We start from the raw sequence: 57,671 nt of genomic DNA, 5'->3' as shown, positions 1-57,671 counted from the left end.
CGGGGGTGCGCTCGACGCTGCCGAGCTTGCCGCGCAGCACCTCGCGGTCGTAGTCGTAGCCGGGCTTGTCGCGACGGCCGGCCGCGCCGGTCGTGCCGGTCGTGTTCGCCGAGGTCGTGCTCGACGTGTTCGTCTCAGACACTGAACGACAACTCCTTCTTGTTCCCGAGGATCCCTTGCGGGCGGAAGATGATGAGGCACATCAGGGCGATGCCGACGAGGACGTAGGAGAACTGGTCCGCCTGCTGGTTGCTCATGATGCTCGCCGGGATGAAGTCGCCTGCCAGGGTCCGGATCAGGAGGCGGACGACGAAGAACAGGATCGCCCCCAGCACCGGTCCGAACACCGTCGCGGCGCCTCCCAGCAGCAGGGCCGTCCAGATGAAGAACGTCGTCGAGCGGCCGAGGGCGTCGGGCTGCACCGACGAGGGCAGCACGTAGATGATGCCCGCCAACGAGCCGATCACGCCTCCGAACACCAGCGCCTGCATCTTGTACGAGAACACGTTCTTGCCGAGGCTGCGCACGGCGTCCTCGTCCTCGCGGATGCCCTTCAGCACGCGGCCCCAGGGGCTGCGGCTGAGCAGGAACACGATGAGGCAGAGCAGGGCCACGAGCGCCCAGGCGACGATCCGGATCCACCAGCCGTTGACGCCGTTGTTGTCGTAGGTGAACCACAGGATCGTGGTCTGGCCGTCCGGCAGCGGCGACAGGGCGGTGAACGGGTCGCGGTACGACGAGCCCGTGATGCCGTTGGAGCCGCCGGTCACGTCCGTGAGGATGCTCGAGCGGCCGACCATGCGGATGATCTCCGCGGCGCAGATGGTCACGATGGCGAGGTAGTCGCCCCTCAGCTTCAGCGTCGGCACGCCGAGGATGAGCGCGAACACGAGACCGCCCGCGAGCCCGATGAGCACGGCCAGCCCGAGGGGCAGGCCGTTGACGAGCGAGATCGCGAAGCCGTAGGCGCCGACGAGCAAGAAAGCCGCCTGGCCCATGTTGATCAGGCCGGTGAAGCCGAAGTGGATGTTGAGGCCGATGGCCGCGAGGGCGAACGCCGCGGTGGTCGGGGCGAGCGCCTCGCCGGTGAGCTGGCGGATGAGGTCGATGACGTAGTCCATGGTTCTTCCCCTCAACCGATCCGCTCGGCGCGACCGAAGATGCCCTGCGGCCGGAACAGCAGGATGACGATCAGGATGAGCAGTGCGGTGGCGTACTTGAAGTCACCCGGGAGCACCAGGTTGGTGAGCTCGACGATGACGCCGATGATGAGCGAGCCGACGAGCGCCCCGAAGGAGGTGCCCAGTCCGCCGAGCGTGACGGCCGCGAACATGAGCAGCAGGATCTGCAGGCCGGTCATCCAGTTGACGCCGTTGAGCACGAGGCCGAGCATCACGCCGGAGAGGCCCGCGAGGCCGGCGGCCAGCGTCCAGACCAGGCGGATGATGCGGTCGACGTCGATGCCGGACGCGGCGGCCAGGGCCGGGTTGTCCGAGACGGCGCGGGTGGCGCGGCCCGTGCGCGTCTTCGTGAGGAACAGCCCGGTGAGCACGAGCACCACGATCGAGATGCCCATGGCCACGTACGACTGCACCGTCAGGGTGACCCCGGCGAGCGTGACCGTCGTCGGGTTGGCCGTCTGGATGCGCACCGTCGCGGCGCCGAAGAAGTACTGGAACGCGTACTGCAGCGCGATCGAGAGACCGATGGTGACGATCATCAGCTGCGTGAGGCTCAGCCCCTTCTTCCGCAGCGGTTTCCAGATCGCGGCGTCCTGCAGGAACCCGGTCGCGGCACAGATGACCACCGTCAGCGTCGCCGCCAGGAAGATGTTCATGCCGAGCTGGTTCGCGAAGACGTAGGCGAGGAGCCCGCCGAGGGTGACCTGCTCACCGTGCGAGAAGCTGCTGAGGCCCGTGGTGCCGTAGATCAGCGAGAGGCCGATGGCCGCGAGGGCCAGCAGCAGGCCGAGGCGGATGCCCGAGGCGAACTGCTGCGCGACGCGGTCCCAGCTGAACGACGAGGCCTGGGCGCCGCCGGTGGTGGCGCCCTCGGTCTCGCTGAGCTGGAAGATCACGCCCGCGTTGGCGCCGAGCGTGGCGTTCACCATGCGCTCGTCCTGCTCGGCGTTGGTGAGGAACTGGCCGTCGGGCAGCGAGTCCGTGTCGAGGGTGACCGTGTACTGGCCGGCCTCGGTGACGGGCAGCGCCCAGCGGCCGGTGCCGTCCACCTCCGCGGTCTGCTCGAAGCCGCCGGGGCCGGCCACCTGCAGGACGACCCCGCTCGCGGGCTCGCCCTCCGAGGTGCGGATGCTGCCCTGGATGCAGCCGGTGGCGGGGTCGACGGTGCACGAGGCGGTCGCACCGCCGGACGCGTGGGCTGCGGCGGGCGCCAGCATCACCGAGACGAAGGAGCCGGCGAGGCCGAGCAACAGCGCGAGGACGGTGACGATCAGGGCAGGCCGCAGCGCGCGCGGTGCGATGGTCGTGTCGGGTTTCACGGAACCTCCTGGACAGGTGCCAGTCGGGGCGATGCCCCGGGTGCCGCTGGCTCACCGTCGTTGGTGAAGATACTTTCGCTGTGTGTCGGCCGTGTTTCGTGCAGGACACAGGCGAGAGTCGAAAATTCGTCACCGAATCGTGTCCTTCTGGCCGGATCTCGGCGTGTCAGGGCCAGGAATGCAGGAGGCGCGGGCCGGGTTAAGATCGATCACCGGAGTCGACGGCGATCCGGTGCTCCCTCCTCCCACCTCACTCGCTCCTTCGAAGGGGACTCATGGACCAGCCGGATCCGTTCGGATTCATCGGACTCACGTACGACGACGTCATGCTCCTCCCGGGGCGCACGGACGTGATCCCGAGCGAGGCGGACACCTCGTCGCGCCTCACCAAGCGCATCCGCGTCGCCGTCCCGCTGCTCTCCGCCGCGATGGACACGGTCACGGAGTCGCGCATGGCGATCGCCATGGCCCGGCAGGGCGGCATCGGCATCATCCACCGCAACCTGTCGATCGAGGACCAGGCGGCCCACGTCGACAAGGTCAAGCGCAGCGAGTCGGGCATGATCACGAACCCCGTCACGACGTCGCCGGACGCGACCGTGGCCGAGGTCGACGCCCTCTGCGGCCAGTTCCGCGTCTCCGGCCTCCCGGTCGTCGAGCGCGACGGCACGCTCGTCGGCATCATCACCAACCGCGACATGCGCTTCGTGTCGCCGTTCGAGATGCAGACGACGTTCGTCCGCGACGTCATGACCAAGGCACCGCTCATCACGGCCTCCGAGGGGGTCGACCCCGACTCCGCCGTCGCGATCTTCGCCCAGCACAAGATCGAGAAGCTGCCCCTCGTCGACGAGTCGGGCAAGCTCCGCGGCCTCATCACCGTGAAGGACTTCGACAAGAGCGAGAAGTACCCCGACGCCACGAAGGACGACGAGGGCCGCCTCCGCGTCGGTGCCGCGATCGGCTTCTTCGGCGACGCCTGGAAGCGGGCGTGCGCGCTCCGCGACGCGGGCGTCGACGTGCTCGTCGTCGACACCGCAAACGGCGAGAGCACCGGCGAGCTCGACATGATCAAGCGCATCAAGGCCGACCCGTCGTTCGCGGCCGTCGACGTCATCGGCGGCAACGTCGCGACCCGCTCGGGCGCCGAGGCGCTCATCGAGGCCGGCGCCGACGCCATCAAGGTCGGCGTGGGCCCCGGCTCGATCTGCACCACCCGCGTCGTGTCCGGCGTCGGGGTGCCCCAGGTCACCGCCGTGTACGAGGCGTCGCTCGCCGCGCGGGAGGCCGGCGTGCCGGTCATCGCCGACGGCGGCCTGCAGTACTCGGGCGACATCGCCAAGGCGCTCGTCGCCGGCGCGGACACCGTCATGCTCGGCTCGCTGCTCGCGGGCTGCGACGAGAGCCCCGGCGACCTCGTCTTCGTGAACGGCAAGCAGTTCAAGAACTACCGCGGCATGGGCTCGCTCGGGGCCATGCAGACCCGCGGCAAGAACACATCGTACTCGAAGGACCGGTACTTCCAGGCCGACGTCCCCACCGACGACAAGCTCATCCCCGAGGGCGTCGAGGGCCAGGTGCCCTACCGGGGCGCGCTCGGCAACGTCGTCTACCAGCTCACCGGCGGGCTGCGCCAGTCGATGTTCTACGTGGGCGGCCGCACCGTCGACGAGCTGAAGACGAAGGGCAAGTTCGTCCGCATCACGGCGGCTGGTCTCAAGGAGAGCCACCCGCACGACCTGCAGATGGTCGTCGAGGCGCCCAACTACCGCCGCTAGCGCCCCGCCGCGCGCCGTAGGCGAAAAGGGACGACGTAGGGGTGGGTCCATTCTTACGTCGTCCCTTTTCGCCGTCATCGCTTCCGCGCGACGCCTGCACGGCGCAGCTTGTCCGTGAGTCGCGCGGGGTCGGCGATGTCTCGGCGCGTCCACCGGACGAAGCCCGCCGTGGAGGTCAGGGCACGGAGACGGTCTTCGCGTGACTTCTCGTCCTGGACGACCTGTTCCGGCGTGCGACCTTGCCGGTACGTCGCGCCCCGGTACTTGACGTCACCGTCGAACTCCCCGAGCACGAGACGGTCCGGTTCGTCCGGGACGCGGAACGCGAAGTCGACGACCCCGATGAGTCCGTCACCGTCGGAGAACGGGACCTGCAGCTCGGGTGCGACGAACCCGGCGTCGTGTGCCACGACGCGACTGACGGACTCGCCTGCTGACTCGCCGCCGGGATCCCCGAAGTCGACGGCCCAGGCCGCCGTCCGGCGCCGCCGTGCTGCGGGGCGGGCGGCGAGCAGGGCACGGAGGTGCTCGCGCGTCGACAGCCCCGAGTGCAGCAGGTGGTCGGCGAGCACGACAGCCTGGAGCCGGCTCCGCGACAGGAGCAGGTCCGTGACGGTCCTGTCGAGGGAGGTGACCGGGAGTCCCGAGCGCGTCGCGCGCTCCTCGGGAGGAAGGAGCGAGGCGCGGACGCGGAGGCGGGCGGTCGACGTGCCGCGTCGGGCGGTCGGGTCGACGAGCTCGACGGGTCCGGCAGGCCACCCCCATGTCGGGAGGCCCCAGACGAGCGCGGCGGACTCGTGGGAGAGGAGGAGCCCGTCCTTCCTGCGGGTCACGAGGGCGGCGACCGCACGGCGGCGATGCTGCTCCCGTGGGTCGAGCGTGTGCCACGCGCCGGCCTGGACGTAGGCACCGGGCCAGACGCGCACGAGCGTCCCCGAGGCACAGGCGCGGGCGAGCTCGCGGTCGTCACGACCCGACGCGGCGAGATCCCGGGCGAGCAACAGGTCGTGGACAGCGAGGGAGGACATGACGCGAGCCTGGAGGAACCGGGAGTCCGGGCTGCGTCGACGACGAAGCCCGGGGGAGAGCCACGCTGCTGGGTGCAGAGGTGGAGGGACCACGCAGGGCGCCTTGTTCCGCCCGCGGGCGGTGACAAGGGACGCGGCAGGGGCGGGCCCACGCCTGCCACGTCCCCTGACGCCCGTGCAGGGCGACGCGCGCGGGGCGAGCAGCGCCGGGGCGGGGCAGCGCGTGGCGGCGCTGGCAGGCGGGCCCCGGGGGGCCGGCCCGCGCCTCCGGTAGGGTTGCGGCGTGACTGAGGTAGAGATCGGCGTTTCCAAGCGCGCGCGCCGCGCCTATGCGTTCGACGACATCGCGATCGTCCCGAGCCGGCGCACCCGCGACCCCCGAGACGTGTCCGTCAGCTGGTCGATCGACGCGTTCCACTTCGAGTCGCCGATCATCGCGGCGCCGATGGACTCGGTCGTGAGCCCGGCGACGGCCATCCGCATCGGCGAGCTCGGGGGCCTCGGCGTCCTCGACCTCGAGGGCGTCTGGACGCGCTACGACGACCCGGAGGCGGTGCTCGCCGAGATCCGCGGGCTGCCCGAGGACGAGACGGTCGCCCGCATGCAGCAGATCTACGCCGAGCCGATCAAGCCCGAGCTGGTGACGGCGCGCATCGCCGAGATCCGTGCCGCCGGGGTCCCCGTCGCCGGTTCGCTGAGCCCGCAGCGCACGCAAGACCTTTACCAGACGGTCGTCGACGCCGGCGTCGACCTCTTCGTCATCCGCGGCACGACGGTGTCGGCCGAGCACGTGTCGAAGACGACCGAGCCGCTCAACCTCAAGAAGTTCATCTACGAACTCGACGTGCCGGTCATCGTGGGAGGCGCCTCCACGTACACGTCGGCGCTGCACCTCATGCGCACGGGCGCGGCGGGCGTGCTCGTCGGGTTCGGCGGCGGTGCCGCCAGCACGACCCGCGCCTCCCTGGGCATCCACGCTCCGATGGCGACCGCGGTCGCCGACGTCGCCGGTGCTCGTCGCGACTACCTCGACGAGTCGGGCGGTCGCTACGTCCACGTCATCGCCGACGGCGGGCTCGGCACCTCCGGCGACATCGTGAAGGCCGTCGCCTGCGGCGCCGACGCGGTCATGCTGGGCGCCGCGCTGGCCCGAGCCACCGATGTGCCCGGCGGCGGGTTCCACTGGGGCGCCGAGGCGCACCACCCCGAGCTGCCGCGGGGCCGTCGCGTCCACGTGGGCCAGGTCGGCACGCTCGAGAAGATCCTCTACGGACCGGCCGACTCGGTCGACGGCCAGGCCAACATCATCGGCGCGCTCCGTCGTTCGATGGCGACGACCGGCTACAGCGACCTCAAGGAGTTCCAGCGCAGCGAGGTCGTCGTCGCTCCCTACCAGCCGCACTAGGCGACGTCGCCTCCCCAGGCGCCCCGATCTCACCTGGCGCTGCCAGCTGATCGGGCGTTGGATGGTCGCATGCACGGGTCCTCGGGCCCGCGACCGATCCGACGATGGAGGCACCGCATGGCCACGACCGCGACCGAATCCCTCTCCGCGAAGCTCGGGCCAGACGAGCGCGAGCGCGCCGTCCAGGCGCTGAAGACCGAAGAGCTCGACATCCTCGTGATCGGGGGCGGCATCGTCGGGGCAGGCTCTGCCCTCGACGCGGTGACGCGGGGCCTGAACGTCGGCATCGTCGAGGCCCGCGACTGGGGCTCCGGCACCTCGAGCCGTTCGTCGAAGCTGGTGCACGGGGGCATCCGCTACCTCGAGCAGCTCAACTTCCGCCTCGTGCGCGAGGCCCTGATCGAGCGCGGCCTGCTGCTGCAGCGCCTCGCGCCGCACCTCGTCAAGCCCGTGCGGTTCCTCTACCCCCTGAGCAAGCCGGTCTACGAGCGCTTCTACATCGGCGCCGGCATGGCCCTGTACGACATCTTCAGCTGGACGGGCGGGCGTCCGCCCGGGGTGCCCCACCACCGCCACCTGAGCAAGACGCAGGTGCTCCGGGCGATCCCGAGCCTCTCGAAGGACGCGGTCGTCGGCGGCCTCACGTACTACGACGCCCAGGTCGACGACGCCCGCTACGTCTCGTCGCTCGTGCGCACGGCGTCGAGCTACGGCGCCCACGCCGCCAGCCGCGTGCGGGTCGAGGGGTTCGTCAAGGTCGGCGAGCGCGTGGTCGGCGTGAAGGCGCACGACTACCAGACGGGCGAGCACTTCGAGATCCGTGCGAAGCAGGTCGTCAACGCGACCGGCGTCTGGACGGACGACACGCAGGCCATGGTCGGCGAGCGGGGCCAGTTCAAGGTCCGAGCGTCGAAGGGCGTGCACCTCGTGGTGCCCCGCGACCGCATCCACTCCGACATGGGCATGATCTTCCGCACCGAGAAGAGCGTCCTGTTCGTCATCCCGTGGGGCCGCCACTGGCTGGTCGGCACGACCGACACCGACTGGGACCTCGACAAGGCGCACCCGGCGGCGACGGCGGCCGACATCGACTACATCCTCGAGCACGTCAACAAGGTCATGGCCGTGCCGCTGACCCGCGACGACGTCGAGGGCGTCTACGCCGGTCTCCGCCCCCTGCTGGCCGGCGAGTCCGACCAGACCTCGAAGCTGTCGCGCGAGCACATCGTCGCACACACGGTGCCCGGCCTCGTGGTCGTCGCCGGCGGCAAGTGGACGACCTACCGAGTGATGGCCGAGGACGCGATCGACGAGGCGGTCGCCGCGCTCGACGGCCGCATCCCCGAGAGCACGACGATGGAGATCCCGTTGCTCGGCGCCGAGGGCTACCACGCCGCCTGGAACAAGCGCGGCAAGATCGCGAAGCAGCTCGGCGTCCACAAGGTGCGGGTCGAGCACCTGCTGAACCGCTACGGGACGTTGACCGACGAGGTCCTCGCGCTGGTCCGGGAGCGTCCCGAGCTGGCCGAGCCCCTGCCGGGTGCCGACGACTACATCGGGGCCGAGGTCGTCTACGCGGCCAGCCACGAGAGCGCCCTCCACCTCGAGGACGTGCTGGCCAGGCGCACCCGCATCTCGATCGAGGCGTGGGACAGGGGCGAGTCCGCCGCTCCCGTCGCCGCGAAGCTGATGGCCGAGGTGCTCGGCTGGTCCGACGCCGAGACCGAGGAGGAGGTCGGCAACTACCTCAAGCGCGTCGCGGCAGAGCGCGCGAGCCAGCTCGAGCCCGACGACGAGTCCGCCGACCGGGTCCGCCTCGAGGCCCCCGACATCACCTTCGGGTTCGACGAGGACGACATGGTGGTGCCCGGCGCCGACCAGGGCGGTGCGCCGAAGCCCGACGAGGACGTCGTGGAGCCCGCGGGCACGCCCGGCGACGACACGTCGGCGGACGCCCCGGGCGGCCGCTCGAGCTAGCACCCCGAGGTCGCGACGCGACCAGGCTGCAGGAGGCGCGGTGCCCGCTGGTCGGGCACCGCGCCTCCTGCGTCCGCCCGTCGAGAACACCGCATCGTTCCGGGAACACCGGGGGAGAGGCGCGGGTTGTCCACCGCGTGAGCAGCCCGGTGACCGCGTCCGTGCCCGTCGCTAAGCTGAGACGACTGCCCCTGAGTGACCTGGAGTCGGACCATGGCTGATGTGCGTCGAGTGAAGCTCCCCGGTGTGGGCGTGCTGCACACCTTCGTCACCGACGACGGCGGCAAGTGCGGGGTCATCACGCACCGATCGGGCCACAGCGACCTGATCACGTTCAGCGACGACGCCGACGGCGCCGACGTCAAGAAGGTGTCCCTCCGCCTCAGCGAGGACGAGGCGCACACGCTCGCCGAGCTGCTCGGCGGCACGCGCATCACCGAGTCCCTGTCGGCGCTCGACCAGATCCCCGGCCTCAGCATCGACTGGTTCACGGTCGACTACGACGACCACATCGCCGGCCAGCCGCTCGGCGACCTCGGTGCCAAGGGGGTCGTCGGCCTCACGGTCGTCGCGGTCGTGCGAGGTGACGCGGCGAACCCGGCGCCGTCGGGCGACTTCAAGGTCTTCCCGGGCGACACCCTCGTCGTGGCCGGCAGCCCCGAGAAGGTCGCCAAGGCCTTCGCCTGGTACCGCACGGGCGAGCTGCGCCACCGCAGCCCGGTCGACGCCCCGCCCGGGAGCTGATCGCCGGTGCACCTGGGTGAGGAGCTGGTCGTCCTCGGCGTCCTGCTGCTGATCGCCTACGGGCTGGGCAGGGCAGGCAAGCTGATCGGCCTGCCGTCCATCCCGATCTACATGATCGTCGGCCTGCTGGCGAGCACGAACACCGGCTGGTTCCCGATCAGCTTCGACTCGCACAACATCGAGCTCATCGCGATCTTCGGGCTCATCCTGCTGCTGTTCAACCTCGGCCTCGAGTTCGACCAGGACGAGTTCTTCTCGAACGCGGGTCGCCTGATCGTCTCGGGCGGCAGCTACATCGCCGTCAACATGGGCGTCGGCCTGGTGTTCGGTTTCATGCTCGGCTGGGGCACGCGCGAGGCGCTGATCATCGCCGGCATGACGGCGACGTCGTCGAGCGCGATCGTCACGAAGCTGCTGATCGAGCTGAACCGCCTGGCGAACCGCGAGACGCCGATGATCCTGGGCGTCACCGTCGTCGAGGACATCTTCATCGCCATCTACCTGGCGATCGTGTCGGTGGTGCTCAGCGGCGAGACCGACCCGCTGCCGGTCGTGCTCAAGCTGGTGGTCGCCTTCGCGTTCCTCGTCGCGATGTTCGCGGTGGCGAGATGGGGCGGCGCCGTCGTGTCGAAGTTGATGCGGACCCGCGACGACGAGCTCTTCACGGTGCTGTTCTTCGGCCTCGCCGTGCTCTTCGCGGGCCTCGGCGAGATCCTCGGCGTGACCGACGCGATCGGCGCGTTCCTCATCGGCCTGATCATCGGCGCGACGCGCTACCGCAACAGGGTCGAGCAGTTCGCCTTGCCGATGCGCGACGTCTTCGGCGCCTTCTTCTTCCTCAACTTCGGCCTCGGCCTCAACCCGTCGCTGTTCCCGAGCGTGCTCGGGCCCGTCGCGATCGCGGTCGGCATCACGATCGCCCTGAACGTGATCGCGGGCCAGTTCGTCGCCTGGCTCAACAAGCTCGGGCCGCAGGCGGGCATCAACACCGCCGTGATCCTGCAGAACAGAGGTGAGTTCGCCCTGATCCTCGCGACCCTCTCGGCCGGCGCCGGGCTCGACGAACGTCTGCAGCCGTTCGCGGGGCTGTACGTCCTGATCATGGCGGTGCTCGGCCCGGTGCTCGCCTCCAACTCCGAGCGGATCGGCGGGGTCGTGCTGCGCACCCGCCGGCGGGCCGAGCGCGAGGCGAGCGAGGCCCGGCGCCTCGAACGCGACGCGCGCCACTCGGAGGAGATCGCCCTGATGGAGGCGGCGCTCGCCGGGGACGAGCCGGGCGCCTCGCGCCAGGGCGACGGCAGCGGCCGCAGTGCCGAGGCGGACGCCGACGACGAAGAGGCCCTGCTCGGCACGCGCGAGCGCGCTGCCGCCGAGGCGGCAGCGGAGGCCGACGCCGATGCCGACGCCGCGGACTACGACGACCTCGACGAGCAGGACAGGGCCCGGGCCGCGATCCTCGCCGACCAGGCCGGTCAGCAGTCCGACCAGCGGGCCACGCGTCAGCGCGACCCCGAGTACTGACCCCGAGTCGAGCCCGAGTACTGACCCCGAGCGCTGACGCCGGGTGCTGACCAGGTCCCGATGCAGGTCGCGCGCACGGTAGGCACCCAGCAGGCTCCCGCGGGGGCGCAGGTACCATCGGGCTCGTGACCCGCACCGAGAACCCTCCCGTCTCGCGCGACGTCGACGTGCCCGCCTCCATGTGGGAGGTCGCCCGGCGCCCCCGCTGGATCGCGATGCTCGCCCTCTGCCTCGTCATCTCGGGCATCTTCGCCTGGCTCGGCCACTGGCAGATCGAGCGCAGCGTCGAGAGCGGGCAAGAGGTCAACCCCGGGACCGAGACGGTCAAGGTGCTCAGCGACGTCGTCGACCCGCAGTCGCCGTTCTACGACCGCGTCGGCGGGCAGATGGTCACGCTCACCGGGCAGTTCGCGCCCGACGACTACCGCGTCGTCGTCGACCGCTACAACGGCGGCGACCCCGGCTCGTGGCTGATCGGCCGTCTCGTCGACGACGTCGACGGGTCGTCGGTCGTCGTGGCCCTCGGCTGGAGCAACGACGAGGGCGGTGCCGAGGCCGCCGAGCGCGCCGTGCCGACGGGAACGGTCACCGTGACCGGTCGGTACATGCCGAGCGACCAGCCCTCCGACGGTGACTTCAAGGGCGGCCGCGAGAACGTCGTGTCGGTGCCCATGCTCGTCAACGAGTGGGCCGACCTCGACGGCGACGTGTACTCCGGCTACGTCGTCTCGGCCGACCCGGTCGACGGCCTCGCCGCCATCGACTCGGTGGCGCCCGAGAGCGACCGCTCGCTCAACTGGCTGAACGTCTTCTACGCGATCGAGTGGGTCGTGTTCGCCGGCTTCGCGATCTTCCTGTGGTTCCGGCTGGTGCGCGACCGGTTCGAGCGTGACGTCGACGAGGCCGAGGAGGCGCGGCTCGAGGCCGGGACCGCCTCCTGACCCGCTCCTCCTGCGGTGGTCGACCCGCGCCTCCTGCGCTGGCTCGACGACGACCGACCCCGCCCTGGCCCCGCCGCCTCCGCGGGTAGGATCGAGGCCATGCCCCTGAAGCCCCGGCAACGCGACATCCCGAAGATCCCGGGTGCCGTCAAGTTCTACAAGATCTCCGCCTACGTCACCGGCGTGATGCTGCTGCTGCTCGTCTTCGAGATGGCCTTCAAGTACACGCCCCTGCAGCTCGAGATGCAGCTGGGCGGCGAGGGCGGGTTCCTCGTGCCCGTCGACTCGATCACCACCGGCTTCAACCTGTCGACCGCCATCCTGATCGCGCACGGCTGGCTCTACGTCGTCTACCTCTTCGCCGACTTCCGCCTCTGGAGCCTGATGCGCTGGCCGTTCTCGCGGTTCATCATCATCGCGCTCGGCGGCGTCGTGCCGTTCCTCTCGTTCTTCGTCGAGAGCCACATGACCAAGCTGGCGATGCGTGAGCACGCAGCGCTGGTCGCCGAGCCCACCCCTAGCACCCAGGGAGCCCCCGCGTGACAGAAGCCACCGAGACGGCCCAGAGCCCCGTCCTCGTCGTCGATTTCGGTGCGCAGTACGCGCAGCTGATCGCGCGTCGCGTGCGGGAGGCCAACGTCTACTCCGAGATCGTGCCGCACACGATCACCGCCGCCGAGATCGCGGCGAAGAACCCCGTCGGCATCGTGCTCAGCGGCGGCCCGTCGAGCGTCTACGAAGAGGGCGCGCCGGGTCTCGACCCCGCGATCCTCGAGCTCGACGTGCCCGTGCTGGGCATCTGCTACGGCTTCCAGGCGATGGCCAAGGCCCTCGGCGGCGAGGTCTCGCGCACAGGTCAGCGCGAGTACGGCGCGACCGACGTCACCCTCGCCGAGGGCGACAGCACCTTGCTCTCGGGGCAGCCGACCTCGCAGACGACGTGGATGAGCCACGGCGACTCCGTGTCGAAGGCGCCTGAGGGCTTCGACGTGCTCGCGTCGAGCGCCGCGACCCCGGTCGCCGCCTTCTCGAGCGACGCCCGCAAGCTCTACGGCGTGCAGTGGCACCCCGAGGTCAAGCACTCGTCGTTCGGCCAGGCCGTGCTCGAGAACTTCCTGCACCGCGCCGCCGGCATCCCCGCCGACTGGAACAGCGGCAACGTCATCGCCGAGCAGGTCGCCCGCATCCGCGAGCAGGTCGGCTCGTCGCGCGTGATCTGCGGTCTCTCCGGAGGCGTCGACTCGGCCGTCGCGGCCGCCATCGTCCACGAGGCGGTCGGCGACCAGCTCGTCTGCGTGTTCGTCGACCACGGCCTGCTGCGTGCCGACGAGCGCCGCCAGGTCGAGGAGGACTACGTCGCCTCGACGGGCGTCCGCCTCGTCACGGTCGACGCCGAGCAGCAGTTCCTCGACGCGCTCGCCGGCGTCACCGACCCCGAGCAGAAGCGCAAGATCATCGGGCGCGAGTTCATCCGCAGCTTCGAGGGCGCCGCCGAGGCGCTCGTGCTCGAGGCCGCGGCCGAGGGCGAGTCCGACGTCAAGTTCCTCGTGCAGGGCACGCTCTACCCCGACGTCGTCGAGAGCGGCGGCGGCACGGGCACCGCGAACATCAAGAGCCACCACAACGTGGGCGGCCTGCCGGAGGACCTGCAGTTCGAGCTCGTCGAGCCGCTCCGCACCCTCTTCAAGGACGAGGTCAGGGCCATCGGCCGCGAGCTCGGCCTGCCCGAGGTCATCGTCGGCCGCCAGCCGTTCCCCGGGCCCGGCCTCGGCATCCGCATCATCGGCGAGGTGACGCACGAGCGCCTCGAGCTGCTGCGCCACGCCGACGCCATCGCGCGTGCCGAGCTGACCGCCGCCGGCCTCGACGGCGACATCTGGCAGTGCCCCGTCGTGCTGCTCGCCGACGTCCGCTCGGTGGGCGTGCAGGGCGACGGCCGCACCTACGGCCACCCGATCGTGCTGCGCCCGGTCTCGTCGGAGGACGCCATGACGGCGGACTGGACGCGCCTGCCCTACGACGTGCTCGCCAAGATCTCGAACCGCATCACGAACGAAGTGGACGGCGTCAACCGCGTCGTGCTCGACGTCACGTCGAAGCCGCCGGGCACCATCGAGTGGGAATGAGCGGGTGGGTCTCGATGCGGAGCATCGAACCCGCTCATTCCGGGGGAGCCTGCGACCCCGGTGCCCACCAGTAGGAGCTGAGCATCGCGTTCCGCAGACGCCTCTGCGAAGCGTGCTGAGGCGCGGTGCGAGCCTGCGGGCAGCCTCGCACCGCGTCCTAGGCGAGAAGGGACGTCGTACCGGTGGGCCCACCGGTACGACGTCCCTTCTCGCCTACCTAGGCACGGGTCCGCGGGGCCGAGGGCGCCCGCGCACGGCCCCCGCCGCCCGCGCACAGAACCCCTCGAACACAGAGAGGCGGGGCCCGTCCCTCTCGGAACGAGCCCCGCCTCCTGGTGTCGCTGGCCTGCTAGTCGTTGCCTCGCAGGATGGCGAGGAGACGCAGGATCTCGACGTACAGCCACACGACGGTCATGACCAGGCCGAAGGCGGCCGACCAGCCGTAGATGCGCGGGGCGCCGCGCTCGACACCCGTCTTGATGTTCGTGAAGTCGAGCACCAGCGAGTAGGCGGCCATGAGGATCACGAGGACGCCGAGGGCTGCACCGATCGGGATGTTGGTGCCGGGGATCGGCTCGCTGCGGAGGCCGAACGGCTGGTCGTTGACGCCGAAGAGCATGAGGCCGACGTTGACCAGCGAGAACAGCGCGTAGCCGACCATCGCGACCATGAAGATCTTGGTGGCCTTCGCCGACTCGCGGACCTTTCCGCTCTTGAAGAGCAGCAGGGTGACGACGAAGACGGAGCCCGTCCCGAGCAGGGCCTGCACGGCGATGCCGGGGTAGATCTGCTCGAAGATCGCGGAGATGCCACCGACGAACAGGCCCTGCGCTGCCGAGTAGGCGAGCACGAGGCCGGCCGAGGGCCGCTTCTTGAAGATGTTGACGAGGGCGAGCACGAAGCCCGCGATCGCGCCGACGAACGCCAGGGCGGGGATGAACCAGCCGACGGCTGCTCCCACCGCGACGAGCGCGAAGGCGATGACCGTCTTGACGATCGTGTCCTCGTAGGTCATGCGGTCGGTCTCGACGGGGCCGGCGGCGGGCTGCGTGTAGAGATCCTGCAGCTGCTCGGCGGTCATGCCGTTGTACTCGACGGGGCGCTGTCCCGCTGCGGCGCGCTCCTGCCGGATGACGGCGGCGCCCTTCTCCGAGAAGGCCGGCGACGAGCTGAAGCCGGGATTCGAGAATGCCAAGGGAGTTCCTCTTCTGGTCGTGAGACGTGGTCGCGACGCGAGGTGCTGTGTGCTGCGTCGCCGTTGAGAAGAGGCTAACGGGTGTCGGCCAGGGGAGGGCTGGGGATTTGCCTGATGAGGCCCGTATTCGCGGCAGGCGAACGTGCACCGGCTGCAGGGTTGCACCGTCTCGGGACCGGGGTGCAGCTGCGTGCCGACGCCACGCCTCCTCGTCCGTCACCCGCCGCCGGTACCGTGGCTGCCATGTCGCCTCGCCCCCTCGTCATCGCCCACCGCGGAGCCAGCGGGCACAGGCCCGAGCACGGGGAGGCGGCCTACCGCCTCGCGATCGAGCTGGGCGCCGACGCGATAGAGCCGGACATCGTGCCGACCCGCGACGGCGTGCTCGTGCTGCGGCACGAGAACGAGATCTCGGGCACGACCGACGTCTCCGACCACCCGGAATTCGCCGACCGGCGCACCACCAAGCAGATCGAGGGCAAGGAGGTGGCGGGCTGGTTCACCGAGGACTTCACCTGGGCCGAGCTCAGCACCCTGACCGTGCGCGAGCGCCTGCCGCACCTGCGTCCGCTCAGCGCCGCCCACGACGGGGAGGGCGGCATCCAGCGGCTGAGCGACCTGCTGCGGCTGCTCGACGACGCCCCGCGCGAGGTGGGCCTCGTCGCCGAGGTGAAGCACGCCCAGCACTTCGAGGCGCTCGGGCTGCCCCTCGACGAGCTCGTCGCCGCCGAGCTAGCCGAGCACGGCTGGGCGGACGACTCGCGCCTCACCGTCGAGAGCTTCGAGCAGACCGTGCTGTGGCAGCTGCGCGACAGGGGAGTCGGCGGCAGCCTCGTCTGGCTCGTCGAGAAGGCGGGCTCGGCGGCCGACCAGGTCGCCCGGCTCGGCTCGGCGGCACCGACCTACGCCGACCAGCTCGACGAGTCGTCGCTGACGGCCCTGGTCGAGGCGGGCCTGCACGGGGTGTCGTTCGACAAGGCGATGCTGCTGCACCCCTCCGGCGAGACCCGGCCCGAGCTCGTCGACCGCGCGCACGCAGTCGGTCTCGACGTGTTCGCCTGGACCCTGCGGATCGAGAACGCGTTCCTCGCGAAGGGCAACCGCCAGGCCGGCGGCAAGGAGGCGGAGGGCGACTGGGAGTCGGAGTTCGCCGACCTGATGGCGCTGGGCCTCGACGGGGTCTTCGCCGACCATCCCGAGCGGGCGGTCGCGGTGCGCGAGGGGCTCTGACCTCGAGCGGTGTCGCCGGGCTGGTGCCGGGCCGGTGTCGGCCTTGCGCCGGCCTGGCGCGCCTCCTCCGTCCCGGCTCGGATGTCGGGGGCCCGGCCTAGACTGGCCGCGCCATGACGATCGTGCTCGAGCCCTCTGACGCTTCCGGTTCTGCCGGTGATCCCCTGACCGCGGGGCTGAACCCGCAGCAGAGAGAGGCGGTCGAGTACCGCGGGCAGTCGCTGCTGATCGTCGCCGGTGCCGGCTCGGGCAAGACGAGCGTGCTGACCCGCCGCATCGCCGGGCTGATCGCGACGCGCGAGGCCTGGCCGAGCCAGATCCTCGCCATCACCTTCACGAACAAGGCCGCGGCCGAGATGCGCGAGCGCGTGCAGCAGCTCGTCGGCCAGGCGGCCGAGGGCATGTGGATCTCGACGTTCCACTCGGCGTGCGTGCGCATCCTGCGCCGCGAGGCCGAGCAGTTCGGCTTCACGAAGAGCTTCACGATCTACGACTCGGCCGACTCGAAGGCGCTGCTCAAGCGCATCCTCAAGCAGCTCGACGCCGACTCGCTCGGCTTCACCGTCAGCCAGGCGGCCGGCAAGATCTCGAAGCTCAAGAACGAGCTCAGCGACGTCGAGACGTACGCCCGGCAGATCAACGCCGGCGACCCGCAAGACGTGATGTTCCTCGAGATCTTCCGGCAGTACACGCGGTCGCTGCAGCAGGCGAACGCGTTCGACTTCGACGACCTGATCGCGCAGACCGTCTTCCTGTTCCGGGCGTTCCCGCACGTGGCGGCGACGTACCAGCGACGGTTCCGCCACCTGCTCGTCGACGAGTACCAAGACACCAACCACGCGCAGTACGCGCTGATCCGCGAGCTGACGCGTCCCGTCGACCCCGAGCACGTCGACGCCCTCGAGCGCGGCGGGCAGTTCGTGCAGTCGATGCGCGACGGCAGCGGTCGCATCCCCGGGGCGTCGCTCACGGTGGTCGGCGACAGCGACCAGTCGATCTACGCGTTCCGCGGCGCCGACATCCGCAACATCGTCGAGTTCGAGCGCGACTTCCCCAACTCGAAGGTGGTGCTGCTCGAGCAGAACTACCGCTCGACCCAGAACATCCTCGACGCGGCCAACGCCGTCATCGCCAACAACTTCGACCGGCAGGCCAAGAACCTGTTCACGACGGTCGGCGAGGGCGCCAAGATCGTCGGGTTCACGGGCTACACCGGGCACGACGAGGCGCAGTTCGTCGCCGACGAGATCGCGAAGCTGCACGAGCAGGGCACGGCCTACAAAGACGTCGCCGTCTTCTACCGCACCAACTCGCAGACCCGGGCGCTCGAAGAGATCTTCATCCGCTCGGCGATCCCGTACCGGGTGCTCGGCGGCACGAAGTTCTACGAGCGTGCCGAGATCAAGGACGCGATGGCGTACCTCATCACGGTCGCGAACCCCTCCGACCCGATGGCGCTGCGCCGCATCATGAACGTGCCGAAGCGCGGCATCGGCCCGGCGACCGAGACGGCGATGCAGCGCTGGGCCGACGAGCGCGAGGCGCCCCTGCGCGACGCGATGCGCAACGCGCGCGAGCTCGGCCTCGGCCCGAAGGTGACGGGGGCGATCACCGGTCTCGCTACCCTGCTCGACGAGGTCCAGGCGACGGCCGACACGGCGCCGGTGCACGAGATCCTCACCCGGCTGATCGAGGGCAGCGGCCTGGTGGAGGCGCTGCGGGCGTCGAGAGACCCTCAAGACGAGGCGCGTGCCGAGAACATCGACGAGCTCGTCGCGGTCACGAAAGAATTCCAGCGGAACAACCCCGACGGCACCCTGCTCGACTTCCTCACCGAGGTGACGCTGGTCGCCGCGGCCGATGACCTCGACGACTCGAGCGGCACGGTCTCGTTGATGACGCTGCACACGGCGAAGGGCCTCGAGTACGAGGCGGTGTTCCTCACCGGTGTCGAAGAAGACCTGCTGCCGCACCGCATGTCGGCGAGCGAGCCGGGCGGCCCCGCGGAGGAGCGCCGGCTGTTCTACGTGGGCATCACGCGTGCCCGCAAGCAGCTGTTCCTGTCGCTGGCGATGACCCGTGCGCAGTTCGGCGAGGTGAACGTCGCGATGCCGTCGCGTTACCTGCAAGAGATCCCGGTCGACCTGATCGACTGGAAGCAGTCGCCCGGCATGGCGAACAGCCGAGGAGGCACCCAGCCGCGGGCGCTCAACGCGCGTCGCGAGGGCGGCCCCGACACGAACCGCGGGGCGACGCCGCGCGCGTCGGGCGGCTACGGCAGCGGCAGCTACGACCGCCAGACGGCGGCGGCGAAGACGAAGCCGAAGACCGAGTGGGCGAACCGCGTCACCGGCACGGTGCGAGACAACGGCGACCTGGTGCTCGAGACGGGCGATCGCATCTCGCACGTCGACTTCGGCGAGGGCCGCGTCATGGCCGTCACCGGCGAGGGCGCCCGCCGCATCGCCGAGGTGCTGTTCGACACCGCCGGCCGCAAGAAGCTGCTGATCAAGGTCGCGCCGATCGAGAAGGTCTAGGCGGGTCGAGCGAGCGGGGGCTCGCCGCGTCCTAGGGGCTCGATCGCGCCTCCTGCAGGAAGGCCGTCGTGCCGCCCAGGTGGAGGGCGTCGCCGATCCCCAGGACGAACGGGGCTCCCGGCACGAGCTCGACGGTCGTGCCTCCGGATCGCCGCACCGTCGTTCCGTTGCCGGAGCCGAGGTCCGTGACCCTCACGATGCCCTGGTCGTCGACGACGAGGTGGGCGTGTTCGCGGGACAGCGACCTCGACTCGTCCTCGAGCTCGAGCCTCCGGGGCGACGACGGGTCCGAGGCCGTCGCCGATGATCGGCGGCGGCCCACCACCAGCCCCGCCGACGTGATCCGAGTCCTCGTCCCGTCTGCGAGGCACAGATCGTGGTGGGGCCCCTGCCCGTGGTCCCGGATCGTGGCCGGGGCGGCGGCCGGTGCGACTGACGGCGCGGCTGCCGGCGCGGTGTGCGTGGGCAGGGAGATCCGCGGGGGAGGGGGGATCGGGACGGACGGCGCCCCCGCCACGAGAGGCAGTCGGATCACCTTGCTGAGGAGACCGTCGCGTCGGAACACCTCAACGTCCTCCTCCGCGAGGGGTCGGCTGTGCTCCGGCGCCCGTCGGCGATCCCTCCTCGTTCTCGACCCTCGTGCCATCTCGTCTCCTTCCTGTGGAATGCGCCCCGAACCGTCTGTTCATGTGACATGTTAATGCTGGGCGGCTCAGAGCGGGTCGCCGCGAGAGAGGACCACCCATGGCAAACGTCTCCGTCACCTTCGACGACATCCGCACCCAGGCGACCCAGCTCCGCAACGGACAGCGAGCCATCGAGGACCAGCTGAGCCAGCTCAGGTCGCAGATCGACACCCTCGTCGGCTCGGGGTTCGTGACCGACCGATCCTCGAAGGCCTTCGACTCGGCGTACGGCGAGTTCACCAGCGGGGCGAGCAAGACGATCCAGGCGATCGAGGGGATGGCCGGTTTCCTCGAGGGCGCAGCTGACGCCCTGCAGAGCACCGACGAGCAGCTCGCCAGCAGCCTGCGCTGACGCCCGACCAGATGACGGACGCCCGTCTCGCCGTGCCGGCGGGGCGGGCGACCACCCGAGAGAGGGAGATGACATGGCTCGATCGAGCCTCACGGTCGACACGGGTGACCTCCGGTCGCTGTTCACGACGCTCGGCGAGGTGAAGACGGCGTTCGAGGCAGGCGGTGACGGCATCGACGACGCGGACGCGTGCGGCCATGCCGGCCTCGCGCAGCGCGTCCGGTCGTTCGCCGCAGGGTGGGACGACTCTCGGCGACAGCTCGCCGAGGCGATCGGCGACCTCGGCACGTCCGCACTCGGCATCGCCGACGGCTTCGACGCCGCGGACGCGGAACTCGCTGCGTCGCTGGCAGGTGAGGACTGATGGCGTACTCGTGGTCGTCTCCCCTGGCCGTCGTCCCCGGCGATCCCGCCGTCGTCGACCGGATGGCGCAGCGGTTCTCGCTGACCGCTGAGTCCATCGGATCGGCCGCGTCCTCGTTGCGATCGCTCGACACGTCGTCGGCCGAGAGCGAGGCCGTGGCGGCGTTCTTGCACGCGGCAGCGGACCTGGAGGCGAGGCTCAGCGCGGCACGAGGGCGCTACGTCGAGGCCGGGGCCGCGCTCGGATCGTATGCGGGGTCGCTGGCGAGCGCCCTCGACGAGTCGCGTCCCGCGGTGCGCGACAACGACCGTGCGAGGGAGGACTTCGACGCCGCCGACCGCCTCGTGACGACCTACGAGGGACGCGCGATGCTCGAGCCCGAAGGGCCGGCGAAGCAGCAGTACGAGGACTGGGCTGCGGCGCAGGAACTGAGACGCGAGGAGGCGCGTGACCGGATCGCGACGTCGGCTCGCCGCCTCGCTGCCGCCCATGCCGCCGCCGACGCCGCCGCTGTGGTCGCGATCCGGCGGTTCGACGACGCCACGGACGACGGCCTGCACGACTCGTTCTGGGACGACCTCGGCGGCGTGGCCCACGCGGTCGGGACGGCGGTCGGCGATGTCGGTGATGCGATCACCATGGCCTGGGAGGGATCGGCGCTGCGCGATGCGCTCGCTCCGGGCTTCGAGTCGTTCCAGGACTGGATGCGCGAGAACGATGCGTGGATCGGGAAAGTTCTGGAAGTCGTGGATCGGGTCGGCATGATCGTGGGGATTCTGTCGCTAGCTCTCCCGTTCCTGGGGCCGATCGCCCTAGCTTTGGCGCTCCTGAGTGTCGGACTTACCCTCGCTCGGTCGCTCGCAGGGACTTCCACCCTCGTCGATCTCGGCTTCGCAGCTTTCTCCTTGCTGACGCTCGGTACAGGGAAAGTCTTGACGAACAGTGCGCAGAGGTCAGTAGCTGCACTGCGCGGGGCGCAAGCTGAAGCCCTCGTGGCTGAGGGCATGACGTCGTCGCTTGCACGGGCCACCGTCGCCAAGGCCTTCTACCGGAGCAGGCCTCGAGCTCTCAGCCCGGTACTTTTCTCGGCGGGGGGCGACGCGGCTACGGCCCACCTGATGCTTTATGTCGCCAAGGAACGGCCAGGCGCGTCGGCGGCCGAGTTGGCGCACGCTGCTGACCTCATGCAGGGCTTGCGACCTCTGCGAGCTCTGGCATGGGCGGGGCAGGTGCAGAGCGTCGGCTCGGAGGTCTGGTCCGCCGCAGTGGACCTCCGCGAACGACTTCCCCTTGCGTCGTCTCGCACGGTCTTCGGTACAGCATGGTGAGCCGGTTCCCCATGCCACGCCGAACGTGGTTCGACTGGTTGGTCTTCGCCTCCGTTTTCCTGGCTCATCTCGGATACTGGGGAGGGAGCGCAGTCTTTGCGGTGGTGGCTCTGGTCCGGCAAGCACACGGCGAACCTGCCCCGTCCGGTGATGAGCTGATGCGGACGAGTGAGAGCTGGCCTCCGCTCGACCTCCCTTCGTGGCCGTTCTGGGTCTCCATGCCGTTGCTCGTCGTCGCGGTGGCGCGCACCGTGCGAGCGACGGCTATTCCGTCCAGTTGGAGCCCGACCGTGACAGCGGTGTTCGCGCTGCTCGGGGGCGTGGACGGCCTCCTCTTCGCGGTCGCCTTCCTCGATATGCCGGAATGGCCCCGGGACTCGGTCATCCCGGGCACTGTCCTTTGCATCGCCGGCACAGTCGGTCTCTGCAACGTCCTCGTGCGACACGTCCTGAGCGCCGCTATTCGACGGACTGCGGCGCAGCACTCCCGAAAGCGTCACGTCTCCCGGAGCGAGCGGTGAAGGGGGCGGGGTACGTGACCCGCGACTCTGGGGCGCGCGGTGCCTCCTACTCGGTCGTGGTGCCGCCGGGCTTCATCCGCATCCCAGGAGGCGCGGGGCCGGAGACGGCGCTGGCGACGGTACTTGATCAGCTGTACGAGACCAGCCCCGGTCCCGAGTTCGAGACGCGTTTCGTCGACGCCCTCCGGCGGGTCGGCGACGCCGACGTGCACCACGCGGTGCTCGACTCGTACGTGACGGCCGGTCCCGTGCCGGACGCGGGCGTGGCGTGCAGCATCGTGTTCGCCGCCGTGCCCGTCACGCGCAGCGCGCACAGCGACCTCGACCGACTGCTCCTCGCGCGGGTCGCGGCCGGTGCGACGCCCACGGTGGTGGGAGGCGACCCGGCGGTGTCGTGGGAGCTCGAGGCTGCGGCGCCTCACGAACGCGAACGGGTCCTCCGGCGCCGAGCCGTCCTCGCCCGCGTCGTGGGGCACGACCACCTGCTGGTCTCGATCGTCCTCACCGTCGTCGCGGATGAGGCGCCCGAGGCTCGGGGCCGCGGAGAGGTGGCCGACGCGTTCGTCGAGCTCTTCGACGCGGTGTTGACGACCGTCCGTTGGCGCGACGACCGCGGCCGCCTCATCACTGATCGGCCGGTCGAGTGACGCTCACCCTCGCCGCCCCGCCTCCCTCGACCTGCCCACAGCCCGACACCGATCAGGAGAACGCCCCATGACCGACTCGCCTCACGCCGTGGCCCCGCGGGACGACCCGCCGATGGAGATCCTCGTCGGCTACGACGCGACCACGTGGATCTGCCTGCCGCCCTCGTGGCCGCACCAAGGCCACGAGGGGCCGCGCTCGTGGGTGGCCGCCACCGTCCGTGACGTCTGCACGAGGTCCCTTGGCACCTCGCGTGCGAACAAGCGCTGGTTGACCAGGACCCTCGAGCACCTCGCCGAGTGGCAGGACGAGGACGAACTCAGGTACCTGCACCTGCCGTCCGTCACGAGCGAGTTCCTGCTGCTCCGCATCCAGTACGCCTTCTGCGAGGGCGACCGTGACGACCTGCTGCGACGCCTCGTCCTCACGACGGATCTCGACGCTCTGGAGCCTCCCGCGCTGCAGGACGTCACCGCCCATGGTCTCGGGCGAGGACTCCGGGGCCTGGTGCACGCCGACGTCGCCGGTCAGCTGACCACGATGGTCGCGACCGCGTTCCGGTCCGAGCCCTTCGACCTGCGCATCGCCTGCCAGCTCGGTCCGCCGGAGAACGTGCCGCTGCTCCTGCCCGTCGTCGACGACTTCATCGACGGCATCAGCGTCGTCCGAGCGGAGTGAGGCTCTCGGCGACCGTCCTCGACGTGTCGAGCGGACAGCGGGCCGACGTGGTCTGGGAGGTGAGCCCCGACACGACCGTGGGTCAGCTCATCGCGTCCGCGCTGCCGCACCTCGGAGCGGGGGCGACCGCCGATCGGCACGCATCGGGGTGCGGGGCGGTGACCGTCGACGGCCGTGCGGTGGCGCTCGACGTGTGCGTAGCGCAGGGGTTCGTGCTCGAGGGGAGCTTGCTGATGATCGGTGCGCCTCCTGGCCCCGCGCCCCTGCCCGACGACGGGCCCAGCATCCGCGTCGTCGGAGGGCCGGGGGCCGGGACCGTCTTCGTCGTCGATCCCGGTGTGTGCGTCATCGGGTCGTCTCCTCAGGCCACGGTTCGTCTCGACGACGACGTGCCTGCCTTCGCGGCCGTTCTCCGTCTCGACGGTGCGGGGCGGTTCACGATCGAGCCCGCACTCGGGACGGAGGGTGACGGAACTGCCGGCGACGCGCTCGCTGACGGCCCCGTCGTGACCGTCGACCGGCGACCGCTCGTCGAGTCCGTCCAGCTCGACGAGTCGTCCGTCGTGCGTGTCGGGAGCGTCCTGCTCGGGGTCGCCGCCGGGCGCCGGCCCGGCGCAGCGCTCCACCTGGCGCGGAGCGGGACGCACCTCGAGTTCGCCCGACCGCCACGGCTGCTCCCCGAATCGCCGCCGACCGCCTTCCGCTTGCCACCCGAGCCGCAGGCGCCGGCACGGCGACCGCTCCCGGTCGTCGCCGCCTTGGCCCCGCTCGCGATGGCCGCGGTCATGGTCGGCCTCTTCGGTCACCTCATGTACCTCGCCTTCGGCCTGATGTCGCCGATCGTGCTGGTCGCCAACTACGTGTCCGACCGGCGGAACGGACGGCTGACCCACCGACGGAGACTCGACGAGCACGAGGCGGCGACATCGTCGGTGCTCTCGGCAGCAGACGACGCCGTGCACCAGCTCGAGCAGGAGCGGCGGGCGAGCTGCCCCGACCCCGCCGCCGTGCTCGACATCGCGATGCGTCGTCGTGCCCGGCTGTGGGAGCGCCGCCGCGCCGATCCAGATCACCTCGTTCTCCGTGTCGGCACGGCTGACCACCCCTCGGGCGTCACCATCGACGACCCTCGTGAGCTCGAGCACCTGCGGACCGTCGCCCGCGAGGCGCACGCCGTCCCCGTCACCCTCGACCTGCCCCGCTGCGGGGTCGTGGGGATCGCTGGCCGCGACGAGCACGCCCGGCCGCTCGTCGCGTGGCTGCTGGCGCAGATCGGCGTGCTGCAGAGCCCGCGCGACGTCGAGGTCGTGCTGCTCACCTCGCCCTCCGGTGAAGAGCACTGGTCGTGGCTCCGATGGCTGCCGCACACCCGCCCCGGCGCCGGCGGCTCGTGCTCGATCCGGGTGGGCCACGACGCGGAGGGAGTCGCTCGCCGGCTCGCCGAGCTCGCGGCCCTCATCGAGGCCCGGCGGCGAGCAGCCCGCGAGGCGCGCGGAGCGGTCGACCCCGACGCCCCCGACGTGGTGGTCGTCGTGGACGGGGCCCGGCGGCTGCGCACCCTGCCCGGGCTCGTCACCGTGCTCAAGGAGGGTCCGTCGGTGCGTGTCTGGGCGATCTGCCTCGACGTCGACGAGCGTTCCCTGCCCGAGGAGTGCGTGGCCGTCGTCTCTGCCGGAGCGCACCGGCACGGCGTCGCCGCACAGCGCGCGACGAGCCTGCAGGAGGTGCTCGCCGACGAGCTGCCGCAGGGCTGGCACGAGACGGTCGCGAGGGCCGTGGCGCCGGTCGTCGAGGTCGACCACGAGGGCGAGGCAGGCGGCCTGCCCTCGACCTCTCGCCTCCTCGACCTGCTCGGTCTGGACGAGCCGGACGCCCGTGCCGTCCTGGATCGCTGGCGACGACTCGGGCCGAGCACCCGCGTCGTGCTCGGAGAGAGCATCGACGGCTCGTTCGCCGTGGACCTCTCCGCGGACGGCCCGCACGCCCTGGTCGCGGGCACGACCGGGGCCGGCAAGTCCGAGCTGCGCCAGAGCCTCGTGGCGTCGCTGGCCGCGACCAACGACACCGACGCGATGACGTTCGTCCTCGTCGACTACAAGGGCGGCGCTGCGTTCCGGGACTTCGCGCCCCTGCCGCACACGGTGGGGACGGTGACGGACCTCGACGGCCACCTCGTCGAGCGGGCCCTCACCTCGCTCCGCGCCGAGCTCCACCGGCGTGAGCTGGTCCTGGCGGAGGCGGGCGCCAAGGACGTCGAGGACCATGCGGAGCAGGTCGCCCGCGGGCAGCTCACGACCGCCCTGCCGCGGCTCGTCATCGTCATCGACGAGTTCGCCTCCCTCGTGCGGGAGCTCCCGGACTTCGTCACCGGTCTCGTGGACATCGCCCAGCGCGGGCGCTCCCTCGGCATCCACCTCGTCCTGGCGACACAACGGCCCACGGGCGTCGTCTCCGCCGACATCCGTGCGAACACTGCCCTGCGCATCGCCCTGAGGGTGACGGACCCGTCCGAGAGCACCGACGTCATCGACGCCCCCGACGCCGCCGCCATCTCCCCTTCCACCCCCGGCCGGGCCTTCGTCAGGCTCGGCGCGGGCGCGCTCCTGCCCTTCCAGGCCGGACGGGTCGGCGGACGAGCGCCCGGCGCCGTCGTGACGCAGACCGGACCCGTCTGGAGCTGTCGACTGACGTGGTCGACGATCGGCGCGATCCCGGAGCTCCCTCCCGAGGACGTGCGAGCGGACGACGACGAGCTCACTGATCTGGCACATCTCGTCGCCGCGGCCGCCGCCGCTCACCGGCTCAGAGGAGGCGCGGCCCCGCACCGGCCCTGGCTCGACGCCTTGCCCGACGTGGTGCTGCTCGACGACCTGCCTCGGCCCCCCGGGGAGAGGTCGATCGGCCCGACCGGGCGCCCGGGGGCGCAGGCCGCGGAGCTCGCGTCGTTGCCCTTCGGCCTGCAGGACCACCCTGCCCGACAGGCGCAGGAAGCGGCGGTCGTCGACCTCGACGCCTCCGGCCACCTCTTCCTCGTCGGAGCGCCCCGATCGGGCCGCTCGCAGGTGCTCCGGACACTCGCGGCCTCCGTGGCCGACCGGACGTCGTGTGCCGATGTGCACCTCTACGGGATCGACTGCGGCAGCGGAGCGCTCCTGCCGCTCGCGGCCTTGCCGCACACCGGCGCTGTCGTGCAACGCAGCGAGGTGGACCGTGTCCGGCGTCTGCTCGCGCGCCTCGTCTCGGAGACGCTGCGGCGGCAGGACGAGCTCGCCCGGCAGGGGCACGGCGGCGTCGCCGAGCAACGACGCGCGTCGGTCCTCGCCGACCGCATGCCGCACGTCGTGCTCATGATCGACCGGTGGGAGGGCTTCACGGCATCGCTCGGCGAGCTCGACCACGGGGAGCCCGTGGAGCAGGTGACGTTCTTGCTGCGCGAGGGTGCCGGAGTCGGGGTGCACCTCGTCGTCACGGGTGATCGACAGCTCATCACGGGTCGGCTCGCGACGATGGTCGAGGACAAGCTCGTCCTGCGACTCGCGGACCGCGCTGACTACGGGCTCGCTGGACTGTCGCCGAGGACGCTGCCGGAGAGGATCGGAGACGGGCGGTGCTTCACATCGGAGACGGCCGTCGAGACGCAGGTCGCACTTCTCTGCGACGATCCCGCTGCCAGCGCCCAGGCCGACTCCCTGCGGGTCCGCGGCGCGTTGGCGACGGAGCGGGACAGGACTGTGCCGGCCGCCCGGCGCCCCTTCCGTCTCGAGCGCCTCGACGGGCCGGTGGGGTTCGGCGAGGCCTGGGCTCGGCGCTCGCCGGTGATCCGGGCCGACGCCATGATCGCGATGGTCGGTCTCGGGGGCGACGACATGGGCGTGGTCGGTCCCGATCTCTCCGCCGGAGGCGGGACGTTCCTCGTCGCAGGGCCCGGTCGCAGCGGACGGAGCACCGTGCTCCTGACGATGGCGCGTTCCCTCTTGGCTCAGGACGTCGAGCTCGTCGTCGTCGCCCCGCGTGCCTCGCCGCTCCGCGAGCTCGAGGCCGTGCCCGGCGTCCTCTCGGTGCTCGCGACGGCGGCCGTGTCCGCCGCCGACCTCGGGCCGTGGTTCGACGGCGGGCAGCGACGCCGTGTGCTCGTGGTGGACGACGCGGAGACGCTCAAGGACTGCCCCGCTGCGGCATGGCTGGCCGACTTCGTCGCGTCGTGCGCGGAACGGGGGCAGGCCCTTGTCGCCGCAGGCTCCTCGGCCGAGCTCGCCCACGGATTCACGGGATGGCACGTCGACCTGAGACGGGGCCGTCGCGGAGCGCTGCTGAGCCCGCAGGTGCCGGCGGAGGGCGACCTGATCGGGGCGGTCGTGCCCCGGAGCTCGCTGTCCGTCCGCCCTCGCGTCGGCGTGGCCCAGGTCAACGTCGGCGACGGTGTCGTCCAACCGGCCCAGGTGCCCGTGCCGTGACCCGGCCGTCGTCCGGCAGCCCTGCCTCGTCATCGGAGGGCTGTCCCGGTCGTGGTCGGCTGGCCGGGGCCAGCGGCGAGCCCGACGCCCTCGTGGGATCGGAGCCGGCGACGACGCCGGCCGACGTGCGCACCCGCCGCGCCCGCGACGAGGAGCCCCCCGGCGAGCGAGATGCCGAGGACGAGACCGCTCGCTCCGGACCCCGTGAAGGCGAGTGCGGCCGGCACGGCGGGAGCCATCGGCGGGGCCTCGACGCGGAACGACTCGGACGCGTGCACCCGCATGTCGGCGAAGGCCGGGACGACCTGGTGCGAGTCTGGCCCCGGGGCCGTGCCCGGCGACGTGAAGACGAACGCGTACCCGCCGACGTCGAGGGCCACGAGGCACGGCGTCTCCACGTAGCCGGCGCCGGTCAGCGTCGTCGAGACGCGTCCTGCCACCAGCCCGGCCGTCTCGAGGTCGTCGACGTCGCCCAGGTCGGTGTCGACGGCGGGCAGCTCGGCGAACGGGCCGATCAGCAGCGTGTCGACCACCACCTCCTCCACCTCGGGGTTCCACCTGCTCACCTCGAGCGAGTCGCTCACGCAGGTGCCCGGCGCGACGACGGACGCCCCGACGACGGCTGTCTCGATGTCCGGTGCCCAGGGCACGACGGTGGTCTCCGAGGCTGTGCCGAACGCGGACCGCCAGCCCTGCAGCCGATCGCGCCCCTCCTCCTCGGCCGTGTCGGCAGGATCGATCGACTCGACCCACGTGTACCAACCGCCAGCCGGCAGCTCGCACGCGGGGGTGGTGTACGTCCCGGGGCCCTCGACCACGCGGACCTCGACGTCGCAGACCGCAGGTGCGTCGATCGGCCAGTCGACAGACTCGACGGGCCGTGCGGAGAACGGGCCGAGCAGGCGGCTCCTGACGGTCACCGGGATCGGCGCCCAGCCTCCGGCGACCTCGATGCGTCCCCACTCCGACAAGAGGCCGTCACCCGGCTCGACCGTGAGGGTCAGCTCATCGGTGAGCGCCGTGCCCGCATCGGCGACGGCGTCGCTCGCCACTGTCGAGACACGCGGTCGGAACGGCAGCGGGGACAGCGCCGTCGCGCTCGCCGAGCCCGTCGCGCTGACGCTCGTGCCGCCGGTGAAGAGGATCATCTGAGACCCCGCCGGGCTGTTGCCCACGGTCATCACCCGGCCGTAGGGCAGGTCGTCGAAGCGCGCCTCGGCGCCCACGACGAACTGAGGGAGGTCGCCGACGGCCCGGAACGAGACCGTCTCGCCGTTCTGCACGGAGGAGGTGCTGCTCCCGTCCGCGAAGACGGCGCCTGTCAGCGTGACCGAGCCCGCGACCCCGGGCGGGAGCTGTCCTGGTCCTCCCGTCACACGGTCGACCGCGACGTCGGCACGGAGGGTGCCGGTGCCGTCCGGCTGCAGATCGACCGCCATCGACGCTGAGACCGACGTCGAGGCCTCGCGGGTGGACTCGTCGAGCATCTGCTGCATCCTGTCGAGCACGATCGGCCAGCGCTCGTTGGCTCGGCCCGCGTAGTACCGGGCGCTGTGGCCGGCGAGGCCGGTGATGCTCCACACCGCGAGCTGGCCGGCGGCCGCGGTGTCCTGGTCGTCGGTCCCGGCCCAGGTGCGGGCGATGTAGGCGAGCCGGGCGTGGTCCTCGCTGGAGATGTCTAAGACGTCCGGGCCGGTCGCGGTGTCGTACTCGTTGCCGACCGGTGACGACTTGCCGGCCTCGAGGCAGAAGGCCTTGCGGCCGTCGGCGAGCAGATAGGTGCCGAGGTACGAGACTCCGTCCCCTCGCCAGAGGTACCCGGTGCCGAGGCCTGTCGACGTGACTGCCCTGGCTGGCGAGGCGAGCGCGAGCGGTGCGACGAGCACGGCCACGAGGAGCAGCAGGAGGGGCAGGAGCAGGAGTCGCGGAGCCCGTGGTGGGGCGGTCTGAGGTGTCATGCGACGACGATGGCGGGACGGGCCCAGGGGAGTCGCGCCCGCCTGCCCTGTCTGTGGAGGGCATGGGCCGAGGGCGAGTCCGGGGAGAAAGGAGACTCTGTCTTTTTCGGACGGCCGCGCCTGCCCGTAGCTACGCGAAAGCGACGAACCCCCGTGATGTTCCACGGAGGTTCGTCGCTTTCACGCGTGTCGAGTGTGGCTCGTCCCGGACCCGCCGAGCGGAACTCGCCTCGACGAGGTGGTGCGGGGCGCTACTCGGTCTCGTCGAGGTCGACGTCCTGGTCGTCGAGGTCGTTCTCGGCCAGCGACGGCTCCGCCTCACGGGGCGAGCCGCCCGTAGGGCCGTCGTTGCCGTCGCCGAGGCCCGGCAGCACGGTCTCGCCGGCGACCGCGTCGTTCGTGACGATCTGCTGGCTCTCCTCGAACTGGGTCTCGTCGTCGTAGGGCTCGTCGCCCGAGGCTGCGGGGGTCTGGGTGTCGCTCATGGTGCGTCCTTCCGATCGGTGCTGCTGGGTGCTGCAGGGTGCTGCTGGTGGGTCAGAGGGTCAGGCCAGGCCGAGCTGCTGCATCATGCCGGCCTCGTCGGTGGCGCCCCAGCGCTCGACGAGCAGGCCGTCGTCGTCGAAGCGACCGACCTGGATGCCGCGCACCGTGAAGCTCTTGCCCGTCGCCTGGTGACCCTGGAACGGCCCGGTGTGCGTTCCCTTGATGGTGAAGACCGCGGTCACGTTCTCGTCGTCGGCGACGAGCGTCTCGACGCCCAGGTCGGCGTCGGGGAAGGCGGTGAAGAAGTCGCTCCAGAACGCCTTGATGCCCTCGACGCCCGCGGGTGCACCGGGCGCCGGGTCGTGATCGATGACGGCGGCGTGGAAGCCCTCGCCGAGTCGGTCGATCTCGCGCGCGGTCAGGATCTCGCCGAGCAGCTGCTGGGTGGCGAGGTTCTTCTCTTTCGACATGTGTCTCTCCGTGTTCTGGGTCGGTCAGGTGGTTCTCGTCTACTCCGCCCGGGTGGACAGATCGTCAGACGGCTGTGAGCAGGTGGTGCTCCTCGACCGCCTCCAGGGCGAGCACCTTGTAGCCCTCGCCCTCGAAGAACACCGTCATGCGGTCGCCCTCGGTGCTCATCACCGTGCCCTCGCCCCAGGCAGGGTGCGAGACACGGGTGTCGGGGTCGAAGAGGGGAGCGTGCTCAGGGTCGTCGACCCGCGCTTCCTCGGCGTCGGCCGGGCGGTCGGGCTCGGCCGCCGCGGCGCGGCAGTCGTCGCAGTTGCCGCAGCGCTCGGGCGCCTCCTCGCCGAAGTAGCCGAGCAGGAACCGCCGCCGGCAGCCGTGCGACTCGGCGTACGTGCGCATCATCTCGATGCGCGACTTCTCGACCCGCTCGCGTCCCTCGGCGACCTGGCGCGCCTGCTCCGCTGCCTCCTTCGAGTCGAGGTCGTCCGTGACCCGGTAGCCCTTCTTCGTCTCGACCACCACGCCCGCCTCGAACAGCAGGTCGACGAGGCGCGAGACCTGCCGTGGCTTGAGCTCCGTCGCCCCGGTGATCGCCTTGCGCTTCACCGGGCCAGAGGAGGTGCGGATCGCCTCGTGCACCCGCCGCAGCTCGGCCCGTGACGGCAGCCCCGTCGCGAAGAACGACCGCAGCGACAGGTCCTCTGCCCGGTAGTGCAGGGTCGCGTCGGCCAGTTCACCGTCACGCCCGGCCCGCCCGATCTCTTGGTAGTAGGCGTCGAGCGACTCGGGCACGTCGGCGTGCACGACGAACCGGACGTCGGGCTTGTCGATGCCCATGCCGAAGGCGCTCGTGGCGACGATCACGTCGATCTCGCCAGCGTGGAACCGCTCGTGCAGTGCCCCGCGCTCGGCTGAGCGGAGGCCCGCGTGGTACGCCTCGACTGTGCGGTCGGGGCAGCGCTCGCCGATCTCGTCGGCGTAGCGCTCGCTCTCTTTTCGGGTGGCGACGTAGACGATGCCCGGCGTCGTGAGCTCGGCGACCTGCTCGACGATCGCGCGGCGCTTCTCCGCCTCGTCTTCGTGGCGGTGCACGGCGAGCGACAGGTTGGGGCGGTCGAAGCCGCGGCTGATCACGAGCGGGTCGCGCAGCCGCAGCCGCTCGATCACCTCGTCGCGCACCGGACCGGAGCCGGTCGCCGTCAGCGCGAGCACGGGCGGTCGGCCCAGCCGCTCGACGATCTCGCCCAGGTGCAGGTAGTCGGGCCGGAAGTCGTGGCCCCACGACGACACGCAGTGCGCCTCGTCGACGACCAGCAGGGCCACGCCCGCGCGCGCCAGACGCTCGACCGTCTCGTCGCGGGCCAGCTGCTCGGGGGCCAGGAACACGTAGGTGACCTCGCCGGCGTCGACGCGCCTCCAGCTCTCGTCGTTCTCGTCGTCGGTGTGGCCCGAGTTGACGTCGACGGCGGGCGGGGCGTCGGGGTGCCCGACGAGGCCCGCGACCTGGTCGGCCTGCAGGGCGATCAGCGGGGAGACGACCACGGTCGGGCCGTCGAGCAGCGCGCCCGCGACCTGGTAGATCGCGCTCTTGCCGAAGCCCGTGGGCATGATGCCGAAGGTGTCCCGGCCCGCGAGCACCGCCTCGACGGCCTCGAGCTGGGCGGGCTTGAGGTCGTCCCAGCCGAAGAGGCGGGCGGCGGTGTCGGCGATGCGGTCGCGGTCGGGGGCTTGCTCGTCGGCGGTGACGGTGCGGCTGTCGCGGCGCGTGCGGCTCGTGCTGCTGCGGGCGGCGGTGCGGGTGGTGGTCATGCGGCGTCCTCGTGGTGCGTCCCGGCACCGGAGTGCGCCGAGACGGTCCATACGATGCCGGGGGCCACCGACACGCGCGCCGTCCACAGGGGATCGGCAGAGACCCCTCCCCATCCGTACCCCGGGGCCGGGAGCGTACCCCTCCGCGCCTCCTCGGGTCCGTGCCCGAGAGGGGCCCGGAGGCCAGGCGCTAGGCTGGCCCAGGCTTGTTCGTCCCGACGTCGAGACAGACGCGAGGTGGGCGACGAGGCCGGTGCCGACTCGGTCGGCAGCCCCTCCAGAGCACTGGCGCAGCGATGCGGATTGGAAGAACAGCGTGGATCTTTTCGAGTACCAGGCCAGGGACTTGTTCGAGTCCTACGGCGTGCCCGTCCTGCCGGGAGTCGTCGCCGACTCCCCGCAGGAGGCGCGAGCCGCAGCCGAGCAGATGGGCGGCGTGACCGTCGTCAAGGCCCAGGTCAAGGTCGGTGGCCGAGGCAAGGCCGGCGGCGTCAAGGTGGCGAAGACCCCGGACGACGCGGAGGCTGCGGCCGAGGCGATCCTCGGGCTCGACATCAAGGGCCACGTCGTCAAGCGCGTCATGGTCGCCGGCGGTGCCCAGATCGCGCAGGAGTTCTACTTCTCGGTGCTGCTCGACCGCGCCAACCGCTCGTACCTGTCGCTCTGCAGCGTCGAGGGCGGCATGGAGATCGAGCAGCTCGCCGTCGAGAAGCCCGAGGCCCTCGCCCGCGTCGAGGTCGACCCGCTCGCGGGCATCGACCTCGCGAAGGCAGAGGAGATCGCCCGGGCCGGCGGGTTCCCCGACGAGCTCGTCTCGAAGGTCGCCCCCGTGCTCGTCAAGCTGTACGAGGTCTACGCCGGCGAGGACGCGACGCTCGTCGAGGTCAACCCGCTCGTGCTGACCGAGCAGGGCGACATCGTCGCCCTCGACGGCAAGGTCACGATCGACGAGAACGCCGACTTCCGTCACCCCGGCCACGCCGACCTCGAGGACGCCGACGCGGCGGACCCGCTCGAGGCCAAGGCGAAGGCCGCAGGGCTCAACTACGTGAAGCTCGACGGCGAGGTCGGCATCATCGGCAACGGCGCAGGGCTCGTCATGTCGACCCTCGACGTGGTCGCCTACGCCGGCGAGGCGCACGGCGGCGTCAAGCCCGCGAACTTCCTCGACATCGGCGGCGGAGCGAGCGCCGAGGTCATGGCGGCCGGCCTCGACGTCATCCTCGGCGACGAGCAGGTCAAGAGCGTCTTCGTGAATGTCTTCGGCGGCATCACGGCGTGCGACGCCGTGGCGAACGGCATCGTCTCGGCCCTCGGCATCCTCGGCGACGCGGCCACCAAGCCGCTCGTCGTGCGCCTCGACGGCAACGCCGTCGACGAGGGCCGACGGATCCTGGCGGAGGCGGCGCACCCGCTGGTCACCGTCGTCGCGACCATGGACGAGGCTGCCGACAAGGCCGCCGAACTGGCTTCGAAGTAAAGGGACAGAGCACAACCATGTCGATCTTCCTCAACAAGGACAGCAAGGTCATCGTCCAGGGCATCACCGGCGGCGAGGGCACCAAGCACACGGCGCTGATGCTGAAGGCGGGCACCCAGGTCGTCGGCGGCGTCAACGCCCGCAAGGCCGGCACCACCGTCACGCACGGCGAGGTCACCCTGCCCGTCTTCGGCACGGTCGCCGAGGCGATCACCGAGACCGGCGCCGACGTCTCGATCGTCTTCGTGCCGCCGGCGTTCGCGAAGGACGCCGTCGTCGAGGCCGTCGAGGCGGGCATCCCGCTCGTCGTCGTCATCACCGAGGGCATCCCCGCACAGGACGCGGCGGAGTTCTGGGCGCTCGCGAAGTCGAAGGGCGGCGCCACCCGCATCATCGGCCCGAACTGCCCCGGCATCATCACGCCGGGCGAGTCGCTCGTGGGCATCACCCCGGCGAACATCACGGGCGCCGGCCCGATCGGCCTCGTCTCGAAGTCGGGCACCCTGACCTACCAGATGATGTTCGAGCTGCGCGACCTCGGCTTCTCGACCGCCATCGGCATCGGCGGCGACCCGGTCATCGGCACGACGCACATCGACGCCCTCGAGGCGTTCGAGGCCGACCCCGACACCAAGGCGATCGTGATGATCGGCGAGATCGGAGGCGACGCCGAAGAGCGAGCCGCCGACTACATCAAGGCGCACGTGACGAAGCCGGTCGTCGGCTACGTCGCCGGCTTCACCGCGCCCGAGGGCAAGACCATGGGCCACGCCGGCGCCATCGTCTCCGGCTCGGCGGGCACGGCACAGGCCAAGAAGGAGGCGCTCGAGGCCGCCGGGGTCAAGGTCGGCAAGACGCCGAGCGAGACCGCGGCCCTGCTGCGCGAGGTGTACGCGGCCCTCTGAGGTCGTCGCGCGGTGCCGTGACCGGCACTGCGCCTCCTGGGCGGGCGTGTTCGTCCGGCCCGGTCCGTCACGACGGACCGCGGTCGACGCACACGCCCGCCTTCGTTCGTCTCCGGCCACGCGGCACGGGACGTCGGCTGCTCGGCACGGCACGTCGGCCGCCCAGCGGCCCGGCGGTACAGTCGTGCCCGATGAACCGCCCTGTCACCGCCGTCTTCGCCGCGCTCGAGGCCCTGCTCGTCGTCGGCATCGGCGTCGGGCTGCCCGTCGTCGTCCTCAGCCTCCTCTGGGCGTTCCAGTACGGCCTCCAGATCGACTGGATCGTCTTCTGGCGCGCAGCCGTCGACATCTGGCTCGTCGGGCACGGCGTCGACCTCGACCTGCAGCTGGGAGCGGCGACCGCCGCCGCCTCCGGCGTCCCGGGAGCCGAGGCCCCCTTCGCGGTGACGATCGCCGCGCTCGGCTTCTCGGTGCTCACCGTGCTGCTCGGGGTGCGCGCCGGTCGCGCCGTCGCCGAGACGGCGCACCGTGTCGTCGGGGTCCTCAGCACCGTCGGGGTCTTCGCCCTGCTGAGCCTGCTGGTCACCGCCACGGCTCAGCACCCCCTGGCCTCGCCCGTCCTGTGGCAGGGGATCGTCCTGCCGACGCTCGTCTACGCCGTGCCCGTCGTGGTGATGGCCGAGGTCACGCGCCGCCGTCGCGGCGAGCCGGCCGACCCGGTCACGGGCGCGGTCTCCACGCTCGTCGCCCGTGCGCCCAGCACCGCTCGCGTCGTGGCCGCCGCGGGGCTCCGGATCGGCACCGCGAGCGCAGCCGGCGTGCTAGCCGTCTCCGGAGTTGTCGTCGGCGTGCTGATGCTCACGAACTACGGCGAGCTGATCACCCTCTACGAAGGCGCGCACGCCGGGCTGCTGGGCAGCATCGCCCTGACCCTCGGCCAGCTCGCCCTGCTGCCCGATCTCGTCGTCTGGGCCGCCTCCTGGTTCGTCGGCCCCGGCTTCGCGCTCGGCACCGGCTCGGGCGTCTCGCCGCTCGGCACCTCGGTGGGGCCGATGCCCGCCGTGCCCTTCCTCGGGGCGCTGCCGACCGCCTCCTCGTCGTTCGCCTTCGTCGGCCTGCTCGTGCCGGTCGTCGCCGCGTTCGTCGTGACGACCCTGCTGCGCCCGCGGATCGAGCGCTTGCTCGCCGAGTCCGGATCGGCCGACGTGCTGCGTCGCGTGCTCGTCGGGGTCTGTGGCGGAGTCGTCGCCGGGGTGCTGCTCGGCCTGCTCGCCTGGTCGGCCTCTGGAGCCGCCGGGCCCGGCCGACTCGCCCACGTCGGGCCCGACCCCCTGCTCGTCGGCGCCTTCGGGGCCCTCGAGGTCGCCGTGCCCTCCGTGCTGGCGATGGTCGTGTCGCTGCGGAGCTTCCTCGGGCACGACGACGACACGGCGGCTGCTCCCGCAGGAGGCGCGCGTCCGGCCGACGACGTCGAGACCGGCCCGCAGCCGGTGCTGTCGGGCACGTCCCCGTGGTCGCGGTCGTCGACGGGTGCTGCCGCCGCGTCGTCCGGCCTCGCGCCGGTGCACGCGTCCGGCCCCTCGCCCGAGCGCACGGCCGATGACCGGACCGGCGCCGGCGTCGGCGTCGGCACAGCCGCCGCCTCCCGCCTCGGCTCCGACCACGACGAGACGACCGACCTCGGCGCGGAGGCTCTCGTCCCCTCTTCCGGCTCCGACGCCGACGGCGACGCGGGCGACGAGACCGACCGCGCGGCCGGTCGGCGACGGCGGCTGGCGGCGCGGATCCGTCGGCTCCGTCCGCATCGCCGCACCGACCGCACGGCCAGCGGTGACCGCACGGCCAGCGGTGACCGCGCGGCCGGCGGCGACGGGGCTGACGACGCACACGGCCGAGCCGCTGCTCGGTCGGACACCCGGAGGCCCTCGATCGCCGACGCCGACACGGACGAGACGGCAGTCGTCGAGACGGGACTGCGGGCGCCCGGCGACCGTGTCCACGACCCCCGCGAGGTGCACGTCGACACGGCGCGCGCGGCACGCGACCGGGACCGCGACCAGGCCCGCGACCGCGAGGAGCACGACGACGAGCGCGACGGCCCCGCCCCGTGGTGGCGCAGGCTCGGAGCGACCGCCGACCGGCCGGCCCCGGGGCCCGACGACGACGAGACCGAGCCGGTCCGCGGTCTCGAACGCTGACCCGCGCCTCCTCGGACCCGGAAGACCCGGAAGACCCGGAAGACCCGGAAGACCCGGAGGAGCCGGAGGGCCGAGAGGACCCGCAAGCCTCCGAGGCCCCGGGAGCACCCGCCTCGGCCACTAGGCTTGCCGGGTGCTGAAGCTCGTGGTGCTCATCTCCGGTGGCGGCTCGAACCTGCGTGCCCTGCTCGAGGCCGCGCACCACGACAGCTACCCCGCCCGCGTCGTCGCCGTCGGCGCCGACCGCGAGGCCGACGGCCTCGAGCACGCCGAGCACTTCGGCGTGCCGACCTTCACCGTGCCGTTCTCGAGCTTCGACGACCGGGCGTCCTGGGGCGACGAGCTGCTCGCGCAGATCCGCCAGTGGCAGCCCGACCTCGTCGTGCTGAGCGGCTTCATGCGGCTGCTGCCCGTCGGGGTCGTCGACGCGCTGAGCCCGCACCTGATCAACACGCACCCCGCGTTCCTGCCCGAGTTCCCGGGCGCGCACGGCGTGCGGGACGCGATCACCGCCGGCGTCGACCAGACCGGGGCGAGCGTCATCGTCGTCGACGCCGGCGTCGACAGCGGCCCGATCCTGGCGCAGCGCCGCATCCCCGTGCTGCCCGGCGACGACGAGTCGTCGCTCCACGACCGCATCAAGATCGTCGAGCGCGAGCTGCTGGTGCAGACCGTGCGCGAGATCGCCGACGGAACGACCGACCTCGAGGAGACGAGACCCGCATGAGCGGCCACCAGATCGACCCCACCCTCTACCGCGACCGTGACGCCGTCCCCGTGCGTCGTGCGCTCATCAGCGTGAGCGACAAGACCGGGCTCCTCGACCTGGCCGAGGCGCTCGCCGCGGCGGGAGTCGAGATCGTGTCGACGGGCTCGACCGCGTCGACCATCCGCGACGCCGGCCACGACGTCACCGACGTGAGCGCCGTCACCGGGTTCCCCGAGTCGCTCGACGGTCGGGTCAAGACGCTGCACCCCGGCATCCACGCGGGCGTGCTCGCCGACCTGCGCCTCGAGTCGCACGAGCAGCAGCTCACCGAGCTCGACATCGCGCCGTTCCAGCTCGTCGTCGTCAACCTCTACCCGTTCGTCGAGACGGTCGCGTCGGGCGCCGAGGCGCCGGCCGTGATCGAGAACATCGACATCGGCGGGCCCGCCCTCGTGCGGGCCGCCGCCAAGAACCACGCGAACGTGGCCATCGCCGTGTCGCCCGCCAGCTACGGGCAGATCGTCAAGTCGCTCACGCTCGGCGGCACCACCCTGGCCCAGCGGCAGCGCCTGGCCGGCGAGGCCTTCGCGCACACCGCCGCCTACGACACGGCCGTCGCCGCCTGGTTCGCCGAGAACGTCGGGGCGCGGGCCGAGCACGAGGCCGGTGCCGACGCAGCGACCACAGCCGAGGAGGCGCGGGCCGGGTCGGCAGCGTTCGACGCCCCCCAGCACGTCGTCCTCGAGGGCACGCGTCAGGCCACGCTCCGCTACGGCGAGAACTCGCACCAGCAGGCGGCGCTGTACGCGTCGCCCGAGGGCGCCGGAATCGCCCAGGCCGAGCAGCTGCACGGCAAGGAGATGTCGTACAACAACTACGTCGACGCCGACGCGGCCCTGCGTGCCGCGTACGACTTCGCCGAGCCGGCCGTGGCGATCATCAAGCACGCCAACCCCTGCGGCATCGCCGTCGCCTCGGCCGACGCCGTCGACGCGATCGCCGACGCGCACCGTCGTGCCCACGCCTGCGACCCCGTGTCGGCCTACGGCGGCGTCATCGCCGCGAACCGCCCGGTCACCCTCGCCATGGCCGAGACGGTGAAGGACATCTTCACCGAGGTCGTCATCGCCCCTGCCTTCGAGCCCGAGGCGCTGGCCCTGCTGCAGACGAAGAAGAACATCCGGCTGCTCGTGCTGCCGGCCGACTTCGCCCGGCCGACCGTCGAGGCGCGGCAGATCTCGGGCGGCCTGCTCGTGCAGCAGGTCGACTCGTTCGACGGCTTCTCGTCGCAGGGCTGGACGCTGGCCGCGGGCGACGAGGTCGACGCCGCCACGCGCGCCGACCTCGAGTTCGCCTGGCGGGCCTGCCGCTCGGTCAAGTCGAACGCGATCCTGCTGGCCGACGCCGGCGCCTCCGTGGGCGTGGGCATGGGCCAGGTCAACCGGGTCGACTCGTGCCAGCTGGCCGTGACGAGGGCGGGGGAGCGAGCCCGCGGCTCGGTCGCCGCCTCCGACGCGTTCTTCCCGTTCGCCGACGGCCTGCAGGTGCTGCTCGACGCGGGCGTGCGCGCGGTCGTCCAGCCCGGCGGGTCCATCCGCGACGACGAGGTCGTCGCGGCCGCCGCCGCCGCGGGCGTCACCATGTACTTCACCGGCGAGCGGCACTTCTTCCACTGAGCCGTCGAGCCCTCGTCGACGGACGCCCCGGCCCGTGCGGCCGGGGCGTCCGTCGTACGCCGTCCGCCGCCCGTGGCGGCACGCACGTGCCGCTCCCTCCGCTCCCTCCGCCCGCGCGCGGCGACGGCCGCACGGCGACGGCCGCCGAGACACCTGTCGCGCATCTTCTCCTCGCTCGCCCTTGCGGGGGAGGCGCCAGCACACATATCCTGAAAAGCTGCTCACAGCCGGTCGCTCGCGACTGACATGACGGACGAACGACGACCTGCACAGGAGGACACGATGAACTCGACGCGACCACGGTGGCCTCGGCCCCCGCCGGTGCCCTCGTGCCTGCCCCCCGCTCCTCCGTCGCCGCCCGCCGGGCAGCCCGGACCCTCGTCGGCTAGGCCGACCGGGACGCACGCCGGGCTCGCCGCCGGCACCGCACCTCCTCCACCCGAGCGCCTCGTGCGCTCCACATCAGGGTCGCCGCCGTGCCCTCCCCAGGGCACCGGGCCGCGACTCCCTCCCCAGCCGGTCGTCGCCGTGACGGCACCGACGCTCCAGATCACGACACTTGGATCAGCCATGTCCCCGAAGTCCCCTCCGCCCCCGTCCGCGCCGCAGCGTCGCCCGTCGACGTTCCGTGCGCTGATGCGGCTCCACCCCTACGCGAAGCCGGCCATCCCGCGCATCGTGCTCGGCGCCGTCGCCGCGCTCGCCGCCGCCGTCGTCGCCCTGCTCATCCCCGCCGTTCTCCAGCTGCTGGTCGACGGTCCGCTGTCGAGCGGCGACCGTGCCCAGGTGTGGCCCGCCTTCGCCGTCGTCCTCGGGCTCGGCATCGTCGAGGCCGTCATGATCGGCCTCCGTCGACGGCTCGTGCTCACGCCCAGCACCCACGTCGAGGCGTCGATGCGCAACTCGCTCTACGCGAAGCTGCAGGACCTGCCGGTGGCGTTCCACGACCGGTGGCAGAGCGGCCAGCTGCTCAGCCGGTCAGTCAGCGACCTCTCGCTGATCCGGCGCTGGCTCGCGTTCGGCGTCGTGCTGCTCGTCGTCAACGTGCTGACGATCGTCGTCGGCTTCGCGGTGCTCTTCTTCTACAGCTGGGCGCTCGCGATCCTGTTCATGGTCGCGTCGATGCCGGTGTTCTTCGTCAGCTTCGCGTTCGAGAAGCGCTACTCGATCGTCGCGCGGCGCAGCCAGGACCAGGTCGGCGACCTCGCGACCAGCGTCGAGCAGAGCGTGCACGGCATCCGGGTGCTCAAGGCCTTCGGCCGCGGCAAGCACTCGCTCGACGAGTTCGCCAAGCAGGCCGACGACCTGCGCGGCACCGAGATCGAGAAGGCCCAGGCGATCAGCCGCCTGTGGTTGTGGCTTCTGCTCGTGCCCGACGTCGCCTTCGCCCTCTGCCTGCTCGGCGGCATCTGGCTGGCCGCCGACGGTCAGCTGACCGTCGGGCAGCTGTTCGCGTTCTTCGCGACGGCCACCGTGCTGCGGTGGCCGGTCGAGTCGATCGGGTTCCTGCTCTCGATGACCTTTGACACCCGCACGGCCGCCGACCGGTTCTTCGAGGTGCTCGACAGCGAGAACGCGATCACCGACCCCGAGCGACCGGTCACGATCGAGACGCCGGAGGGGCGGCTCGAGTTCGCCGACGCGCACTTCCGCTACCAGGACAGCCCGGCCCAGTACCCGGACCTCGTCAACGGCGTCGACCTCGTCGTCGAGCCGGGCGAGACCATGGCCCTCGTGGGGCTCACCGGCTCGGGCAAGACGACCTTGCTCGCGCTCGTCTCGCGGCTCTACGACGTCACGGGCGGCAGCGTCCGGATCGACGGCGTCGACGTGCGCGACCTCTCGCGGCAAGAGCTGCGCCGCCTGGTCGGCATGGCCTTCGAGGACGCGACGCTGTTCAGCGCCTCCGTCCGCGACAACGTGCTGCTCGGCCGCCCCGACCTCGCCGACGACCCTGCCGAGGCCGACCGCGTCATGCGCGAGGCCCTCGACATCGCCCAGGCCGACTTCGTCGACCGCCTGCCCGACGGCGTCGACACCCGTGTCGGCGAAGAGGGGCTGAGCCTCTCGGGCGGGCAGCGCCAGCGGCTCGCCCTGGCGCGCGCCGTCGCGGCGCGTCCCGCGATCCTCGTGCTCGACGACCCGCTGTCGGCGCTCGACGTCGACACCGAGGCCCGGGTCGAGGCCGGCCTCCGCCGGGTGCTCGCGTCGACGACCTCGTTGATCGTCGCGCACCGTCCGTCGACGGTCACCCTCGCCGACCGCGTCGCCCTGCTCGAGAACGGCAGGGTCACCGCGGTCGGCACCCACTCCGACCTGCTCGCCACGAACGAGCACTACCGCTGGGTGATCTCGTCCCTCGACGACGACACCACGCCCGCCCGAGAGGAGGTGCTGGCATGACCGAGCAGACGACGCACGACCAGGCCACGCGCCGCACCGATGACGCGCCCGACGGCGCGGTCCGCGACGACGGCATGGTCGACGGCACCGGGGGCGGCCCCGCCCACGAGGCCCTCGACGGCCGCACCCCGGCCGAGAAGCGGGCCGAGCAGGGCTCGACGACCCAGGGCGTCCGGGGCGAGGAGCGCGAGGACTTCACCAAGGCCGAGAGCAAGCGGCTCCGTCGACGGTCGCTGCGCCTCCTCGGCTCGCTGATCCGTCCGCTGCGCTGGCGGCTGGCGCTGATGGCGGTCGTCGTCATCGTCAGCACCGCCTCCCAGGTGGCCGGCCCCGCCTTGATCGCGTTCGGCATCGACACCGCCCTGCCGGCGCTGATGGACCGACAGGACTGGGCGCCGGCGATCCTCGTGGTCGTCGTCTACCTGGTGACCGGCGTGCTCGGCGCGGTGCTGATGGCGCAGTACACGGTGCTGTCGGCGCGCATCAGCCAGGCGATCCTGTTCGACCTGCGCAAGCGGCTGTTCCTGCACACGCAGCGGCTCAGCCTCGAGTTCCACGAGACGTACACGTCGGGGCGCATCATCTCGCGCCAGACGAGCGACCTCGACTCGATCCGCGAACTGCTCGACTCGGGCATCAACCAGCTCGTCTCGGGCCTGCTCTACATGGGGTTCACCGCGATCGCGCTCGTCAGCCTCGACGCGCCGAGCGGGCTCGTGCTCGCCGTCGCGCTCATCCCGCTGGTCGCGCTGACGCGGTGGTTCCAGGTGCGCTCGCAGAAGCTGTTCCGTGCCACGCGCGTCGCCAGCGCCCGGGTGATCGTGCACTTCGTCGAGACGATGACGGGCATGCGGGCGGTGCAGGCGTTCCGCAAGGAGGCGCGCAACGAGAAGGAGTACGCGGGCTACGTCGAGGAGTACCGCCAGGCCAACTCGAAGGTGTTCACGCTGTTCGGCACCTTCGACCCCGGCCTGGTGCTGATCGGCAACGCCACCCTCGCGGCCGTCGTGCTCTTCGGTGGGTTCCGCGTGATCGACGGCTCGCTCGAGATCGGCGCCCTGCTCGCGGCGGCGCTGTACGCGAAGCGCTTCTTCGACCCCGCAGAAGAGATGGCCATGTTCTACAACGGCTACCAGTCGGCCTCGGCGGCGCTCGAGAAGATCTCGGGCGTCCTCGAGGAGGAGCCGAGCGTGCCCGACCCCGAGTCGCCCGTCGACCTGCGGCACGCGAAGGGCGCCGTCGTCTTCGACGACGTCGAGTTCGCCTACTCGGCCGACACGGTCGTGCTGCCCGAGTTCGACCTCGACGTGCCCGCAGGGCAGACCATCGCGCTCGTCGGCTCGACCGGCGCCGGCAAGTCGACGCTGGCCAAGCTCATGTCGCGGTTCTACGACCCGACCCGCGGCCGCGTCACGCTCGACGGCGTCGACCTGCGCGACCTGCACCCGAAGGACCTGCGGCGGGCCATCGTCATGGTCACGCAGGAGGCGTACCTGTTCTCGGGCTCGGTGGCTGACAACATCTCGCTCGGCAAGCCCGACGCGACGCGAGACGAGATCGAGCGCGCCGCCCGCGCGGTCGGCGCCCACGAGTTCATCGTGGCGCTGCCCGACGGGTACGACACCGACGTGAACAAGCGCGGCGGGCGGGTCTCGGCCGGGCAGCGCCAGCTGCTGTCGTTCGCGCGGGCGTTCATCGCCGACCCGGCGGTGCTCATCCTCGACGAGGCGACCGCGTCGCTCGACATCCCGTCCGAGCGCATGGTGCAGGAGGCCCTGCAGACCCTGCTCGCCGACCGGACCGCCGTGATCATCGCGCACCGGCTGTCGACGGTGGCGATCGCCGACCGGGTGCTCGTCATGGAGCACGGTCGCGTCGTCGAGGACGGCACGCCCGCCGACCTCATCGCCGGCACCGGGCGGTTCGCGCAGCTGCACGCGGCCTGGCGCGACTCGCTCGTGTAGGCGTCGCCCTCCTCCTCATTCAGGACGATCTGTCCTGCGTCGCGCAGCGGGGGAGTCGTTCTCCTGAACGGTGCACGGTTCAGGAGGCGGCCCGCCCGTTCTCCTGAGTCGTGCGCGGCGGGCGTCAGGCGCGTCAGGTCGTGCGCGGCGGGCGTCAGCCCCGCCAGGCCCAGACCGTGCCGTCGTCAGCGACGACGGTCCAGTCGCCGCAGCTCCAGCCGGCCGTCGGCGTGGGGTCGGGCAGCCACGCCGGAGACAGCGGCGGGGCGGCGGTGACCGGCTCGACGGCGGCGCAGCCCGCGGCGTCGGCGGGGGAGGCGGCGCTGTGGAACGTGAGGACCGCCTCCTGCGGTGCCTCGCGACGCGCCACCGCCCTGATGTCGACCGCGTCTGTCGGCACCCAGGCATCCAGCACGAACGAGCGCGTGCCCGCCTTCGGTGCGTCGCCGTAGCGGTCGAACTCCCACGTCTTCTCGTCGGAGCCGAGGCCCAGGGCCGAGCAGGAGGAGGCGGTGACGCAGACGACGGCGGCGACGGCGACGGCGGCGGCGAGACGGGGGAGCGAGGGCATGCTCCGATCGAAGCGCCTGGCAGCCGCGGGCGCGTCAGCCGAACGGGTCGACCGGTTCGTCCGACAGGCTGACGTCGGGCCACCAGGAGGCGCGCTCGAGGTCGACACGGACCGTGCCTGTCCGCGACCACGACAGGGGCGTCCCCTCGGCGCGCCAGTGCTCGAGCGCGCGCTGGCCGTGACCCTCGGGGGCGTGCCCGGAGGCCTTCACGATGCGCCACCACGGCAGGTCGGAGCCCGCGTGCGCCATCACCTTGCCGACGCCGCGCGACGAGCGCGAGCCGACGGCCGCCGCCACCGAGCCGTACGACATGACCCGCCCCTCCGGCACGGACTCGACGACCGAGACGACGCGCGAGACGAAGTCGTCGCCCGGCGAGGCGTCGTCGGGAGGGCCGTCGTCGGGCGCAGCTGCCCCCTGGGTCACTCGCCCTGCGGCGTCGGGCTGATGGTGAGCGCCGCGAGGTGCTCGCCGTACGGCGTCTCGCCGACGACCTCGAAGCCGATGTGGGCGAAGAAGCGCTCCGGACCGTCGTCGCCCGGCTCGTAGATGACGGTGAGCGTGTCGAAGCCGCGGCTGCGCGCCTCGCCTGCGAGGGCGTGGATCGCGAAGCGACCGACGCCGCGGCCCTGGTGCTCGGCCGAGACGTTGACCCGCCAGATGCAGCTGCGCAGGGACTCGTCGTCGGCGTCCGCGTCGAAGTTGCCCATGATGAAGCCGACGACCTCGTCGCCGTCGAGCACGACGCGGGGCCACGCCGTGGTCGGGTTCACGTACGCCTCGGCGATCGAGTGCGAGACCGGGGCCACGTACTGCTCCTGGCCCGGCTTCAGCGTCAGGTTGTTGGCCGCCACGACGGTGGCGGCGGACAGGGTCTCGAGGCGCAGGTCCGACATGGCCTCAGGGTAACGGGGCACCCGGCCGGGCACCACCGTCGAGGGTGGGAGGATCGGGGCATGCAGACCGACCGTGGCCCGGCGAAGCCGTGAGGCGCGGCACCAACCTCCCGGCCGTCGGCGGCTACAACCGCTCGGTCGTGCTCGACGCGGTGCGGCGTGAGGCGGCCGGGCTCAGCCGGACCGAGATCGCCGAGCGCACCGGCCTCAGCCCTCAGGCGGTGACGAACGTGTCGCGACGGCTGCTGGACGCCGGCCTGATCCGCGAGAGCGGCACCGTCATCAGCGGCCCGGGCAAGCCGCGCACCATGTTGCAGCTCGAGCCGGGAGGCAGCTTCGCTCTCGGGGTCCACGTCGACCCCGCGGTCGTGACCTACGTGCTGCTCGACCTGCACGGCACCGTGGTGGCGCACGCACAGACCCCCACCCCGTCCGCGTCGCGGCCCGACGAGGTCGTCGGGTTGATCGCCCGGACGGTGGACGGGCTCGTGGCGGATTCCGGCGTGGACCGCGCGCGCCTCCTCGGGATCGGCATCGCGGCGCCGGGGCCGATCGACGTCGAGGACGGCGTCGTCCTCGACCCGCCGATGCTGCCGCGGTGGCGGCACGTGCCCCTGCGCCGGGCCATCGCCGAGGCGACGGGGCTGCCCGTGCTGCTCGAGAAGGACGTCGCCGCGGCTGCCGTCGCCGAGCTCTGGTTCAGCGACGGCGCCTCCCGGCGCGACTTCGCCTTCGTCTACTACGGCACGGGCTTCGGCACCGGCCTCGTCATCGGCCGCGACGTCGTGCGGGGGTCGAGCTCGAACGCGGGCGACTCCGGACACGTGACCGTCGCCTCCTCGGGTCGGCGCTGCACCTGCGGTCGGATCGGCTGCGTGGGCGAGCTGATCACTCCCCACGCGCTCGTGCGCCAGGCGGTCGAGGCCGGCGTGCTCACGGCGGACGACCTGCGGGTCGACGTGCTCGACGCCGCCCGCTCGGAGGGCGACCCCGACGACCTGCACCGCATCGAGGAGGCGCTGGTCGCGTTGGCGGGCAAGGCCGCGGACGGCGACGAGGGGTCCCTCGAGATCCTGCACGAGGCTGCGCGGCACCTCGCCCGGGCCGTCGTGGTCGTGCTCAACCTGCTCGACCTCGCCGAGGTCGTCTTCGGCGGGCCGTTCTGGCACGTCGTCGCCCCCTGGGTGCTCCAGGTGCTGCCGGAGGCCGTGCGGTCGTCGGCCGCGCTCATCGCCAAGCACCCGATCGCCCTCGAGCAGTCGGCCATCGGCACGGACGTCGCGGCGGTGGGGGCAGCCTGCCTCGTGCTCGACCACGCTTTCTCGCCCAGGCCGTCGGCGCTGCTCATCTCCGCCTAGGGGCGGGCGCCGGGCGCGGCGGACCGGGGCCCTCGGTCGAGGGTCACAGCTCGGTCACGACGTCTTGACAAGCAATAACTCCATACGGTGTAGTAACTCCCACGGACCGGCGACGACGCCGGTCGAGCGATGGAGCAAGGGAGCACCATGACTCGAACGACGAACACCCGACGACGTCGCGTGCTGGCGGTCGCCGCCGCAGCGACCACCACCGTGCTGCTGGCCGTCGGCTGTGCCGGGGGCAGCGGCGGAGGCGACGAGGACACGCTCAAGGTGGCGTACCAGAAGTTCGGCACCTTCACCCAGATGGACGACCACATGAAGGCCGTCGCCGCGGAGTTCGAGGCGGCGAACCCGGACATGACCGTCGAGCTCGTCCCCATCGCCGGCCAGAACGACGACTACTTCACGAAGCTCGCCCTGATGAACCGCTCTCCCTCCACCGCCCCCGACGTGCAGTACGAGGACACGGCGAAGCTGAAGAGCGACGCCGCGGCCGGGTTCCTCCTGCCCCTGGACGAGTACACCGAGGCCTGGGACGACTGGGACATGTTCTACGACAACGCCAAGGAGGCGGGGGTCGGCGAGGACGGCAAGCTCTACGGAGTCCCGATGGGCACCGACACGCGGGCGCTCTGGTACAACAAGGAGCTCTTCGCCGCAGCCGGCCTGCCCGTGCCGTGGGAGCCCGCCACCTGGGACGACGTCCTCGACGCGGCCGCGACGCTCAAGCAGGCCTCCCCGGACGTCGTGCCCTTCAACATCTACTCCGGCAAGCCGCAGGGCGAGGGCGCCACGATGCAGGGCTTCGAGATGCTGCTCTACGGCACCGAGGGCGGCACCCTCTTCGACGACGACGAGGGCAAGTGGGTCACCGGGTCGCAGGGCTTCGTCGACTCCCTCGGCTTCATCGAGGACGTCTACCAGGGCGGGGTCGGCCCGACCCCCGAGCAGGCGCTCGACACCAACATCGCCACGATCGTCGGCGGCGAGTGGCTCCCGCAGTCGAAGGTCGGCATCGCCCTCGACGGGTCGTGGCTGAGCGGCACCTGGCTCGAGACGGGCACGAACCCGTGGCCGGAGTGGAGCGAGGTGCTCGGCCAGGCGCCCATGCCCACCCAGGACGGGCAGGCTCCCGGCGCGGTCAGCATGTCGGGCGGCTGGACCCTCGCGGTCGGCGCGAACAGCGCGAACCCCGACAAGGCGTTCGAGTTCATCGAGCAGTCGCTGAGCAAGGAGGGCTCGCAGTCCTACGACATCGCCGCGAGCCAGATCGCCGTGCGGAGCGACGTCGCCGAGGACCCGGAGTACGTCGCCGCGAACCCCTCGTTCGAGTTCTTCTCGTCGATCGTCCCCGTGACGCACTTCCGCCCCGCCACCACCGACTACAACCGCATCTCGAGCGAGATCACCATCGCGATGGAGGCGGTGATGACCGGCCAGCAGAGCCCGGAGGAGGCGGCGGCCGCGTACGACGAGGCCCTGGTCGGCATCGTCGGCGAGGACGCGACGGTCGAGGCCGACTGACGATGACGACCCTCGCTCCTGCCCCGGTCGGTCGCGACGGCGACCGGCCGGGCGGCCCCGGCGCGGGGCCGGGAGGTGAGCCGTCCGGTCGCCGGGCGGGCGCCTCCCGGGCCCGTGCCCTGCGCACCGCCGGACGCACCGTCCCGCTGGTGCCCGCGATCGTGCTGCTCGCGATCTTCCTGCTCGGCCCGGTCATCTCGTCGTTCTACGGGTCGTTCACCAACGCCTCCCTGACCGGCTACGCCGCCGGCGGCTCGGAGTTCGTCGGCTTCGCGAACTACCGCGAGCTGTTCGCCGACCCCGACTTCCCCAAGTCGGTGCTGCTCACGCTCGCGTTCGTGTTCTTCTCCGCCGTGGTCGGGCAGAACGTCGTAGGACTCGGCGTCGCCCTCCTGATGCGCTCGGCGAACAAGGGCGTCCGCGCCGTCGTCGGCACCTTCGTCATCGCCGCCTGGGTGCTGCCGGAGATCGTCGCCGCGTTCGTCGCGTACGCGTTCTTCAACGACGGCGGCACGCTCAACACGATCCTGGCCGGGCTGGGGATCACGGGGGCCAACTGGCTCTACACGTTCCCGCTGATCTCGGTCATCATCGCCAACATCTGGCGCGGCGCCGCCTTCTCGATGCTGGTCTACTCGGCGGCCATCCAGGAGGTGCCGCCCGAGATCACGGAGGCGGCCGAGATGGACGGCGCAGGCGGCCTCAAGCGCCTCGTCTACATCACGCTGCCGGCCATCCGTCGCAGCATCTCGACGAACCTCATGCTCACGACCCTGCAGACGCTCTCGGTCTTCACCCTGATCTTCGTCATGACCGGCGGCGGCCCGGGCACCGACAGCTCGACGCTGCCGATCCTCGCCTACCAGGAGGCCTTCCGCTTCTCGCAGCTCGGATTCGGCACCGCGATCGCGACCATCATGCTGCTCGTCGGGGCGGTCTTCTCGATCATCTACATCAGGGCGCTCAAGCCGGAGGTGGACTGACCGTGGCCATGACCTCGCCCAGCGGCCGGCGGCTCGCGCTGGTCTCGAACCTCGTCCTGGTCGTCGTGGGGCTCTGCTTCGCGGTGCCGCTCGTCTGGCTCGTGCTCGCCTCCGTCGACACGGACGCGTCCCTCTCGGCAGCGGTGCCCGACGAGTTCACGCTCGACAACTTCCGGCAGGTGCTCACGCCCGAGATCTCGTTCATCCCGCTCGCGAACAGCCTCGTCCTGTCCGGGGGCTGCGCGTTGATCACCGTCGTCGTGGCGATCCTCGCCGCGTACCCGTTGTCGCGGTACCGGATGCGGATCAACAAGCCGTTCCTCTACGGCATCCTCTTCGGGACGTGCCTGCCGATCACCGCCATGATGGTGCCGGTCTACAGCCTGTTCGTCTCGCTCGACCTGATCGACTCGATCGGCGGCACCGTGTTCTTCCTCGCGGCCTCCAGCCTGCCCATGGCGATCTGGATGTCGAAGAACTTCATGGACTCGGTGCCCATCTCGCTCGAGGAGGCGGCCTGGACGGACGGCGCGTCGATGTTCTCGACGCTGACGCGCGTCGTCGTGCCGCTCATGCGGCCCGGCATCGCGGTCGTCTTCATCTTCGTGTTCATCCAGGCGTGGGGCAACTTCTTCGTCCCCTTCATCCTGCTGCTGAGCCCCGACAAGCAGCCCGCCGCCGTCAGCATCTTCAACTTCTTCGGACAGTACGGCTCGGTCGCCTACGGCCAGCTCGCGGCGTTCTCGATCGTGTACTCGGTGCCGGTCATCGCCCTCTACGTGCTGGTGTCGCGCACCCTCGGCGGATCGAACGCCCTCGCCGGCGGGGTCAAGGGGTGATGTCGCTCCTCCACGACCGCCCCTGACCTGCCCTCGTCCCACCGGATCACCGAACCTCCGCGCGCTCGTGCGCGCCGACAAGGAGACTCTCCCCATGCACGACAACACCGCCCTCGTCGAGGCCCGCATCGACCGCTTCGTCCTCGACCGGATCACGCCGAACATCTACCGACGCGCCGCGCCGCTCACCGTCGAGGCGTGGGAGGTGCCGGACGAGCCCGTGCCCTTCGCCGAGGCCGTCCGTCAGCAGTACGTGCCCTTCGTCCCCGGCACGCCGTGGAGCCGGCCGTGGGGCACCACCTGGTTCCGGGTGACGGGCGTCGTGCCCGAGGGCTGGGGCGCCGACCCGGCCACGGCGCTCGAGGCCGTCGTCGACCTGGGCTTCAGCACACGTCAGCCCGGCTTCCAGGCCGAGGGGCTCGTCTGGCGTCGCGACGGGACGCTCGTGAAGGCCATCGAGCCGTACAACGGCTACGTGCCGCTGGCGCTGGTGGGCGGCTCGGCCTCGCCGGGGGCGCCGATCGAGTTCTTCGTGGAGGCGGCGTCGAACCCCGACGTCGGCGGCAACTTCTTCTACCTCGAGACGCCCATGGGCGACAAGGCGACCGCCGGGACGGCACCGATCTACACGCTCCGGACACTCGACCTCGCCGAGAGGGACACCGTGGTGTGGGAGCTCGACCGCGACATCTGGACGCTGCTCGGCCTGATGCGGACCCTCGACCTCGGCACTCCACGGCGACACGAGATCCTGCGCGCGCTCGAGCGGGCGTGCGAGGTCGTCGACCACGACGACGTCGCCGGGTCCGCGGTCCTCGGGCGCGAGGCGCTCGCGGGCGTGCTCGCGTCGCCCGCCGCCGCCAGCGCCCACCGCGTCGTCGCGACCGGCCACGCGCACATCGACTCGGCCTGGCTCTGGCCCGTCCGCGAGACGCAGCGCAAGGTGGCGCGTACCTTCTCGAACGTCGTCGCCCTGATGGACGAGGACCCGGACTTCGTCTTCGCCGCCTCGAGCGCCCAGCAGTACGCGTGGGTGAAGGAGCGCTACCCCGACCTCTTCGCCCGCATGAAGGAGAAGATCGCCGAGGGCCGGTTCGTGCCGGTCGGCGGGATGTGGGTCGAGTCCGACACGAACATGCCGGGAGGCGAGGCGCTGGCCCGTCAGTTCGTGGCCGGGCACGCCTTCTTCCGGCGCGAGTTCGGGATCGAGTGCGACGAGGTCTGGCTGCCCGACTCGTTCGGCTACACGGGCGCCATGCCGCAGATCGCCCGCGCGGCCGGTGCCCACTCGTTCTTCACGCAGAAGGAGTCGTGGAACGAGACCAACCGGATGCCGCACCACACGTTCCTGTGGGAGGGCATCGACGGGAGCCGGGTCTTCACGCACTTCCCGCCGGTCGACACCTACAACTCCGACCTCTCGGCGGTCGAGCTGGCACACGCCGAGCGCGAGTACAGCGAGAAGGGCGTCTCCAACGTCTCGATCGTGCCGTTCGGCTGGGGCGACGGCGGCGGCGGGCCGACCCGAGAGATGATGGCAGCCGCGAGACGGGCCGCCGATCTCGAGGGCTCGCCGCGCGTGACCGTCGGCACCCCCGCCTCCTTCTTCGCGCAGGCCCGTGACGAGATGCCCGACCCGGCGGTCTGGTCGGGCGAGATGTACCTCGAGTTCCACCGGGGCACGTACACCTCGCAGGCGCGCACGAAGCAGGGCAACCGCCGCAGCGAGCACCTGCTGCGCGAGGCCGAGCTGTGGTGCGCCACCGCGGCCGTCCGGGGCTTGCTCGACTACCCGTACGACGAGCTCGACGAGCTCTGGCAGACCGTCCTGCTGCTGCAGTTCCACGACATCCTCCCCGGCTCGTCCATCGCCTGGGTGCACCAGGACGCCGAGCGGAACTACGCCCGGGTCGCCGAGCAGCTCGGTGCGTTGACGGCCAGGGCGCAGGAGGTGCTGGCCGGGCAAGGCGACGTGGCCGTCGCCTTCAACGCGGGCCCGGTCCCGCACCGCGGGGTGGCCGCGTCGTCCGCGGCGGTCGTCGACAGCAGCGGCGCCGCCGCCGTCGCCGCGGCCGGCTCGACGGCGACCGGCGTGGTGCTCGACGCGGACGGCGACGGCTGGGTGCTCTCGAACGGGCTCGTCAGGGCCGTCTTCGACTCCGACGGGCTCGTCTCGTCGCTCGTCGACTCGACGTCCGGGCGTGACCTCGTCGCTCCCGGCGCGAGGCTCGGGCTGCTGCAGATCTTCCGGGACACCCCGAACCAGTGGGACGCGTGGGACATCGACGCCGTCTACGTCAACGCCCGCACCGACCTCGTCGACGCCGTGTCGGTCGAGGTCGACGGGGTGTCGCTCGTGGTGACGCGGACCACCGGCACGTCGACGATCGTGCAGCGCTGGGCCCTCGAGGAGGGCGAGGCGGAACTGCAGCTGGTGACCGAGGTCGACTGGCACGAGAGGCAGAAGCTGCTGAAGCTGGCCTTCCCGCTCGACGTGCACGCCGACCGCGCGGCGTCCGAGGTCCAGTTCGGGCACGTTCAGCGCCCCACGCACTCCAACACCTCATGGGACTTCGCCCGCTTCGAGACGGTCGCCCACCGGTGGGTGCACGTGGCCGAGCCCGGCTTCGGGGTGGCCGTCGCGAACGACTCGACGTACGGACACGACATCACGCGCTCGACCCGGGACGACGGCGGCACCACCACGCTCGTGCGGCAGTCGCTGCTGAGGGCGCCGGTGTTCCCCGACCCGCACGCCGACCAGGGCCGCCACGTGCTGCGGTCGACCGTGCGCGTCGCGCCCGACGTGGTCGACGCGCTGTCGGCCGGCTACCGGCTGAACCTGCCGCTGCGTACCGTGTTCGGCTCCGGCGGGCCGGTCGCGCCGCTGGTCACGTCGTCGTCGCCGGCGGTGGTCGTGGAGGCGGTCAAGCTCGCGGAGGACCGTTCGGGCGACCTCGTCGTCCGGCTCTACGAGGCCAGGGGATCGAGGGCCGCGTCGACGATCGGGGTCGACGCGTCGGCGGCGCTCGGCGGGGCCTGGCGGACGGACCTGCACGAGCGCGAGCTGGGCGTCGACGGAGCCGACGTCCCCGGCGCCGCGCGGTGGACCGCAGGGGAGCCCCTCGAGCTGACGCTTCGCCCGTTCGAGATCGTCACCCTGCGCTTCGCGCGCCGGGGCTGAGGCTCCGCCCGGGCCCGCTGGCGGGCCGCCGGTCGGCCGCTGGCGGGCCGCCGGTCGGCCGCTGGCCGGCCCGGTGCACCGGCAGGAGGTGCTGGTCGGGGAGGCCCGGGCAGCACTTCCTGCCGGTTCACGGCGGGCCGGGAGAAGGGGAGGAGTCAGCGCAGGGTCGCGGCCGGGACGGGGTCGGCCTGAGCACCCGCCATGGCCGCCCCGACGGCAGCGGCGGGCAGTCCCGCGGGCAGCAGCACGAGACGCGAGGCCAGGTCGAGCGACGCGATGAACGAGGAGGCGGCGGCCTGGTGGGCGAGCGCGTCGCGCACCGGCCCCATCAGCTCGTCGCCGAGGGCGCTCATCCCGCCGCCGACGACGATCGTCTGCACGTCGACCGTCAGGGCGAGCAGCCGGACGGCCTGCGCGACCCCGTCGACCAGGGTGCGTCGGGCCTGCACGGCCAGGTGGTCGCCGTCGGCCGCCGCGTCGAGGAGGGCGCGTGCCGGGTGCAGGGCGGTGGTCGGCCAGAGCCGGGCCGCAGCTGATCCCGAGGCGACGGTCTCGAGGCAGCCACGCTGTCCGCACGCGCACCAGGCGCCGGTCGGGTCGACGGGGACGTGCCCGATCTCGCCTGCGGCACCGTGCGCGCCGCGGCGGACCTGACCGTCGAGGACCAGCCCGGCGGCGAGGCCGGTGCCGAGGTTGAGGTAGGCGATCGAGCCCTGCAGTGACATCGCGTGCCACGCGCCGAGCGCTGCGGCGTTGACGTCGTTCTCGACCCTGACGGGCACGCCGAGGCGGCGGGCCAGCTCGTCGCCGAGCGCCGTGTCGACGAGGCCGAGGTTGACCGCGTGGCCGACCCTGCCGGTGGTGGCGTCGACGACGCCGGGCACGCCGACGCCGACCGAGGACAGACGATCGAGCGGCACGCCGGTGAGCGCCGCGAGGCGCTGCGCGGCCTCGACCGCGTTGTCGAGGACCTCGTCGACCCCGAAGCCCGAGGCGAGCCGGACGCGGTGCACGGGCCGGGGCGACCGGGGACCGTCGTCGGCGACGGCCACGGCGTCGATCTTCGTCCCGCCGATGTCGAGGCCGAGCCTCACGGGCACGCCCCCGGCGCCACGGCGTGGTCAGGGCGAGGCCCCTCGCTCACGACCAGGACGGGCGTCACGACGATGCCGGGGAAGGCGGGGACAGGCCTGCTCATGGGTGTTAGTAAAGCTTACTAACCGAACGGCAGCAAGCACGAGGGGCCCGAGATCTCGGGCTCGTTTCGGGTATTGACCAGCCGTGTTTCCTGCTCGTAAACTCACCGCACCAGCCTTGACAACGTGTTTGTAAGGCATTTTTACTAAACGGCAACGCTGCCGGGCCCGTCTCGCACCACGAGACGGCACACGCCTCTCGAGGCCCCGGTCGGCGACGCCCGAGACGAGAGGAGGTGACCGTGCCCCGAGCCGCCGCCCCCCGTGCCGCCGCCCCCCGTGCCGCCACGCATGCCGCTGCTCCCGTCGCCCCCGGTGCAGAGCGCGCCTCCTCCTCGACCCTGCGCGTCACCGCCAAGTCGCTCCCGCAGCACACCCGGGCCCGCAACCGCTCGCTCGTGCTGCAGACCCTCTGGCGCCAGGGCTCGATGAGCCGCGCCGACCTCGCCCGTGAGAGCGGACTCACCCGGCCGACCGTCTCGGGCATCGTGCAGGAGCTGGCCGACGAGGGGGTCGTGGCCGAGCTCGGGCTCCGAGGCGACTCCCGGGTCGGCAAGCCGGCGACGCTCGTCGGCATCCGGCCCGACTCGTTCCACATCCTCGCGCTCGACCTCTCGTCGGCGGAGCGGTTCTCCGGCGCCGTCGTCGACGTCCGCGGCGAGGTGGTCGGCCGAGCCAGCGTCGACATCGACGGGGCGACGGGCGAGGCGGCCGTGGCGCTGGCCGAGCGCCTCGTCGACGAGCTGTCCGCGCTGACGACCACGCGCCTCCTCGGCGTCGGGGTGGGCACGCCCGGCATCGTCGACCACCAGGGCGTCGTGCGCACGGCGGTGCACCTGGGCTGGTGGGACCTGCCGCTCGCGGCCCGGCTGAGCGCCCGCACGGGCGTGCCGGTGCACGTCGGCAACGACGCGAACCTGGCCGCCCTCGGGGTGCACACCTTCGGCGACCCCGAGCGCGACCCGTCCCGCAGCCTGATGGTCATCACCATCGAGCACGGCGTGGGCGTGGGCCTCATCGTCGGGGGAGCGCTCGTCGAGGGCGACCGCTTCTCGGCCGGCGAGATCGGGCACGTCACCGTCGACGAGGCGGGCGACGTGTGCGCCTGCGGCCGCCGCGGCTGCCTCGAGGTCTCGCTCGCGGCGCCGGGGCTGTCGGCCCGCCTCTTCGCCGTCGACCCCGGCTCGCGCGGTGCGGTGCTGCACGCCGCGGGGCGCGACCTCGGATTCGTGCTCGCCCCCGTCGTGAGCGCCCTCGGGCTCGACGAGGTCGTGCTCTCCGGGCCCCGTGAGCTGCTCGACGGCGTGCTGCTGCGCGCGGCGGTCGAGACGGTCAGGGCCCGCACGCTCGCGGCCGTCGGCCAGGGGCTCGTCCTCCGCTACGCGGGTGACGACCGCGACCTGGCCGTGCTCGGCGCCGCCTCCCTCGTGCTCTCGGCCGAGCTGGGCGTCTCGTGACGGCGCACGGCCGCGCGGCACGCGGCCCCTGCCCCGGCGGCCCCTCCCCAGGCGCTCCCGCCGCCCGATCCACCACAGACCGCACCACCCGCACCAGCACCCCCCGCACCTGTTCGACCACCATCACTCCCAGCAGCACCCCGCGGCACCGCCGCCCCGTCCACGAGGAGACACAATGCGAATGACACGTCACACAGCGGTCGCGGCCCTCGGCCTCACGGCCGCCCTTGCCCTGACCGCCTGCTCGAGCGCGGGCACGGCAGGAGGCGGCAGCAGCGACGGGCCGCAGACGGTGCCCACCACGAAGGGCGACGGCGAGACGCTGACCGTCTGGGTCATGACGGGCGACTACACCGACGAGACGATCAAGGCGATCAACGACGAGTTCACCGAGCAGACCGGCGCGGAGGTGGACGTCCAGACCCAGCAGTGGGACGGCATCACCACCAAGATCAGCACCGCGCTCGCGACGTCCACCCCGCCCGACGTGCTCGACCTCGGCAACACCCAGGTCGCGAGCTATGCCGAGAACGGCGCCCTGCTCGACCTCACCGACTACGCGGACGACATCGCCCAGGGCCAGGAGTGGCTCACGGGCCTCGAGGAGCCCGCCACGGTCGACGGCTCGCTCTACGGCGTCCCCGGCTTCGCGGGCGCCCGCGCCGTCATCTACAACAAGGACATGTGGGCGGCGGCCGGCATCACCGAGGAGCCCACCACCTACGAGCAGCTCACGGCCGACCTCGACACGCTGGCGGCGGCGAACCCGGCGAGCGACTTCTCGCCCTTCTACATGCCCGGTGCCTACTGGTACGCCGGCATGCAGTTCGTCTGGGACGCCGGCGGGGAGATCGCGACGCAGGGCGACGACGGCACCTGGTCGGCCGGGCTGTCGTCCGACGAGGCGCAGCAGGGCCTCGAGGACTTCAAGGAGTTCCAGAACACCTACTCGACGGGTGCCTCGCAGACGCTCGACACCGACGTGCCCAACCAGGACCAGATCTTCGCCGACGGCAAGGCCGGTGCCATGCTCGGCACCAACGGCAAGATCGACCTGATCAAGGAGGCCAACCCCGCCCTGACGGACGACAGCTTCGGCACCTTCCCGTTCCCGGGCAAGTCCGGCGAGTCGCAGCCCGTCATGCTCGGCGGCTCCGACTGGGGCATCGCGGCCAAGAGCGCCAACACCGACCTCGCGCTGCAGTGGGTCAAGATCGCGGCCAGCCCCGAGATCCAGAGCGACTGGGTCTACGGCAACGACGGCTGGATCCCCAACAGCACCGACGGCATCGAGGCGGCGCAGAGCACGCTCGGCGACATCGACGAGGGCTTCTTCTCGGCGGCGCTGAACTCGAAGGCCACCCCGGCCAGCGGCAACTGGGCCGCGCTCGAGGGCGACCTGAGCATCAACGACCTCTTCAGCAGCGTCGCCTCGGGCAGCAAGTCGCCCGAGGCCGCCGCCGAGTCGTTCGACAGCACGACGGACGACGCCCTCAACAAGTAGTCCCACCCGCGAGCGGCTCCGCACCGCAGGGCCGGGCGACGTACGAGCAGGACGTGCGCCGCCCGGCCGGGACCACCCCGCTCGACCAG

44 protein-coding genes (1 of these 44 running past the window's edge) are annotated in these 57,671 nt (G+C 71.7%); 30 read left to right on the top strand and 14 right to left on the bottom strand.

Going from position 1 to position 57,671, the window contains the following annotated elements:
* The 3 genes from ACZZ97_RS12255 to ACZZ97_RS12245 all read right to left on the bottom strand — a co-directional run.
* Positions 1 to 40, bottom strand: the start of a protein-coding gene (locus tag ACZZ97_RS12255) for an ABC transporter ATP-binding protein (RefSeq protein WP_314103128.1). The gene continues 1,028 nt to the left of window position 1, outside the view; 40 of the gene's 1,068 nt are visible here — the first part of the coding sequence; its start codon is at positions 38 to 40; the stop codon falls past the left edge of the window.
* A 94-nt stretch (positions 41 to 134) separates the two neighbouring features.
* Complete coding sequence (locus tag ACZZ97_RS12250) at positions 135 to 1,121, bottom strand: branched-chain amino acid ABC transporter permease (protein WP_123547729.1); 987 nt, start codon at positions 1,119 to 1,121, stop codon at positions 135 to 137.
* An 11-nt stretch (positions 1,122 to 1,132) separates the two neighbouring features.
* Positions 1,133 to 2,398, bottom strand: coding sequence for a branched-chain amino acid ABC transporter permease (locus tag ACZZ97_RS12245; RefSeq protein ID WP_463473805.1), 1,266 nt, complete (start codon positions 2,396 to 2,398; stop codon positions 1,133 to 1,135).
* A 377-nt stretch (positions 2,399 to 2,775) separates the two neighbouring features.
* Between ACZZ97_RS12245 and guaB the strand changes: the two genes are divergently transcribed.
* Positions 2,776 to 4,278: an IMP dehydrogenase gene (gene guaB, locus ACZZ97_RS12240; protein ID WP_314103123.1), complete on the top strand. Its 1,503-nt coding sequence runs from the start codon at positions 2,776 to 2,778 to the stop codon at positions 4,276 to 4,278.
* Positions 4,279 to 4,352: 74 nt separating this feature from the next.
* Here guaB and ACZZ97_RS12235 read toward each other — a convergent pair whose 3' ends face one another.
* A complete protein-coding gene (locus ACZZ97_RS12235) occupies positions 4,353 to 5,306 on the bottom strand; it encodes a hypothetical protein (RefSeq protein ID WP_463473336.1) in 954 nt (317 codons plus the stop codon).
* Positions 5,307 to 5,589: 283 nt separating this feature from the next.
* Between ACZZ97_RS12235 and ACZZ97_RS12230 the strand changes: the two genes are divergently transcribed.
* From ACZZ97_RS12230 to guaA, 7 genes are all read left to right on the top strand, one after another.
* A complete protein-coding gene (locus tag ACZZ97_RS12230; RefSeq protein ID WP_123547732.1) occupies positions 5,590 to 6,711 on the top strand; it encodes a GuaB3 family IMP dehydrogenase-related protein in 1,122 nt (373 codons plus the stop codon).
* Between the two features lie 117 nt (positions 6,712 to 6,828).
* On the top strand, positions 6,829 to 8,688 hold the full coding sequence (locus ACZZ97_RS12225) for a glycerol-3-phosphate dehydrogenase/oxidase (RefSeq protein WP_463473335.1): 1,860 nt from the start codon (positions 6,829 to 6,831) through the stop codon (positions 8,686 to 8,688).
* A 231-nt stretch (positions 8,689 to 8,919) separates the two neighbouring features.
* Positions 8,920 to 9,432 (top strand): cation:proton antiporter regulatory subunit, encoded by a 513-nt coding sequence (locus tag ACZZ97_RS12220; protein WP_233569095.1) that lies wholly within the window; start codon positions 8,920 to 8,922, stop codon positions 9,430 to 9,432.
* Positions 9,433 to 9,438: 6 nt separating this feature from the next.
* Positions 9,439 to 10,953 carry a cation:proton antiporter gene (locus ACZZ97_RS12215; RefSeq protein ID WP_314103015.1) on the top strand — a complete coding sequence of 505 codons (1,515 nt, stop codon included), beginning with the start codon at positions 9,439 to 9,441 and terminating at the stop codon, positions 10,951 to 10,953.
* Between the two features lie 125 nt (positions 10,954 to 11,078).
* On the top strand, positions 11,079 to 11,894 hold the full coding sequence (locus ACZZ97_RS12210) for an SURF1 family protein (protein WP_463473334.1): 816 nt from the start codon (positions 11,079 to 11,081) through the stop codon (positions 11,892 to 11,894).
* 99 nt (positions 11,895 to 11,993) lie between these two features.
* Entirely contained in the window at positions 11,994 to 12,437 is a 444-nt protein-coding gene (locus ACZZ97_RS12205) for a DUF3817 domain-containing protein (protein ID WP_123547737.1), read from the top strand.
* A complete protein-coding gene (guaA, locus tag ACZZ97_RS12200; RefSeq protein ID WP_123547738.1) occupies positions 12,434 to 14,020 on the top strand; it encodes a glutamine-hydrolyzing GMP synthase in 1,587 nt (528 codons plus the stop codon). Before ACZZ97_RS12205 ends, guaA begins: the two co-directional genes overlap by 4 nt.
* 349 nt (positions 14,021 to 14,369) lie before the next feature.
* Here the strand turns inward: guaA and ACZZ97_RS12195 are convergent, their stop codons facing one another.
* Positions 14,370 to 15,215: a Bax inhibitor-1/YccA family protein gene (locus ACZZ97_RS12195; protein WP_314101910.1), complete on the bottom strand. Its 846-nt coding sequence runs from the start codon at positions 15,213 to 15,215 to the stop codon at positions 14,370 to 14,372.
* A gap of 243 nt (positions 15,216 to 15,458) precedes the next feature.
* Here ACZZ97_RS12195 and ACZZ97_RS12190 point away from each other — a divergent pair, with 243 nt between their 5' ends.
* Both ACZZ97_RS12190 and ACZZ97_RS12185 read left to right on the top strand, forming a co-directional pair.
* Positions 15,459 to 16,445, top strand: a complete 987-nt coding sequence (locus ACZZ97_RS12190) for a glycerophosphodiester phosphodiesterase family protein (RefSeq protein ID WP_463473333.1) — start codon at positions 15,459 to 15,461, stop codon at positions 16,443 to 16,445.
* A gap of 113 nt (positions 16,446 to 16,558) precedes the next feature.
* Entirely contained in the window at positions 16,559 to 18,982 is a 2,424-nt protein-coding gene (locus tag ACZZ97_RS12185; RefSeq protein WP_463473332.1) for an ATP-dependent helicase, read from the top strand.
* A 31-nt stretch (positions 18,983 to 19,013) separates the two neighbouring features.
* On the opposite strand, the gene ACZZ97_RS12180 is transcribed toward ACZZ97_RS12185, so the two are convergent.
* On the bottom strand, positions 19,014 to 19,307 hold the full coding sequence (locus tag ACZZ97_RS12180) for an FHA domain-containing protein (RefSeq protein ID WP_463473331.1): 294 nt from the start codon (positions 19,305 to 19,307) through the stop codon (positions 19,014 to 19,016).
* A 419-nt stretch (positions 19,308 to 19,726) separates the two neighbouring features.
* Between ACZZ97_RS12180 and ACZZ97_RS12175 the strand changes: the two genes are divergently transcribed.
* The 6 genes from ACZZ97_RS12175 (at position 19,727) to ACZZ97_RS12150 (ending at position 28,010) form a co-directional block, all read left to right on the top strand.
* On the top strand, positions 19,727 to 20,020 hold the full coding sequence (locus ACZZ97_RS12175) for a WXG100 family type VII secretion target (RefSeq protein WP_123547744.1): 294 nt from the start codon (positions 19,727 to 19,729) through the stop codon (positions 20,018 to 20,020).
* Positions 20,021 to 20,093: 73 nt separating this feature from the next.
* Entirely contained in the window at positions 20,094 to 20,384 is a 291-nt protein-coding gene (locus ACZZ97_RS12170; protein WP_463473330.1) for a type VII secretion target, read from the top strand.
* Positions 20,384 to 21,712 (top strand): hypothetical protein, encoded by a 1,329-nt coding sequence (locus tag ACZZ97_RS12165; protein ID WP_463473329.1) that lies wholly within the window; start codon positions 20,384 to 20,386, stop codon positions 21,710 to 21,712. The genes ACZZ97_RS12170 and ACZZ97_RS12165 overlap by 1 nt, the downstream gene beginning before the upstream one ends.
* 535 nt (positions 21,713 to 22,247) lie before the next feature.
* A complete protein-coding gene (locus ACZZ97_RS12160) occupies positions 22,248 to 22,880 on the top strand; it encodes a hypothetical protein (protein ID WP_463473328.1) in 633 nt (210 codons plus the stop codon).
* 67 nt (positions 22,881 to 22,947) lie between these two features.
* Complete coding sequence (locus ACZZ97_RS12155; protein ID WP_463473327.1) at positions 22,948 to 23,556, top strand: hypothetical protein; 609 nt, start codon at positions 22,948 to 22,950, stop codon at positions 23,554 to 23,556.
* Between the two features lie 23 nt (positions 23,557 to 23,579).
* Entirely contained in the window at positions 23,580 to 28,010 is a 4,431-nt protein-coding gene (locus tag ACZZ97_RS12150; RefSeq protein ID WP_463473326.1) for an FtsK/SpoIIIE domain-containing protein, read from the top strand.
* A gap of 29 nt (positions 28,011 to 28,039) precedes the next feature.
* On the opposite strand, the gene ACZZ97_RS12145 is transcribed toward ACZZ97_RS12150, so the two are convergent.
* The 4 genes from ACZZ97_RS12145 to ACZZ97_RS12130 all read right to left on the bottom strand — a co-directional run bounded on the left by ACZZ97_RS12145 (position 28,040) and on the right by ACZZ97_RS12130 (position 32,731).
* Positions 28,040 to 29,968 carry a thioester domain-containing protein gene (locus ACZZ97_RS12145; RefSeq protein ID WP_463473325.1) on the bottom strand — a complete coding sequence of 643 codons (1,929 nt, stop codon included), beginning with the start codon at positions 29,966 to 29,968 and terminating at the stop codon, positions 28,040 to 28,042.
* A 251-nt stretch (positions 29,969 to 30,219) separates the two neighbouring features.
* On the bottom strand, positions 30,220 to 30,453 hold the full coding sequence (locus ACZZ97_RS12140) for a hypothetical protein (protein ID WP_463473324.1): 234 nt from the start codon (positions 30,451 to 30,453) through the stop codon (positions 30,220 to 30,222).
* 60 nt (positions 30,454 to 30,513) lie between these two features.
* Positions 30,514 to 30,924 (bottom strand): ester cyclase, encoded by a 411-nt coding sequence (locus tag ACZZ97_RS12135; RefSeq protein ID WP_463473323.1) that lies wholly within the window; start codon positions 30,922 to 30,924, stop codon positions 30,514 to 30,516.
* Between the two features lie 64 nt (positions 30,925 to 30,988).
* Positions 30,989 to 32,731, bottom strand: a complete 1,743-nt coding sequence (locus ACZZ97_RS12130; RefSeq protein ID WP_463473322.1) for a RecQ family ATP-dependent DNA helicase — start codon at positions 32,729 to 32,731, stop codon at positions 30,989 to 30,991.
* Positions 32,732 to 33,047: 316 nt separating this feature from the next.
* On the opposite strand from ACZZ97_RS12130, the gene sucC reads away from it, so the two are divergent.
* The 7 genes from sucC to ACZZ97_RS12095 all read left to right on the top strand — a co-directional run bounded on the left by sucC (position 33,048) and on the right by ACZZ97_RS12095 (position 44,066).
* Complete coding sequence (gene sucC / locus ACZZ97_RS12125) at positions 33,048 to 34,211, top strand: ADP-forming succinate--CoA ligase subunit beta (RefSeq protein WP_463473321.1); 1,164 nt, start codon at positions 33,048 to 33,050, stop codon at positions 34,209 to 34,211.
* A gap of 17 nt (positions 34,212 to 34,228) precedes the next feature.
* A complete protein-coding gene (sucD, locus tag ACZZ97_RS12120) occupies positions 34,229 to 35,116 on the top strand; it encodes a succinate--CoA ligase subunit alpha (RefSeq protein ID WP_314101891.1) in 888 nt (295 codons plus the stop codon).
* A gap of 191 nt (positions 35,117 to 35,307) precedes the next feature.
* Positions 35,308 to 37,314 carry a cell division protein PerM gene (locus ACZZ97_RS12115; RefSeq protein ID WP_463473320.1) on the top strand — a complete coding sequence of 669 codons (2,007 nt, stop codon included), beginning with the start codon at positions 35,308 to 35,310 and terminating at the stop codon, positions 37,312 to 37,314.
* A gap of 133 nt (positions 37,315 to 37,447) precedes the next feature.
* Positions 37,448 to 38,041 carry a phosphoribosylglycinamide formyltransferase gene (gene purN, locus ACZZ97_RS12110; RefSeq protein ID WP_463473319.1) on the top strand — a complete coding sequence of 198 codons (594 nt, stop codon included), beginning with the start codon at positions 37,448 to 37,450 and terminating at the stop codon, positions 38,039 to 38,041.
* On the top strand, positions 38,038 to 39,699 hold the full coding sequence (purH, locus tag ACZZ97_RS12105) for a bifunctional phosphoribosylaminoimidazolecarboxamide formyltransferase/IMP cyclohydrolase (protein WP_463473318.1): 1,662 nt from the start codon (positions 38,038 to 38,040) through the stop codon (positions 39,697 to 39,699). The genes purN and purH overlap by 4 nt, the downstream gene beginning before the upstream one ends.
* Positions 39,700 to 40,269: 570 nt before the next feature.
* Complete coding sequence (locus tag ACZZ97_RS12100; protein ID WP_463473317.1) at positions 40,270 to 42,102, top strand: ABC transporter ATP-binding protein; 1,833 nt, start codon at positions 40,270 to 40,272, stop codon at positions 42,100 to 42,102.
* On the top strand, positions 42,099 to 44,066 hold the full coding sequence (locus ACZZ97_RS12095; RefSeq protein WP_463473316.1) for an ABC transporter ATP-binding protein: 1,968 nt from the start codon (positions 42,099 to 42,101) through the stop codon (positions 44,064 to 44,066). The genes ACZZ97_RS12100 and ACZZ97_RS12095 overlap by 4 nt, the downstream gene beginning before the upstream one ends.
* Positions 44,067 to 44,220: 154 nt before the next feature.
* Here ACZZ97_RS12095 and ACZZ97_RS12090 read toward each other — a convergent pair whose 3' ends face one another.
* From ACZZ97_RS12090 to ACZZ97_RS12080, 3 genes are read right to left on the bottom strand one after another with little or no spacing between them, the layout of a single operon-like run.
* The gene (locus ACZZ97_RS12090; RefSeq protein WP_463473315.1) at positions 44,221 to 44,637 is read right to left on the bottom strand and encodes a hypothetical protein; all 417 of its coding nucleotides are present in this window, start codon (positions 44,635 to 44,637) and stop codon (positions 44,221 to 44,223) included.
* A gap of 34 nt (positions 44,638 to 44,671) precedes the next feature.
* Positions 44,672 to 45,064 carry an MGMT family protein gene (locus ACZZ97_RS12085; protein ID WP_463473314.1) on the bottom strand — a complete coding sequence of 131 codons (393 nt, stop codon included), beginning with the start codon at positions 45,062 to 45,064 and terminating at the stop codon, positions 44,672 to 44,674.
* A complete protein-coding gene (locus ACZZ97_RS12080; protein ID WP_123547763.1) occupies positions 45,061 to 45,534 on the bottom strand; it encodes a GNAT family N-acetyltransferase in 474 nt (157 codons plus the stop codon). The genes ACZZ97_RS12085 and ACZZ97_RS12080 overlap by 4 nt, the downstream gene beginning before the upstream one ends.
* An 89-nt stretch (positions 45,535 to 45,623) precedes the next feature.
* Between ACZZ97_RS12080 and ACZZ97_RS12075 the strand changes: the two genes are divergently transcribed.
* The 5 genes from ACZZ97_RS12075 to ACZZ97_RS12055 all read left to right on the top strand — a co-directional run bounded on the left by ACZZ97_RS12075 (position 45,624) and on the right by ACZZ97_RS12055 (position 53,425).
* Entirely contained in the window at positions 45,624 to 46,892 is a 1,269-nt protein-coding gene (locus ACZZ97_RS12075) for an ROK family transcriptional regulator (RefSeq protein ID WP_463473313.1), read from the top strand.
* A gap of 147 nt (positions 46,893 to 47,039) precedes the next feature.
* Positions 47,040 to 48,419, top strand: a complete 1,380-nt coding sequence (locus tag ACZZ97_RS12070; RefSeq protein WP_463473312.1) for an extracellular solute-binding protein — start codon at positions 47,040 to 47,042, stop codon at positions 48,417 to 48,419.
* A 2-nt stretch (positions 48,420 to 48,421) separates the two neighbouring features.
* Positions 48,422 to 49,402 (top strand): carbohydrate ABC transporter permease, encoded by a 981-nt coding sequence (locus ACZZ97_RS12065; RefSeq protein ID WP_463473311.1) that lies wholly within the window; start codon positions 48,422 to 48,424, stop codon positions 49,400 to 49,402.
* A gap of 8 nt (positions 49,403 to 49,410) precedes the next feature.
* Positions 49,411 to 50,241 (top strand): carbohydrate ABC transporter permease, encoded by an 831-nt coding sequence (locus ACZZ97_RS12060; RefSeq protein ID WP_192040784.1) that lies wholly within the window; start codon positions 49,411 to 49,413, stop codon positions 50,239 to 50,241.
* Between the two features lie 94 nt (positions 50,242 to 50,335).
* A complete protein-coding gene (locus tag ACZZ97_RS12055; RefSeq protein ID WP_463473310.1) occupies positions 50,336 to 53,425 on the top strand; it encodes an alpha-mannosidase in 3,090 nt (1,029 codons plus the stop codon).
* A 155-nt stretch (positions 53,426 to 53,580) separates the two neighbouring features.
* On the opposite strand, the gene ACZZ97_RS12050 is transcribed toward ACZZ97_RS12055, so the two are convergent.
* Complete coding sequence (locus tag ACZZ97_RS12050; RefSeq protein WP_314103040.1) at positions 53,581 to 54,519, bottom strand: ROK family protein; 939 nt, start codon at positions 54,517 to 54,519, stop codon at positions 53,581 to 53,583.
* 344 nt (positions 54,520 to 54,863) lie between these two features.
* Here ACZZ97_RS12050 and ACZZ97_RS12045 point away from each other — a divergent pair, with 344 nt between their 5' ends.
* Complete coding sequence (locus ACZZ97_RS12045) at positions 54,864 to 56,078, top strand: ROK family transcriptional regulator (protein ID WP_463473309.1); 1,215 nt, start codon at positions 54,864 to 54,866, stop codon at positions 56,076 to 56,078.
* A 181-nt stretch (positions 56,079 to 56,259) separates the two neighbouring features.
* Positions 56,260 to 57,582: an extracellular solute-binding protein gene (locus ACZZ97_RS12040; protein ID WP_314103038.1), complete on the top strand. Its 1,323-nt coding sequence runs from the start codon at positions 56,260 to 56,262 to the stop codon at positions 57,580 to 57,582.
* Positions 57,583 to 57,671 lie beyond the last annotated feature (89 nt).

It is taken from the genome of Frigoribacterium sp. AC512, from assembly GCF_979258295.1.
The sequence above is the reverse complement of the archived record's forward strand: the minus strand, read 5'-3'. Positions and strand labels throughout refer to the sequence as shown.

Coding starts and splice junctions, on each gene's coding strand:
- ACZZ97_RS12250 (WP_123547729.1), bottom strand. CDS start 1,121: ATGGACTACGTCATCGACCTCATCCGCCAGCTCACCGGCGAGGCGCTC.
- ACZZ97_RS12245 (WP_463473805.1), bottom strand. CDS start 2,398: ATGCTGGCGCCCGCCGCAGCCCACGCGTCCGGCGGTGCGACCGCCTCG.
- guaB (WP_314103123.1), top strand. CDS start 2,776: ATGGACCAGCCGGATCCGTTCGGATTCATCGGACTCACGTACGACGAC.
- ACZZ97_RS12235 (WP_463473336.1), bottom strand. CDS start 5,306: ATGTCCTCCCTCGCTGTCCACGACCTGTTGCTCGCCCGGGATCTCGCC.
- ACZZ97_RS12225 (WP_463473335.1), top strand. CDS start 6,829: ATGGCCACGACCGCGACCGAATCCCTCTCCGCGAAGCTCGGGCCAGAC.
- ACZZ97_RS12205 (WP_123547737.1), top strand. CDS start 11,994: ATGCCCCTGAAGCCCCGGCAACGCGACATCCCGAAGATCCCGGGTGCC.
- ACZZ97_RS12190 (WP_463473333.1), top strand. CDS start 15,459: ATGTCGCCTCGCCCCCTCGTCATCGCCCACCGCGGAGCCAGCGGGCAC.
- ACZZ97_RS12185 (WP_463473332.1), top strand. CDS start 16,559: ATGACGATCGTGCTCGAGCCCTCTGACGCTTCCGGTTCTGCCGGTGAT.
- ACZZ97_RS12175 (WP_123547744.1), top strand. CDS start 19,727: ATGGCAAACGTCTCCGTCACCTTCGACGACATCCGCACCCAGGCGACC.
- ACZZ97_RS12170 (WP_463473330.1), top strand. CDS start 20,094: ATGGCTCGATCGAGCCTCACGGTCGACACGGGTGACCTCCGGTCGCTG.
- ACZZ97_RS12165 (WP_463473329.1), top strand. CDS start 20,384: ATGGCGTACTCGTGGTCGTCTCCCCTGGCCGTCGTCCCCGGCGATCCC.
- ACZZ97_RS12155 (WP_463473327.1), top strand. CDS start 22,948: ATGACCGACTCGCCTCACGCCGTGGCCCCGCGGGACGACCCGCCGATG.
- ACZZ97_RS12145 (WP_463473325.1), bottom strand. CDS start 29,968: ATGACACCTCAGACCGCCCCACCACGGGCTCCGCGACTCCTGCTCCTG.
- ACZZ97_RS12140 (WP_463473324.1), bottom strand. CDS start 30,453: ATGAGCGACACCCAGACCCCCGCAGCCTCGGGCGACGAGCCCTACGAC.
- ACZZ97_RS12135 (WP_463473323.1), bottom strand. CDS start 30,924: ATGTCGAAAGAGAAGAACCTCGCCACCCAGCAGCTGCTCGGCGAGATC.
- ACZZ97_RS12130 (WP_463473322.1), bottom strand. CDS start 32,731: ATGACCACCACCCGCACCGCCGCCCGCAGCAGCACGAGCCGCACGCGC.
- sucD (WP_314101891.1), top strand. CDS start 34,229: ATGTCGATCTTCCTCAACAAGGACAGCAAGGTCATCGTCCAGGGCATC.
- ACZZ97_RS12115 (WP_463473320.1), top strand. CDS start 35,308: ATGAACCGCCCTGTCACCGCCGTCTTCGCCGCGCTCGAGGCCCTGCTC.
- purH (WP_463473318.1), top strand. CDS start 38,038: ATGAGCGGCCACCAGATCGACCCCACCCTCTACCGCGACCGTGACGCC.
- ACZZ97_RS12100 (WP_463473317.1), top strand. CDS start 40,270: ATGTCCCCGAAGTCCCCTCCGCCCCCGTCCGCGCCGCAGCGTCGCCCG.
- ACZZ97_RS12095 (WP_463473316.1), top strand. CDS start 42,099: ATGACCGAGCAGACGACGCACGACCAGGCCACGCGCCGCACCGATGAC.
- ACZZ97_RS12090 (WP_463473315.1), bottom strand. CDS start 44,637: ATGCCCTCGCTCCCCCGTCTCGCCGCCGCCGTCGCCGTCGCCGCCGTC.
- ACZZ97_RS12080 (WP_123547763.1), bottom strand. CDS start 45,534: ATGTCGGACCTGCGCCTCGAGACCCTGTCCGCCGCCACCGTCGTGGCG.
- ACZZ97_RS12070 (WP_463473312.1), top strand. CDS start 47,040: ATGACTCGAACGACGAACACCCGACGACGTCGCGTGCTGGCGGTCGCC.
- ACZZ97_RS12065 (WP_463473311.1), top strand. CDS start 48,422: ATGACGACCCTCGCTCCTGCCCCGGTCGGTCGCGACGGCGACCGGCCG.
- ACZZ97_RS12060 (WP_192040784.1), top strand. CDS start 49,411: ATGACCTCGCCCAGCGGCCGGCGGCTCGCGCTGGTCTCGAACCTCGTC.
- ACZZ97_RS12055 (WP_463473310.1), top strand. CDS start 50,336: ATGCACGACAACACCGCCCTCGTCGAGGCCCGCATCGACCGCTTCGTC.
- ACZZ97_RS12040 (WP_314103038.1), top strand. CDS start 56,260: ATGACACGTCACACAGCGGTCGCGGCCCTCGGCCTCACGGCCGCCCTT.